Origin of the sequence: Cellulosimicrobium funkei (genome assembly GCF_001019615.1) — a bacterium.
In the GTDB taxonomy this organism is placed as follows: Bacteria; Actinomycetota; Actinomycetes; order Actinomycetales; family Cellulomonadaceae; genus Cellulosimicrobium; species Cellulosimicrobium cellulans_E.
Window position 1 is genome coordinate 1 of the sequence record NZ_JNBQ01000015.1, and the last position, 57,671, is coordinate 57,671.

The 57,671-nt window shown below is 75.2% G+C and carries 48 protein-coding genes, 2 tRNA genes and 1 pseudogene (1 of these 51 running past the window's edge); 27 read left to right on the forward strand and 24 right to left on the reverse strand.

What is annotated here, in order from left to right:
* Positions 1 to 77: 77 nt before the first annotated feature.
* From FB00_RS12105 to FB00_RS12115, 3 genes are all read left to right on the forward strand, one after another.
* Positions 78 to 1,064: a DNA topoisomerase IB gene (locus tag FB00_RS12105; protein WP_047233188.1), complete on the forward strand. Its 987-nt coding sequence runs from the start codon at positions 78 to 80 to the stop codon at positions 1,062 to 1,064.
* The gene (locus FB00_RS12110; RefSeq protein ID WP_047233189.1) at positions 1,061 to 2,599 is read left to right on the forward strand and encodes an SDR family oxidoreductase; all 1,539 of its coding nucleotides are present in this window, start codon (positions 1,061 to 1,063) and stop codon (positions 2,597 to 2,599) included. The genes FB00_RS12105 and FB00_RS12110 overlap by 4 nt, the downstream gene beginning before the upstream one ends.
* A gap of 99 nt (positions 2,600 to 2,698) precedes the next feature.
* The gene (locus FB00_RS12115) at positions 2,699 to 5,299 is read left to right on the forward strand and encodes a glycoside hydrolase family 9 protein (protein WP_052877629.1); all 2,601 of its coding nucleotides are present in this window, start codon (positions 2,699 to 2,701) and stop codon (positions 5,297 to 5,299) included.
* A 66-nt stretch (positions 5,300 to 5,365) separates the two neighbouring features.
* On the opposite strand, the gene FB00_RS12120 is transcribed toward FB00_RS12115, so the two are convergent.
* From FB00_RS12120 to FB00_RS12150, 7 genes are all read right to left on the reverse strand, one after another.
* Positions 5,366 to 5,863: an acyl-CoA thioesterase gene (locus FB00_RS12120; RefSeq protein WP_047233190.1), complete on the reverse strand. Its 498-nt coding sequence runs from the start codon at positions 5,861 to 5,863 to the stop codon at positions 5,366 to 5,368.
* Between the two features lie 55 nt (positions 5,864 to 5,918).
* Positions 5,919 to 7,706, reverse strand: a complete 1,788-nt coding sequence (locus FB00_RS12125) for a dynamin family protein (RefSeq protein WP_047233191.1) — start codon at positions 7,704 to 7,706, stop codon at positions 5,919 to 5,921.
* On the reverse strand, positions 7,703 to 9,745 hold the full coding sequence (locus FB00_RS12130; RefSeq protein WP_052877630.1) for a dynamin family protein: 2,043 nt from the start codon (positions 9,743 to 9,745) through the stop codon (positions 7,703 to 7,705). Before FB00_RS12130 ends, FB00_RS12125 begins: the two co-directional genes overlap by 4 nt.
* Before the next feature lie 246 nt (positions 9,746 to 9,991).
* Positions 9,992 to 11,674: an energy-dependent translational throttle protein EttA gene (gene ettA / locus FB00_RS12135; RefSeq protein ID WP_047233192.1), complete on the reverse strand. Its 1,683-nt coding sequence runs from the start codon at positions 11,672 to 11,674 to the stop codon at positions 9,992 to 9,994.
* 135 nt (positions 11,675 to 11,809) lie between these two features.
* Complete coding sequence (locus tag FB00_RS21145) at positions 11,810 to 12,478, reverse strand: single-stranded DNA-binding protein (protein WP_052877631.1); 669 nt, start codon at positions 12,476 to 12,478, stop codon at positions 11,810 to 11,812.
* 44 nt (positions 12,479 to 12,522) lie between these two features.
* Positions 12,523 to 14,109, reverse strand: coding sequence for an ABC transporter (locus FB00_RS12145; protein ID WP_047233193.1), 1,587 nt, complete (start codon positions 14,107 to 14,109; stop codon positions 12,523 to 12,525).
* A complete protein-coding gene (locus FB00_RS12150; RefSeq protein WP_047233194.1) occupies positions 14,106 to 15,788 on the reverse strand; it encodes a GTPase in 1,683 nt (560 codons plus the stop codon). The genes FB00_RS12145 and FB00_RS12150 overlap by 4 nt, the downstream gene beginning before the upstream one ends.
* A gap of 133 nt (positions 15,789 to 15,921) precedes the next feature.
* Between FB00_RS12150 and FB00_RS12155 the strand changes: the two genes are divergently transcribed.
* Positions 15,922 to 15,997 (forward strand) — tRNA-Arg (locus tag FB00_RS12155).
* Positions 15,998 to 16,001: 4 nt separating this feature from the next.
* Here the strand turns inward: FB00_RS12155 and FB00_RS12160 are convergent.
* Complete coding sequence (locus FB00_RS12160) at positions 16,002 to 16,403, reverse strand: PPOX class F420-dependent oxidoreductase (protein WP_047233242.1); 402 nt, start codon at positions 16,401 to 16,403, stop codon at positions 16,002 to 16,004.
* A gap of 11 nt (positions 16,404 to 16,414) precedes the next feature.
* On the reverse strand, positions 16,415 to 17,155 hold the full coding sequence (locus tag FB00_RS12165; RefSeq protein WP_047233195.1) for an SDR family NAD(P)-dependent oxidoreductase: 741 nt from the start codon (positions 17,153 to 17,155) through the stop codon (positions 16,415 to 16,417).
* 304 nt (positions 17,156 to 17,459) lie between these two features.
* Here FB00_RS12165 and FB00_RS12170 point away from each other — a divergent pair, with 304 nt between their 5' ends.
* From FB00_RS12170 to FB00_RS12215, 10 genes are all read left to right on the forward strand, one after another.
* Positions 17,460 to 18,677 (forward strand): toxic anion resistance protein, encoded by a 1,218-nt coding sequence (locus FB00_RS12170; protein ID WP_047233196.1) that lies wholly within the window; start codon positions 17,460 to 17,462, stop codon positions 18,675 to 18,677.
* Between the two features lie 77 nt (positions 18,678 to 18,754).
* The gene (locus FB00_RS12175) at positions 18,755 to 19,327 is read left to right on the forward strand and encodes a hypothetical protein (protein WP_047233197.1); all 573 of its coding nucleotides are present in this window, start codon (positions 18,755 to 18,757) and stop codon (positions 19,325 to 19,327) included.
* Positions 19,324 to 21,021 (forward strand): AAA family ATPase, encoded by a 1,698-nt coding sequence (locus FB00_RS12180; protein WP_047233198.1) that lies wholly within the window; start codon positions 19,324 to 19,326, stop codon positions 21,019 to 21,021. The genes FB00_RS12175 and FB00_RS12180 overlap by 4 nt, the downstream gene beginning before the upstream one ends.
* Entirely contained in the window at positions 21,018 to 22,364 is a 1,347-nt protein-coding gene (locus FB00_RS12185; protein WP_052877632.1) for a hypothetical protein, read from the forward strand. The genes FB00_RS12180 and FB00_RS12185 overlap by 4 nt, the downstream gene beginning before the upstream one ends.
* Positions 22,361 to 23,389 (forward strand): glutamate ABC transporter substrate-binding protein, encoded by a 1,029-nt coding sequence (locus tag FB00_RS12190; RefSeq protein ID WP_047233199.1) that lies wholly within the window; start codon positions 22,361 to 22,363, stop codon positions 23,387 to 23,389. The genes FB00_RS12185 and FB00_RS12190 overlap by 4 nt, the downstream gene beginning before the upstream one ends.
* On the forward strand, positions 23,386 to 24,492 hold the full coding sequence (locus tag FB00_RS12195) for a hypothetical protein (RefSeq protein WP_047233244.1): 1,107 nt from the start codon (positions 23,386 to 23,388) through the stop codon (positions 24,490 to 24,492). Before FB00_RS12190 ends, FB00_RS12195 begins: the two co-directional genes overlap by 4 nt.
* Positions 24,489 to 26,846: a serine/threonine-protein kinase gene (locus FB00_RS12200; protein ID WP_047233200.1), complete on the forward strand. Its 2,358-nt coding sequence runs from the start codon at positions 24,489 to 24,491 to the stop codon at positions 26,844 to 26,846. Before FB00_RS12195 ends, FB00_RS12200 begins: the two co-directional genes overlap by 4 nt.
* Positions 26,843 to 28,138, forward strand: coding sequence for a protein phosphatase 2C domain-containing protein (locus FB00_RS12205; protein WP_082141261.1), 1,296 nt, complete (start codon positions 26,843 to 26,845; stop codon positions 28,136 to 28,138). Before FB00_RS12200 ends, FB00_RS12205 begins: the two co-directional genes overlap by 4 nt.
* 94 nt (positions 28,139 to 28,232) lie before the next feature.
* Positions 28,233 to 29,516, forward strand: coding sequence for a VWA domain-containing protein (locus FB00_RS12210; RefSeq protein WP_047233201.1), 1,284 nt, complete (start codon positions 28,233 to 28,235; stop codon positions 29,514 to 29,516).
* Positions 29,513 to 30,436: an FHA domain-containing protein gene (locus FB00_RS12215; protein ID WP_047233202.1), complete on the forward strand. Its 924-nt coding sequence runs from the start codon at positions 29,513 to 29,515 to the stop codon at positions 30,434 to 30,436. Before FB00_RS12210 ends, FB00_RS12215 begins: the two co-directional genes overlap by 4 nt.
* Before the next feature lie 7 nt (positions 30,437 to 30,443).
* Here FB00_RS12215 and FB00_RS12220 read toward each other — a convergent pair whose 3' ends face one another.
* The gene (locus FB00_RS12220; protein WP_369799805.1) at positions 30,444 to 30,929 is read right to left on the reverse strand and encodes an Hsp20/alpha crystallin family protein; all 486 of its coding nucleotides are present in this window, start codon (positions 30,927 to 30,929) and stop codon (positions 30,444 to 30,446) included.
* Positions 30,930 to 31,288: 359 nt separating this feature from the next.
* Between FB00_RS12220 and FB00_RS12225 the strand changes: the two genes are divergently transcribed.
* The 5 genes from FB00_RS12225 (at position 31,289) to FB00_RS12245 (ending at position 36,074) form a co-directional block, all read left to right on the forward strand.
* Positions 31,289 to 31,969: a biotin transporter BioY gene (locus FB00_RS12225; protein WP_047233203.1), complete on the forward strand. Its 681-nt coding sequence runs from the start codon at positions 31,289 to 31,291 to the stop codon at positions 31,967 to 31,969.
* Between the two features lie 19 nt (positions 31,970 to 31,988).
* Positions 31,989 to 33,467: a class I adenylate-forming enzyme family protein gene (locus tag FB00_RS12230; protein ID WP_047233204.1), complete on the forward strand. Its 1,479-nt coding sequence runs from the start codon at positions 31,989 to 31,991 to the stop codon at positions 33,465 to 33,467.
* Positions 33,464 to 34,660 (forward strand): thiolase family protein, encoded by a 1,197-nt coding sequence (locus tag FB00_RS12235; RefSeq protein WP_047233205.1) that lies wholly within the window; start codon positions 33,464 to 33,466, stop codon positions 34,658 to 34,660. The genes FB00_RS12230 and FB00_RS12235 overlap by 4 nt, the downstream gene beginning before the upstream one ends.
* Positions 34,661 to 34,806: 146 nt before the next feature.
* On the forward strand, positions 34,807 to 35,478 hold the full coding sequence (locus FB00_RS12240; RefSeq protein WP_047233247.1) for an energy-coupling factor ABC transporter ATP-binding protein: 672 nt from the start codon (positions 34,807 to 34,809) through the stop codon (positions 35,476 to 35,478).
* Positions 35,475 to 36,074 carry an energy-coupling factor transporter transmembrane component T family protein gene (locus FB00_RS12245; protein ID WP_047233206.1) on the forward strand — a complete coding sequence of 200 codons (600 nt, stop codon included), beginning with the start codon at positions 35,475 to 35,477 and terminating at the stop codon, positions 36,072 to 36,074. The genes FB00_RS12240 and FB00_RS12245 overlap by 4 nt, the downstream gene beginning before the upstream one ends.
* Before the next feature lie 115 nt (positions 36,075 to 36,189).
* Here FB00_RS12245 and FB00_RS12250 read toward each other — a convergent pair whose 3' ends face one another.
* The 3 genes from FB00_RS12250 to FB00_RS12260 are packed head-to-tail and all read right to left on the reverse strand — an operon-like array spanning position 36,190 to position 38,974.
* A complete protein-coding gene (locus tag FB00_RS12250; RefSeq protein ID WP_052877633.1) occupies positions 36,190 to 37,512 on the reverse strand; it encodes an MFS transporter in 1,323 nt (440 codons plus the stop codon).
* Entirely contained in the window at positions 37,509 to 38,186 is a 678-nt protein-coding gene (locus tag FB00_RS12255) for an ArsR/SmtB family transcription factor (protein WP_082141262.1), read from the reverse strand. The genes FB00_RS12250 and FB00_RS12255 overlap by 4 nt, the downstream gene beginning before the upstream one ends.
* Positions 38,187 to 38,230: 44 nt before the next feature.
* Entirely contained in the window at positions 38,231 to 38,974 is a 744-nt protein-coding gene (locus FB00_RS12260) for a phosphatase PAP2 family protein (protein WP_047233207.1), read from the reverse strand.
* Between the two features lie 222 nt (positions 38,975 to 39,196).
* On the opposite strand from FB00_RS12260, the gene FB00_RS22050 reads away from it, so the two are divergent.
* From FB00_RS22050 to FB00_RS12270, 3 genes are all read left to right on the forward strand, one after another.
* A complete protein-coding gene (locus tag FB00_RS22050) occupies positions 39,197 to 39,337 on the forward strand; it encodes a hypothetical protein (protein WP_156186391.1) in 141 nt (46 codons plus the stop codon).
* A gap of 187 nt (positions 39,338 to 39,524) precedes the next feature.
* Positions 39,525 to 40,166, forward strand: a complete 642-nt coding sequence (orn, locus tag FB00_RS12265; RefSeq protein ID WP_369799806.1) for an oligoribonuclease — start codon at positions 39,525 to 39,527, stop codon at positions 40,164 to 40,166.
* Positions 40,167 to 40,242: 76 nt separating this feature from the next.
* A tRNA-His gene (locus FB00_RS12270) sits at positions 40,243 to 40,318 on the forward strand.
* Positions 40,319 to 40,387: 69 nt separating this feature from the next.
* On the opposite strand, the gene FB00_RS12275 is transcribed toward FB00_RS12270, so the two are convergent.
* Positions 40,388 to 41,029, reverse strand: a complete 642-nt coding sequence (locus FB00_RS12275; RefSeq protein ID WP_047233209.1) for a LysE family translocator — start codon at positions 41,027 to 41,029, stop codon at positions 40,388 to 40,390.
* A gap of 226 nt (positions 41,030 to 41,255) precedes the next feature.
* Here FB00_RS12275 and FB00_RS12280 point away from each other — a divergent pair.
* The 4 genes and pseudogenes from FB00_RS12280 to FB00_RS12295 all read left to right on the forward strand — a co-directional run bounded on the left by FB00_RS12280 (position 41,256) and on the right by FB00_RS12295 (position 44,471).
* Positions 41,256 to 42,090 (forward strand): annotated as a pseudogene (locus tag FB00_RS12280) (ABC transporter ATP-binding protein).
* On the forward strand, positions 42,087 to 42,728 hold the full coding sequence (locus FB00_RS12285; RefSeq protein WP_047233210.1) for an ABC transporter permease: 642 nt from the start codon (positions 42,087 to 42,089) through the stop codon (positions 42,726 to 42,728). Before FB00_RS12280 ends, FB00_RS12285 begins: the two are co-directional and overlap by 4 nt.
* The gene (locus FB00_RS12290; protein ID WP_047233211.1) at positions 42,725 to 43,459 is read left to right on the forward strand and encodes an ABC transporter permease; all 735 of its coding nucleotides are present in this window, start codon (positions 42,725 to 42,727) and stop codon (positions 43,457 to 43,459) included. Before FB00_RS12285 ends, FB00_RS12290 begins: the two co-directional genes overlap by 4 nt.
* Positions 43,460 to 43,550: 91 nt before the next feature.
* The gene (locus FB00_RS12295) at positions 43,551 to 44,471 is read left to right on the forward strand and encodes an ABC transporter substrate-binding protein (protein ID WP_047233212.1); all 921 of its coding nucleotides are present in this window, start codon (positions 43,551 to 43,553) and stop codon (positions 44,469 to 44,471) included.
* Between the two features lie 86 nt (positions 44,472 to 44,557).
* Here the strand turns inward: FB00_RS12295 and FB00_RS12300 are convergent, their stop codons facing one another.
* From FB00_RS12300 to FB00_RS12340, 9 genes are all read right to left on the reverse strand, one after another.
* A complete protein-coding gene (locus tag FB00_RS12300; protein ID WP_047233213.1) occupies positions 44,558 to 45,874 on the reverse strand; it encodes an LLM class flavin-dependent oxidoreductase in 1,317 nt (438 codons plus the stop codon).
* On the reverse strand, positions 45,871 to 47,223 hold the full coding sequence (locus tag FB00_RS12305; RefSeq protein WP_047233214.1) for an O-acetylhomoserine aminocarboxypropyltransferase/cysteine synthase family protein: 1,353 nt from the start codon (positions 47,221 to 47,223) through the stop codon (positions 45,871 to 45,873). Before FB00_RS12305 ends, FB00_RS12300 begins: the two co-directional genes overlap by 4 nt.
* A gap of 144 nt (positions 47,224 to 47,367) precedes the next feature.
* Positions 47,368 to 48,291, reverse strand: a complete 924-nt coding sequence (locus FB00_RS12310; protein WP_047233215.1) for an ATP-grasp domain-containing protein — start codon at positions 48,289 to 48,291, stop codon at positions 47,368 to 47,370.
* Positions 48,292 to 48,390: 99 nt separating this feature from the next.
* Entirely contained in the window at positions 48,391 to 49,971 is a 1,581-nt protein-coding gene (locus FB00_RS12315; protein ID WP_047233216.1) for a dihydrolipoyl dehydrogenase family protein, read from the reverse strand.
* Between the two features lie 89 nt (positions 49,972 to 50,060).
* A complete protein-coding gene (locus FB00_RS12320) occupies positions 50,061 to 50,627 on the reverse strand; it encodes an AAA family ATPase (protein WP_047233217.1) in 567 nt (188 codons plus the stop codon).
* A gap of 170 nt (positions 50,628 to 50,797) precedes the next feature.
* Positions 50,798 to 52,444, reverse strand: coding sequence for a cation acetate symporter (locus FB00_RS12325; protein ID WP_047233218.1), 1,647 nt, complete (start codon positions 52,442 to 52,444; stop codon positions 50,798 to 50,800).
* Positions 52,441 to 52,791: a DUF485 domain-containing protein gene (locus FB00_RS12330; protein WP_047233219.1), complete on the reverse strand. Its 351-nt coding sequence runs from the start codon at positions 52,789 to 52,791 to the stop codon at positions 52,441 to 52,443. Before FB00_RS12330 ends, FB00_RS12325 begins: the two co-directional genes overlap by 4 nt.
* Positions 52,792 to 52,976: 185 nt before the next feature.
* On the reverse strand, positions 52,977 to 53,813 hold the full coding sequence (gene trmB / locus FB00_RS12335; RefSeq protein ID WP_231581828.1) for a tRNA (guanosine(46)-N7)-methyltransferase TrmB: 837 nt from the start codon (positions 53,811 to 53,813) through the stop codon (positions 52,977 to 52,979).
* Between the two features lie 61 nt (positions 53,814 to 53,874).
* Positions 53,875 to 55,185, reverse strand: a complete 1,311-nt coding sequence (locus FB00_RS12340; protein ID WP_047233220.1) for a TrpB-like pyridoxal phosphate-dependent enzyme — start codon at positions 55,183 to 55,185, stop codon at positions 53,875 to 53,877.
* A 311-nt stretch (positions 55,186 to 55,496) separates the two neighbouring features.
* Between FB00_RS12340 and FB00_RS12345 the strand changes: the two genes are divergently transcribed.
* Positions 55,497 to 56,258: an SDR family NAD(P)-dependent oxidoreductase gene (locus tag FB00_RS12345; RefSeq protein WP_047233221.1), complete on the forward strand. Its 762-nt coding sequence runs from the start codon at positions 55,497 to 55,499 to the stop codon at positions 56,256 to 56,258.
* A 142-nt stretch (positions 56,259 to 56,400) separates the two neighbouring features.
* Here FB00_RS12345 and FB00_RS21150 read toward each other — a convergent pair whose 3' ends face one another.
* Positions 56,401 to 57,671, reverse strand: partial view of a metallophosphoesterase gene (locus FB00_RS21150; protein ID WP_156186392.1) — the 3' end only. The gene runs 2,536 nt beyond the window's last position; only the last 1,271 of its 3,807 coding nucleotides appear in the window; its start codon lies off the right edge, out of view; the stop codon is at positions 56,401 to 56,403.

Sequence of the window (57,671 nt, forward strand, 5' to 3'; positions counted from 1 at the left end):
GTCGGCGCGCGCGAGCCGCGGCGCGGGCGGCCGTCCCCCGGCGCGCGAGCGGGCCACGCGTCCCGCACCATGACCGGGTGCGACTGCGTCGGGTGTCCGTGACCTCCCCCGGGTACTCGCGGCGCCCGAAGGGCGACTCGTGGGTGTTCCTCGACGTCGAGGGACTTCCGCTCGCCGACGAGGAGGAGCTCGCGCGGTGCACGCGCCTCGCGGTCCCGCCCGCCTGGTCCGACGTCTGGATCTGCCGGTACCCGAACGGGCACATCCAGGCGTTCGGGCGCGACGTCGCCGGTCGCGGCCAGTACCTGTACCACGAGCAGTGGCAGGTGCGGCGCTCCCGGCGCAAGCACGACCACGTGCTCGACGTCGGCCGGAGACTGCCCGCGGCCCGGCGTCGCGTCGCGCGCGAGCTCGCACAGCCCGGCATGGGTCGCGACACGGTGCTCGCCCTCGCGTTCCGGCTGCTCGACCTGGCGTACTTCCGTGCCGGCGGCGAGATCTACGCGAAGCAGAACAACAGCTACGGTCTGGCGACGATCCGCAAGGAGCACGCGCGGGTGCGGCGCGACGGGAGCGTCCACTTCCACTACCCCGCGAAGTCGGGCCAGGTGCGCGACGTCGTCGTGGACGACCCGGTGGTCGCCGAGCTCGTCACCACGCTCAAGCGGCGCCGCGGCGGCGTCGAGCTGCTCGCGTGGCGCGAGGACGGCCCCGACGGGCGCGCCGTGTGGCACGACGTCACGAGCGCCGACGTCCAGGCGGGCATCAAGGAACGGCTCGGCGACGACGCGACGCCCAAGGACTTCCGCACCTGGCACGCGACGGTGCTCGCGGCACGCGCGCTCGCCGACGCGGGGGCCGCGCCCGCCTCCGAACGGGCGCGGCGCAAGGTCGTCACGGGGATCGTCAAGGACGTCGCGGAGGAGCTCGGGAACACGCCCGCCGTCGCGCGGTCCTCGTACATCGACCCGCGACTGTTCGACCTGTGGGAGCGCGGTGAGACCATCGGCTCGACCCGCTCCCAGACGCGCGCCGAGCGCGAGCTCCTGGAGCTCCTCTCGTGAGGGCCGCGGTCACCGGCGTCACGGGCTACGTGGGCGGGCGGCTCGTGCCCGAGCTCCTGCGCGCAGGGTTCGAGGTGCGCGCGCTGGCACGGCACCCCGAGCGGCTCGCGGGGCGCGAGTGGGTCCACGACGTCGAGACGGTGGCCGCCGACGCGGCCGACCTCGAGCAGACCCGCGCGGCGCTCCAGGGCGCCGACGTCGCGTACTACCTCGTGCACTCGCTCGGCACCGGGAGCACGTTCGAGGCGCGCGACCGCCGCACCGCGCTCACGTTCGCGCGCGCGGCGCGCGAGGCGGGCGTCGGGCGGATCGTCTACCTCGGCGGGATGTTCCCGGACGTCCCGGAGGGCGAGCTCTCGCGCCACCTGGCCTCGCGCAAGGAGGTCGGCGAGATCCTGCTCGCGTCGGGCGTCCCGACGACGGTCCTCCAGGCGGCGGTGATCCTCGGCTCCGGGTCCGCGTCGTTCGAGATGATGCGCTACCTCACCGAGCGGCTCCCGGCCATGACGACGCCGAAGTGGGTCGACAACCGCATCCAGCCCATCGCGGTGCGGGACGTGCTGCGCTACCTCGTGGGGTCCGCGACGATGCCGCCCGACGTCTCGCGCGCGTTCGACGTCGGCGGGCCCGACGTCCTCACCTACCGCGACATGATGCAGCGCTACGCCAAGGTGGCCGGGCTCCCCCGGCGCGCGATCGTCAGCGTCCCGGTGCTCACGCCGAAGCTCTCGAGCCTGTGGGTCGGGCTCGTCACGCCCGTGCCGTCGGGCATCGCGCGGCCGCTCGTCGAGTCGCTCCAGCACGAGGTCGTCTGCCGGGAGCACGACATCCGGCGGTACGTGCCCGACCCGCCCGAGGGCCTCCTCGGCTTCGACCGCGCCGTCGAGCTGGCCCTGGAACGCATCCACGACGGCGAGGTGGTGACGCGCTGGTCGTCCGCCTCGGTCCCGGGAGCGCCGTCGGACCCCCTGCCGAGCGACCCCGACTGGGCCGGAGGCTCGCTGTACGTCGACGAGCGGCGGACGGTCGTCGACGCGCCGCGCGACGTGCTCTGGCGCGTCGTCGAGGAGATCGGCGGGCAGGGCGGCTGGTACTCGTGGTCGCTCGCGTGGCGCGTGCGCGGGCTCCTGGACCGCGCCGTCGGCGGGCCCGGGCTGCGCCGGGGCCGGCGCGACGAGCGGCACCTGCGCGTGGACGACGAGCTCGACTGGTGGCGTGTCGAGGCGATCGAGCCGGGCCGTCGCCTGCTGCTCCGGGCCGAGATGCGCCTGCCGGGGCTCGCGTGGCTCGAGCTGCGCGTCGACGAGGCCGCCGCCGAGCTCGCTGATGCCACCGACCCCGACGCGCCCGGCCCCTCGCCCGAGGACGCGAGCGGTCCCGGCCGGACCTACTTCGCCCAGCGCGCGCTGTTCTACCCCCACGGCCTCGCGGGCCAGCTCTACTGGTGGGCGGTCAAACCGTTCCACGGCGTCGTGTTCGGCGGGATGCAGCGCAACGTCGCCGCCGCCGCGGAGCGCGCCGCCGACGACGGCTAAACGTTTCGGGTCGCGCGCGTCCTTGACCCCGGCTCCGCCGCGTCCGGACAGTGGCGTCGACCTGCGTCGACGCGGACGCAGCCGGACCGAGAGGCAGCCATGCACCCACGACCCACCGCGGTCCTCGCCACGGGCGCCCTGCTCGTCGCGAGCCTCGCGGCCACGACCCCGGCCTCGGCCGCGCCGGATCCGACGCCGGTCCCGGCAGCGGCCGCCGCTGCCGTCGCCGAGCCGAACTACGCCGAAGCGCTCCAGAAGTCCCTGTTCTTCTACGACGCCCAGCGCTCGGGCGACCTCCCCGACGACTTCCGGGTGAGCTGGCGCGGCGACTCCGCGCTCGACGACGGCGCCGACGTCGGGCTCGACCTCACGGGCGGCTGGTACGACGCGGGCGACCACGTGAAGTTCGGGCTGCCCATGGCCTTCACGACGACGATGCTCGCGTGGGGCGCGATCGCGAGCCCCGACGGGTACGCGGCGTCGGGCCAGCGGGACGAGCTGCTCGACTCGCTGCGCTGGGTCAACGACTACTTCATCAAGGCCCACCCCGAGCCGGACGTGCTGTACGCGCAGGTGGGCGACGGCGACGCGGACCACAAGTGGTGGGGCCCCGCCGAGGCGATGCAGATGGCCCGGCCCGCGTACAAGGTCGACCGGTCGTGCCCCGGGAGCGACGTCGCGGGCGAGACCGCGGCGGCCATGGCCGCGTCGTCGATCGTCTTCGCGGACTCGGACCCGGCGTACGCGGCCGAGCTCGTCGAGCACGCGGAGCAGCTCTACGCCTTCGCCGACACCTACCGGGGCAAGTACTCCGACTGCGTGCCCGTGGGCGCGTTCTACAACTCGTGGTCCGGCTACCAGGACGAGCTCGTCTGGGGCGCGGCCTGGCTGTACGAGGCGACGGGCGACGCGACGTACCTCGCGAAGGCCGAGCAGGAGTACGCCGGTCTCTCGCGCGAGAACCAGACGAGCACGCCGTCGTACCGCTGGACGATCGCGTGGGACGACAAGACGTACGGCGCGTACGCGCTGCTGGCCCAGACGACCGGCGAGCAGCAGTACGTCGACGACGCAAACCGGTGGCTCGACTACTGGACCACCGGGTACCAGGGGTCGCGCGTGCGGTACTCCCCGGGCGGGCAGGCGTTCCTCGACTCGTGGGGCTCGCTGCGCTATGCCGCGAACACGGCGTTCGTCGCGCTGACCTACGGCGAGTGGCTGCGGGGGCGCGGCGACGCGACCCGCGCGCAGACCTACCAGGACTTCGGCGAGCGCCAGATCGGCTACGCGCTCGGCGACAACCCGCGCGGCGCCTCGTACGTCGTCGGGTACGGCGAGGACTCGCCGCAGAACCCGCACCACCGCACCGCGCACGGCTCGTGGCTCGACTCGCTCGCCGAGCCCGCGGCGACGCGGCACGTCCTGTACGGCGCGCTCGTCGGAGGTCCGGGTGCACCGGACGACACCTACACGGACCGCCGCTCGGACTACGTCGCGAACGAGGTCGCGACGGACTACAACGCCGGCTTCACGTCGGCGCTCGCGTTCCTCGTCGGCGAGCACGGAGGTGTCCCGCTCGCCGACTTCCCGCAGCCCGAGACCCCGGACCAGGACGAGTTCTTCGTCGAGTCGCGCCTCAACCAGCCCGGCACCGCGTTCACGGAGATCAAGGCCGTGCTGCGCAACCGGTCGGCCTTCCCGGCGCGCGCGCTCGACGACGTCCGCCTGCGGTACTGGTTCACGCTCGACGACGGCGCCGACCCGGCGACCCTGCGCGCCACGACGAACTACTCCGAGTGCCCCGGCGCGACGGCTAGCGTCGGCCACGCGGGCGGCGACCGGTACTTCGTCGAGATCGACTGCTCGGGCTCGGTCGTCTACCCGGGCGGCCAGTCCCAGCACCGCCGCGAGGTGCAGTTCCGGGTGTCGGCGAACGTCTGGGACGCCTCGGACGACTGGTCGTTCGCTCAGGTCGCGACCGGCGACACGCTCACAAAGAACGCGCGCATCACCCTCTACGAGGGTGCCGAGCTGCTGTGGGGCACCGAGCCCGCCGCCGGGCCCGTCGAGCCGGACACCACGCCGCCGACGACGCCGGGCACGCCGACGGTCTCGGGCGTCACGGCGACCGGGGCGTCCGTCGCATGGGCACCCTCCTCGGACGCGGGCAGCGGCGTCGCCGGGTACGACGTGCTGCTCGACGGCGTGCGGGTCGCGACCACGTCGGGCACCCGCCAGGCCCTGACAGACCTCGCGCCCGAGACGACCTATCGCGTCGCCCTCGTCGCGACCGACCGGGCCGGGAACGCGTCCGCGCCCGGGCCGGCCGCGACCTTCACGACCCCGGCGACGTCGACGGGTCCCGCGCCCGGCGCCTGCGCGGTCCGGTGGTCGTCGAGCGACTGGGGCTCCGGCGGGACCGTGACCCTCCGGCTCACGAACACCGGAACCACTCCCCTCGACGGCTGGACGCTCGCGTTCGTGCTCCCGTCCGGGCAGACGGTGACGAACGGCTGGAGCGCGACGTGGACGCAGTCGGGCGCCGACGTCACCGTGCGGTCCGCCGCCTGGAACGGCGCCCTCGCCCCAGGGTCGTCCGTCGAGGTCGGCGCGAACGTCGCGCACGGCGGGGTGAGCACGCCGCCGGCGGGCTTCACGCTGGTCGGCGCGTCGGGCGGGACGGCGTGCACCGTGGGGTGATCCCGCACGGCAGCCACGGACGATCGTCGCCCGCGCCGGGACGCTGCTCCCCGGCGCGGGCGACGGTCATCTCCGGCGGCGGAAGGTCAGCGGCTCCTCGACGAACGGCTCCCACGCCGCGCGCTCGGTCTCGGTGATGCGGCGGGGCGCGCCGGTCGCCGCGTCGACCACGACGATCGTGGTCACCGCCTTCGCGTAAGGGGCACCGCCCGAGGTGGGGCCGGTGCGCTCGAAGCGGGCCGCGCCGTCGTGCACCTCGTAGCAGACCTCCAGGCTCGCGCCGCCCAGGTGCCCGATCCACAGCTCGACCCGCACGGGCGTCCGCGTGAAGCCGAGCGGGCGCAGGTACTCGATCTCCTGCCGTGCGACGAGCGTGTGGCTCGTCGCGGCCGGCCCGGTCTCCAGGACCGCCGTCGGCCAGGCGTCCTCGCCGGCGTCCGGGTGGGTCCAGAACGCGGTGATGCGCGCGTCCTCCAGCAGCCGGAACATCTCCACGTTGTTCACGTGGGCGTACGCGTCGAGGTCCGACCACCGCAGGGAGACGGGGACGTGCAGGCGGGTCATTCGGAGGTCCTCTCGCTCGACATGGCGCGGCTGACGTTACCTCGTGCCCGGCGGGTCAGGAGGCAGCGACGAGGGCCGCGGCGCGACAGCTCGCGAGCGCGGACAGCTCCTCGCCCACCGGGAGCCGCACACGGCGGTCCGCGACCTGCCCGACGGCGTCGCGCAAGCGGCGTCGGGCCCGGGCCGCGCGGCGACGCCCGCCGACGGACGCGGCGGCGCGCGAGAGCAGGGCGACGAGGACACCGACGACGACGCCTCCGAGCGCGAGCAGGGTCGGCCACGGCAGCTCGGGGGCGCCCGGGCCGCCGAGGGTGAGCACCGGCGTCGGCGGCTCGGGCAGGCGCAGGTACGTGAAGCCCCACAGCGCGGCGAGCCACAGCAGCCCGACGACGAGCGCCGCGAGCACGAGCCACTGGAGCGCGCCCACGACGCGCCACCACGCCGGGCGTCGCGACGCCTCGAGCTCCGTCCCGGCCACCGCCTGGTCGAGCGCGTCGGCGAGGTCCGCGGCGCCCTCGGCGGCCCGACGACGCACCGCGAGCGCCCAGTCGTCGGGAAGGCCCGCGGTGGCCTCGGCCGCGTAGTCGCGCACGGCCGTCTGCGCACCGGCGCGCAGCGCCGCGCCGACCGCGGGCAGGGACGTCCGGGCGAGCTCGGGTCGCACCTCGGCCTCGCCTGCCCCGAGCTCCTTCGCGGTGCGTGCCCGGTCCGAGCCCGGGGCGGGGCCGGTCCGCAGCCCGATGCGCCGCAGCGGGTCGGGGCGGAACCGCCCGACCCAGCGCGTGACGGGCCAGCCGGTCGCGGCGCGCGCGTCGCGGACCGCCGATCCCCGCACGGCCGCGACGACCGTCGGCACGCCCGCGGCGGCCTCGAGCGCGTCCACGAGCCCGTCGCGCGCCCGGCGCGCGGCCCGCTCCGGGACGGGATCGCCGCACGCGGCGGCGACGCGCCGGGCCACGGCGCGCACGTCGGCCGCGAGCCGGTCGTTCGCCGCTCGACGACGCGCGGCTGCGTCCGCCAGCAGGCCGCGCAGCTCGTCCAGTCCCTGGCCGGTGCGTGCCGAAACCCCGAGGACGCGCGCGTCGCCGAGCCCGTCCGCGGCGGCGAGCCGACGCAGGTCCGCGAGGCACGCGTCCGCGTCGGCGGGGGCGAGCCGGTCCGCCTGGTTGAGCACCAGCACGACGACCGAGCCGTGCCCCGCGAGCGGGCGCAGATAGCGCTCGTGCAACGCGGCGTCCGCGTACTTCTGCGGGTCCACGACCCACACGAGCAGGTCCGCGCGCTCGACGAGGCGCTCCGCGCGCACGCGGTGCTCGACGACGACCGAGTCGTGGTCGGGCAGGTCGAGCAGCACGAGGCCGCTCGTGACCTCTGCGGCGCGCCGGCCCTTGAGGAGCCCGCGGAGGCCGCCGCCCGCCCGCGCGTCATCGGGGTCCCCCGACGTGAGCGGCGTGCCCATCTCGTGCCGGCGCCGCACCTCCAGCCAGTCGAGGAGGGCCCCGGCCCCAGCCGCGCCGGGCGTGGTACCGGACGGCGCGCCGCCCGCCGGGTGCGCCACCGCACCGGTGCCCCACACGGCCGCGAGCGGGTGCGACGTCGTCGGACGCTGGACCCCGACCGCCGCCAGGTCGGCCCCGGCCAGCGCGTTGAAGACCGACGACTTGCCCGAGCCGGTCGCGCCGGCGAGCGCGACGACGGTGTGGTCGGCCGAGAGGCCCGCCCGCTCGCGGGCCCGGGCGACGACGGTGCGCGCGTCGGCGAGCAGGGCGGCGTCCACGCGCCCTTCGCCCGCGCGGACGGCGGTCTCGAGGGCGGTCGTGCGCGCGGCGAGGTCGATCGTCATGCGCGCTCACCGCCCAGGAGCCGTCGCCAGAACCCGGGGCGCGGCGCAGGCTCCGGCCCGTCCTCGCCCGGTGCGGCGACCGGCTCGTCCTCCGCCGCACGCCATCCCGCACCGCGCAGGAGCCGCGCGGCGTGCCGTCCGACCGCGGCGCGTCCCGCGTCGAGGCCCGTGCCCCGCGCGGAGCGCTCGACGCGCGCCGCCGCCTCGACCGCCCGCGCGGCCTCGCGCACGGAGCGCGCCGTCTCGTCGGCGTCGGCGGTACCGAGCGCGTCGAGCTGGGCCGTGTAGCGCCGGGCCTCGTCGTCGAGCACGGCCCGCACCCGCTCGGCGAGGCGCTCGCGCGCGGTCCGCGTGAGGCGACGCACGGCGTCGTCGCCGAACACGGCCTCGAGCAGCTTCTGCGCGAGGATCGCCGTCCCGCCGGCGATGCCGACCTCCGCGCCCGTGAGGCCACCCGTCGATGCGAACACCACGACCATGAGGCTCAGTCCGAGCCCGTTGATCCCGAACGACAGCGCACGCGCCGCCCCGCGCTTGCCCGCTCCCTGCTCGCGCACGAGGTCGAGGACGTCCGACTGCCAGCCCCGGATCTCCTCGGCGACCCGGGCCCGCACGCCGGCCGACGAGCGCGACAGGTCGAGCCCGTCCAGCAGGGCCGTGCCGGCCGGGTCGGCGCGCCACCCGCCGTAGGCGCGCTCCGCGGCCGCGTCGGTCGCGTCGAGCACGACGGCCTCCAGCCCGTGCGCGATCGCCTGCTCGACCTGCGGCGCCTGCGCGGGACGGCCGCGGAAGAACGCCGCGACGGCGTCGCGCACGCGCCCCACGCCCTGCTCCACGGACCGGAACAGCTCGCTCGTCCCGACGAAGTCCTGCCAGCGCGCGAGCACCTCGCCGCGCAGCAGCGCTCCGTCGCTCGTCGCGGCGTCGACGGTCGCGGCGGCCTCGTCGTACGCGCGCCCGACGACGGCCCGCAGCCGCGCGTCGGACGTCGCCTGGGCGTCGGCCGCGCCCGCCACGAGCACGGCCCGGCGCACGAGGTCGTCCACGACCCCGTCACGCGTCGCGGTCGCGACCCGGTCGCGCGCGTCGCCGTCCGCGCCGAGCGCGGACAGCCACGACGCGACCTCCGCGACCGAGGGCTCCGGGAGGAAGCCGTCCACCAGCTCGGACTCCCCCACCGCGAACAGCGGCGCGGCGTCCAGGCCGTTCTCGTCCATCATGCGGCGCAGGTCGTCGGCCACGGCCTCGGCGCCGGGGTCGACCCGGTCGAGCACGATCGCGACCTGTGCACGACGCTCCGCCGCGCGGTGCAGCAGGTCCCACGGGACCGCGTCGGCGTAGCGCGCGGCCGTCGTGACGAAGAGCCACAGATCCGCGGCCGCGAGGAGCTGGGCGGCGAGCTCGCGGTTCGCCGTCTCCACCGAGTCGACGTCGGGCGCGTCCACGAGCGCGAGACCCTGCGGCAGCGCGTCGCTCGCGACGAGCCGCAGCGTGCGCGTCGGGTCGGGCTGCACCGCGGGAGCGGTCCCGCCCACGGGCACGTCGGCGCCCGGGCGCGGTCCGTGCTCGCTCACGCGCGCGAGCCCCGGCAGGACGCGGTCGGTCGAGAACCACCGCTCGTCGAGCGGGTGGTGGACCAGGACGGGTGCGCGCGTCGTGGGGCGCAGCACGCCCGGTGCCGACACGTGCTCGCCGAGCAGCGAGTTCACGAGCGTCGACTTCCCCGCGCCGGTCGACCCGCCCACCACGACGAGCAGCGGCGCGGCGTGCGAGCGCAGGCGCGGCAGCAGGTAGTCGTCGAGCTGGTGCACCGCGAGGTCGAGGTCCTCGCGCGCGGCCGCCGCGCCCGGGAGATCCAGCGGCAGCCGCGCGGCGGCGAGCCGGCCGCGCAGGATCTCCAGCGACTCGACGAGCCCGGCCGTCGCCACGGCGCCTGCGGCGACCGAACCACCCGGCGTGGTGCCGTCCCGCGCCACGGCGTCCCCGGCGGACGCGTCCGTGCGGACCGCGTCGTCTCCGGGGTCACCGCTGGCCGTCATCCCGCCAGTCTGCCGGAACGCCGCTGGTCAGGCCCGGTGTGACACGGGCACGCCGCCAGTCCGTCGACCGAGATCGACCCGCCCGGCACGAGATCGGCCCTCCGAAGGTCGATCTCGAACGCCCAGGTCGATCTCGCGCTCGCGACTCGCTCCCCCAGCCGGCAACGGAGCCACCCGGCCCTGGACGCACGGACGCCGGGCGGGAACGTGTCCCGCCCGGCGTCGTGGTCGACCGAGGTCGCGACGTCAGTCGCGCGTGAGCTTGCGGTACGTGACGCGGTGCGGGCGCGCCGCGTCGGCGCCGAGGCGCTCGACCTTGTTCTCCTCGTAGGACGCGAAGTTGCCCTCGAACCAGTACCAGTTCGCCGGGTCCTCCTCCGTGCCCTCGTACGCGAGGATGTGGGTCGCGACCCGGTCGAGGAACCACCGGTCGTGGGACACGACGACGGCGCAGCCGGGGAACTCGAGCAGCGCGTTCTCCAGCGAGCCCAGGGTCTCGACGTCGAGGTCGTTCGTGGGCTCGTCGAGCAGCAGGAGGTTGCCGCCCTGCTTGAGCGTGAGCGCGAGGTTGAGGCGGTTGCGCTCACCACCGGACAGCACGCCCGCAGGCTTCTGCTGGTCCGGGCCCTTGAACCCGAACGACGCGACGTACGCGCGCGACGGGATCTCGACGTTGCCGACCTTGATGAAGTCGAGGCCGTCGGACACGACCTCCCACAGCGTCTTCTTGGGGTCGATGCCGCCACGCGACTGGTCGACGTAGGAGATCGAGACCGTCTCGCCGACCTTGAGGTCCCCGCCGTCGAGCGGCTCGAGCCCGACGATCGTCTTGAACAAGGTCGTCTTGCCGACGCCGTTGGGGCCGATGACGCCGACGATGCCGTTGCGCGGCAGCGTGAAGCTCAGGCCGTCGATGAGCTGGCGACCGTCGAAGCCCTTCTGGAGGTTCGACGCCTCGAGGACGACGTTGCCCAGGCGCGGGCCCGGCGGGATCTGGATCTCCTCGAAGTCCAGCTTCCTCGTGCGCTCCGCCTCGGCGGCCATCTCCTCGTACCGGGCGAGACGGGCCTTCGACTTGGTCTGGCGACCCTTGGCGTTGGACCGGACCCACTCGAGCTCCTCCTTGAGGCGCTTGGCGAGCTTCGCGTCCTTCTTGCCCTGGACCTGGAGGCGCTCGCCCTTCTTCTCGAGGTAGGTCGAGTAGTTGCCCTCGTACGGGTACAGGCGCCCGCGGTCGACCTCGCAGATCCACTCCGCGACGTGGTCGAGGAAGTACCGGTCGTGGGTGACCGCGAGGATCGCGCCGGGGTACGTCGCGAGGTGCTGCTCGAGCCACAGCACGGACTCGGCGTCCAGGTGGTTCGTCGGCTCGTCGAGCAGCAGCAGGTCCGGCTTCTCGAGCAGGAGCTTGCACAGCGCGACGCGGCGACGCTCACCACCGGACAGCACGGACACGTCGGCGTCCGGCGGCGGGCAGCGCAGCGCGTCCATCGCCTGCTCGAGCTGGGAGTCGAGGTCCCACGCGTCCGCGGCGTCGATGGCCTCCTGGAGCGTGCCCATCTCCGCGAGGAGCGCGTCGAAGTCGGCGTCGGGCTCCGCCATGAGCGCGGAGATCTCGTCGAAGCGCTGCTTCTTGGCGAGGATGTCCGCGACGGCCTCCTGGACGTTGCCGAGGACGGTCTTCTCCTCGTTGAGCGGCGGCTCCTGCAGCAGGATGCCGACGCTGTAGCCCGGGGAGAGCCGCGCCTCGCCGTTCGACGGCGTGTCCAGGCCGGCCATGATCTTGAGGATCGTGGACTTCCCGGCGCCGTTGGGGCCCACGACGCCGATCTTGGCGCCGGGCAGGAAGTTCAGGGAGACGTCGTCGAGGATGACCTTGTCTCCGTGCGCCTTGCGCGCCTTGTACATGGAGTAGATGAACTCAGCCACAGCCTGTCGTTCCACCGTTTCGGTCGGGAGAGGTACGGGATTCGTCGACCACTCAGCCTACGCGGTCGGGCCGCCGGGGCGCGCCCGACGGCGCCACGACCCCCGCGGGCCGCGGCACCGCCCGCACGGTGGCGCTCAGGCGGACGCCAGCGCGCCGGTCTCGACGGCGGCGCCGGCGTCGTCGCTCGGCTCGGGGTCGGCTGCGGGATCGTCCTCGGACTCCTCGTCGGGCTCACCCGCGAGCGCCGCGCCGGCGTCCGCGAGGGTCCACGGGTCGTCGAGCGCGCGCCCGTCGAGCGGCCCGCCCTCGAACGCGGTGCCGTCGTGCGCCGTGGCGCCCGGTCCGAAGGACGAGCGGTCGACCCCACCCTCGCCACCGGTGGTCCCGGACGCGGCGACGCCGGTCGCCTCGGCCCGGCGCGCGCCGTCGTCCTCGCGCCGGTGGACCGTGCGCGCGAACCGGGCCTCGCCGAGGGTCAGGTCGGGGCCGAGCGCCGTCGCCTCCACGACCAGGCTGGTGCGCGGGCCGTCGGGGCCGTCCCACTCGTCGAGCGAGAGCCGCCCCGTGACGACCACGGGGTCGCCCTTGTGCAGGGACAGCGCGACGTTGCGCGCGACGTGCTTCCACGCCTTGACCGTGAACCACAGCGTGCGGCCGTCGACCCACTCGCCGCGCTCGCGGTCGAGGTAGCGGCGCGTCTGGGCGATGCGGAAGCTCGTGAAGTCGTTGCCGGACTGCGAGCGGAACAGCGTGGGCGTGGTCGCGACGAATCCGGACAGCGTGACCGTGACGTCACCGGGCATGGTTCCTCCTGAGGTCGGCGGCCGGGCGGGTCCCGGCCACCGCCTCAGGGTGCTGTCGGAGCGGCGGCGCCGTCCGTCGTCGTGCCCTCACCTGTGGACGGGCCCGTGATCTCCGGGCCTGTGGGTAGCCGTAGCGCCCCGGTGAGCGGTGCCGCCGGCGCCTTGTCCCGGGCGGACTGCGCCAGCTCGCGGACCTGACGATGGGTGTCGAGGAGCGCCTGGGTCGGCTTGCCCATGGCGTCCTGCACGACCCGCTCGATCGCTCCCCGGCCGGAGGCGAGGACCTGCTGCTCGCGGCGTCGCGCGAGCGTGCGGCGCACCTGGAGCGCGACGAGGAACGCGACCACCGCGCCGAGCACGGCCACCGCCGCGACGATCGCGCACACCGTGACGAGCGTCCGTCCGAGGTCGAGCACGCGCAACGAGCCCAGCACGGCGAGCACGCCGGCGACGACCCCGACCGCGAGCGCGGCCCACGCGGCGCGCCGCGTGGGGCGCGACGACGACGGGCCGCGCGTGTCGAGCGGGATCTTCGCGAGCGCGGACCGCGTCGCCTCCGCGACCTTGCCCGACGGCGCGACCGCGTCGTCGAGCGCCTTCTGCCACCCCGGTCGCAGCGAACGCCCCGCGCGCGCGAGCCAGCGCGAGCGCGAGAGCGCGACGGCGTCGGGCTGCGGGGGCGAGAACTCGGGGCGGCCGTAGCCGTTGCGCACCGCCGCGCCGACCTGGCCGGCGACGGCGGCGAGGCCCGTCGCGTCGGCGAGCGCGTCGACCTCCTCCTCGACGGCCGTGCTCATGGTCCACGGGACGTCTCCCGGGAGCTGCTCCAGCAGGAGCGCGCCGGCCCGGTCGAGCTCGCCCGCGACGCGGCTCGCGGCGACGCTGCGCCGTGCGACGGCCTGCTCGAGCAGCGAGCGCAGCTCGTCGAGCCCTTCGCCCGTGCGCGCGGAGACGGTCGTGACGTAGACGCCGTCGAGCCCGTCCTCCTCGAGCAGCCGCCCCATGTCCTCGACGAGCGCCGCGCGGCGCGCCTCGGGGACGGTGTCGATCTGGTTGAGGGCGACGACCATCGACCCCTCGAGCCCCGTGGACTTCTGGAGGTATCCGGAGTGCAGCGCGTCGTCGGCGTACTTCTGCGGGTCGACGACCCACACGAGCAGGTCGACGAGCGGGAGCACCCGGTCGACGACGTCGCGGTGCGCCGGCTCGATCGAGTCGTGGTCCGGCAGGTCGAGCAGCACGAGGCCGCCGAGCGCCGCCTCGTCCTCGGCGTCGAGCTCGCCGTCGCGCGTGATCCGGCGCTCCGGGTCCACGGCGAGCCAGTCGAGCAGGGCCGTCGCCGCGCCGCTCCACGAGCACGCCGTGACGCGCGCCGTCGTCGGGCGCTTCACGCCGACGTCCGCGAAGTCGAGCCGCGACACGCGGTTGAACAGGCTCGACTTGCCCGACCCGGTGCCGCCCGCGAGCGCGACGACCGTGTGGTCGACGCCGAGCGCGAGGCGCTCGCGCACGCCCCCGATCGCGTCGCGCACCTGGGCCGCGACCACGGGGTCGAGGCGGTCCCCCGCGAGGTCCACCGCGCGCGCGAGGTCGTCGACCCGGGCACGCAGCTGGGCGTCGTGGGACGTCACATGAGCCTCCTCAGCTCGGCGAGTCGTAGGCGCAGCCCGACGGCGGCGTCCGCGGCGAGCGCGGGGTCGGCGAGCGCGGTGAGGACGGGTTCGGCCTCCCGCTCGACCATGGTCGCGGCCCGGTCGGCGAGGTCGTCGCGCAGGGCCGCGAGCGCATCGTCGCCCGTCTCGGCGAGGACGGTCCGCACGAGGCGGGCCGCGTCGTCGCTGCCCGCGGCGCCCGCGAGCAGCAGCGCGGCCAGGCCGGTCTCGCCGAACGCCTTGACCGCCGCGCGGGCGGCCTCGCTCGCCGTCGGAGCGGCGAGCTCGGTCACGACCTGCTCCGCCCGCCGGGACCACTGGAGCACCTGGGTCGTCGCCGAGGCCTCGCGCCGCGCCGCGGCGTCCTCCTCGGTCGGCAGGACGTCGGCGGCGCCCGGCAGCGGCCGGTCCCCGTCGAGCGCGGCACGCAGCGCCTCGTGGGCGAGGACGCCGTTCGCGGCGAGCGTGCGGTGCGCGGCGTCGCGCGTCTCGTCGAGGAGCGGCGCGAGCACGAGGTCGCGCGCGCGTCCGCGCCGCTTGGACGACCGGACCACGCCGCCGCGCACCTTGACGCGGTCCACGCGCTCCGCGCCCGTCACCTGGGCCCATCGTGCCTCGAGCGACCCGTGCGCGACGGCGCCGTCCAGCGCCGCCTGCCGCGCGGCGTCGCGCACGGCCGGGAGCGCCTTCTCCGCCGCGGAGCGCAGGTCGGCCGCGGCCTCCACCTGCTGCTCCACCGCGTCCGAGACGCCCGTGACCCACGCGGGCAGCGCGCCGAGCGCCCCCTTGAGCGTGCGCACGATCACCGCGCGCGACCGGTCCGGGCCCGCGAGCATCGTCAGCCAGCGCGCCACCGGCGCCACGACCGAACGGTCGAGCAGCCCCTCGTGCGGCCCGACGTCGGGCACGACGAACAGCGGGGTCCCGTCCATGCCGTGGTCGCGCAGGCGCTGGAGCAGGTCGCCGCGGATCGTCGTCAGCGTCTCGCGCGGGACGCGGTTGAGCACCATCGCGACGCTCGCCCCGCGCTCCTTCGCGCGCGACAGCGCCTGCCACGGCAGCGCGTCGCCGTAGCGCGACGCGGTCGTGACGAACAGCCACAGGTCCGCCGCCTCGAGCAGCAGGCTCGCGGTGTCCCGGTTCTCCGAGAGGAGCGAGTCCAGGTCCGGGGCGTCGAGCAGGCCCGTGCCGCGCGGGACGCCGTCGTGGTCGACGACGCGCGCGACGCGCGTCACCGGGCCCTCCACGATCACGTCCGCGTCGAGCGGGTTGAACGCGAGGACCGGCTCGCGCGTCGTGGGTCGCAGGACGCCCGCCTGCGACACCTCCTCGCCGAGCAGCGAGTTGTACAGCGTCGACTTGCCCGCGCCCGTCGAGCCCGCGATCACGACGATCGCCGGCGACGAGAGCTCGCGCAGCCGCGGCAGCAGGTGCTCGTCGAGCTGGGTGAGGAGCCGGCGCCGCGAGGCGTCCGAGTCGTCCGCGCCGTCGATCGCGAGCGGGAGGCGCACGTCCGCCACGTCGCGGCGTAGGTCGCGCGCGACGTCGTAGACGGTGACACCGAGCTCCTCGGTCGCCTGCGCGGGCCTCCACGAGCCCGGCGACCGGCCGGGCGCGGCGGGGCTCGCGTCGCTCGTGGCGGCGTCTGGGGTTCTCACTGGTTCATAGTGACGGCTGCCGGGGGCCCCGCCAAACGCACGCGCCGCACGACGCGCGACCACGCCACCTGCACGTCCGCCACCACGGCTTCCACCTCCCGAGCACGCCCGACGCCCACTACGATGGGCGCGCGCCTCGATAGCTCAATGGATAGAGCAACGGCCTTCTAATCCGTAGGTTGCAGGTTCGAGTCCTGCTCGGGGCACCACTCCTCAGCCGAACGACGGCGCCGTCGCGTGGTCGATCTCGACCAGGTAGGCGTGCCGCTCCTCCCCGCGCGGGTAGGGGCCGCCGGTGTAGAGGGCGGAGAGGCGGTCGACGACCGCCCAGCCCGCGTCGCCGTCGAGCACCTCGACGACGCGCCCGCGCAGGGTCGCCATGACGTACGGGTTCCCGGTCTCCGTCACGGACACCGCGACGCGCGGGTCGCGGGCGAGGTTGCGCGCCTTGCGCGACCCGGGGCCGGTGAGGAACGCGAGCCGGTCCCCCTCCCAGCCGACCCAGAGCGGCACGACGTGCGGGCCACCGTCGGGCAGGACCGTCGCGAGGTGCGCGACATGCGGTCCGGCCACGAGCGCGCGGGCCGCCTCGGGGACGTGGGCGGGTCCGGGCACGGGGCCGGCGCTCACACGATCGCCCCGCACGAGAGGTCGACGACGACGCCCGTCGTCGCGCCCGCGGCGTCGGACGCGAGGTAGACGGCGGTGCCGGCGACCTCGGACAGGCGGGGCAGCCGGCCGAGCAGCGTGTCCTTCACGAGCATGGGCAGGTCGTCGTCCGACGCGCCGACGGTCTCGGGCGTGAAGTTGGGCCGGAGCCCGACGACGCGCACGCCGTGGCGGCCGACCTCGCCGGCGAGGCTGCGCACGAGCGTCTCGATCGACGCGCACGCGAGGCTGAACCCGCCCATCTCGTGCCGCGACTCCCGCGCGGCCGTCGACGAGAGCATGACGATCGCCCCGGACCTCTGGGCGACCATGTGCCGCGCCGCGGCGGTCGCGGTGAGGAAGTGGGTGGTCGTCGCGGACACGATCGGCGCCACGAAGTCCTGGAGGGACATGTCGACGAGCGGGACGTTCTGGAGCACGTCGTACGCGACGGCGTTGAACGACACGTCGAGGCTTCCCGCCTGCTCGACCACGTCGGCCGCGTGCGCGTCGACCGACTCCTTGTCCGTCGCGTCGACGACGGCGGCGTGCGCCTGGCCGCCGGCCGCGCGGATCTCGTCCGCGAGCGCGTCGAGCGTGGCGGCCGTGCGCCCCGCGAGGAAGACGCGCGCACCCGCGGCGGCGAACGCGCGGCTCACCGCCGACCCCATCGACCCGGCGGCGCCGTAGACCACCGCGTTCTTCCCGGCGAGCTGCATCTCTCTTCCCTTCGTCGGCGGCGCACGCGCCTCCTCGGACGGGGCGCGCGGCGAGCTCTCGCACACGGACGACGCCGCGGGCGGGCGGAACTCATCGGCCGCCCGGACGTTGGGTCTGGCATGGGGAGTTCTCACCCTCCCGATCCCCGGAAAGGGTAAAGATCAGGCCACCCGTCGTAGATATACTCGGCCGACCGGCGCAAGCCGGTTCCGCCCGGTTCGCCCGGGTCGAGGGGGAGCTCGCGAGGGCCGCCCCCACCCGCCACCGACGGCGTCCGACGGCACGCACGAGCGAAGGACCGACATGACCGAGGCAGCACCGCTCCAGCCCCCCGCCCCGACGGAGACGCTCACGCTCAGCGCCCCGGAGCCCGTCAAGCCGGTCGCCGCCACGCAGGCGCCGTCGCTCGCGCCGCGCGTCGACGAGGCCGCGATCCCGGGCCTCGAGTCGAAGGTCTCCTCCTACCTCGACCAGCTCCTGGCGACGGACACGCGCTCGCCCGAGTTCGCGGCGAAGGCCGACGACATCCGCAAGATGGGCGACAAGGACATCCGCGCGGCCTCCGACGTCTCGAACCGCATGCTCGAGATGCCGGTCCGGGAGCTGCGCGAGGGCGGCGTCTCCGAGAGCTCCAAGGTGAGCAAGTCGCTGCTCGAGCTGCGCCGCACGGTCGAGGACCTCGACCCGAGCGAGGCGAGCGTGGGCAAGAAGTTCCTGGGTCTCATCCCGTTCGGCGGCAAGCTCCAGGACTACTTCCGCCGCTACGAGAGCTCGCAGAAGCAGCTCAACGCGATCGTCCAGTCGCTCTACAACGGCCAGGACGAGCTCCGCAAGGACAACGCCGCCCTGAACCTCGAGAAGCAGAACCTCTGGGACTCGATGGCGCGCCTCAACCAGTACATCTTCATCGCCGAGCGGCTCGACACCGAGCTCTCCACGAAGATCGCCGAGCTCGAGGCGAGCGACCCCGAGCGGGCCCAGGCGCTGCGCGAGGACGTGCTGTTCTACGTCCGCCAGAAGCACCAGGACCTGCTCACGCAGCTCGCGGTGTCCATCCAGGGCTACCTCGCGATGGACATCATCATGAAGAACAACATCGAGCTCATCAAGGGCGTCGACCGTGCGACGACGACGACGGTCTCGGCCCTGCGCACGGCCGTCATCGTGGCGCAGGCGCTCGCGAACCAGAAGCTCGTGCTGGACCAGATCACGGCGCTCAACACGACGACGTCGAACATGATCGCCTCGACCTCGAAGATGCTGGCCGACCAGTCGGCGAGCATCCAGCAGCAGGCCGCGAGCGCGACGGTCGGGCTCCCGCAGCTCCAGCAGGCGTTCGCCAACATCTACGCGACGCTCGACTCGATCTCGACCTTCAAGACGCAGGCGCTCGACTCGATGGCGCAGACCATCGGGGTGCTCGAGACCGAGACGACCAAGGCGAACGAGTACCTCGACCGCGCGCGCCGCTCGGACCAGTCGCAGGTCGGCAACGGCTCGCTCGACATCGGGCGCCTGTGACCCCTGGCGACGTACGCCCTCCGTCCTCCCGCGGCCTGACCGCCGCTCCCCGCACCACAGATCGGACCCCGAGCTAGATGGGCTGGTTCTCCGACGTGATCGGCCGCCTCGGCGGCCGGTCCCCCGCGCCCGAGCCCGCGCTCGAGCTGCCCGCCCCGCCGACGTCGGCCGAGATCCTCGCCTCGGTCGAGCGCGTGGAGCAGCAGATCGAGGGGCGTGTGCCGCCTGCCGTCACGGCGCGCGTGCACCGCATCACCGGCACGGTCGAGGAGATGGTGCCGCGCCTCGACCGCCTCGGCGGCGGGTCGCAGCAGGCGCACACGGTCGTCGCGACGGCCACGAGCTACCTGCCCGAGGCCGTCGGCGCGTACCTGCGCCTGCCGCGCGACTTCGCCGACCGGCGGGTCGTCGCGCAGGGCAAGACGTCGCTCATGCTGCTGTGCGACCAGCTCGACCTGCTCGGCGTCACGCTCGACAAGATCTCCGACGCGGTCTCGCGTGCCGACGCCGCTGCGCTCGTCGCGCACGGCGCGTTCCTCGCGGAGAAGTTCCGCGACTCGTCGATCGCGCTCGACCCCGGGGCCGGCCAGGGCACGCCCCAGCCGCCGAGCGGCCCGACGTCGGAGCCCGGACGACTGGAGGCACCATGACCGGCCCGGTGACCCCGAGCCTCGCGGCGGCGCTCGACGCGCTCGACGCCGCGGCCCGCGCCGCGGGCGTGGACGAGGAGGCGGCGCGCGACGAGGGCGCTCGCCTCGCGGCGGCCGTCGCCGAGTCCTCCCCCGGCGCGCCCGCGGCGTGGCTCGCCGCGCTCGGGCACGACCCCGCCGCGACGGGCGCCTTCTTCACGGCCGCGTCGAGCGCGCGGCGCTGGCGCACGTCACCGACGGACGTGCTCGCCGCGCTCGGTGCCGCCCGCTCGAAGCACGCCGCCACGTACGGGCAGGCGCTCGCCGACGTCGCACGCGCTGCCGGGCACCTCGGCTCCCCCGGCCCGCACGTGGCCGGGGCCGCCGCGGCCACCGCCGCGGTGCAGCGTTCGGGCGGCGCCCCGGCGGTCGCCCCGGTGGCCGGCCGGGCCTCGTCGGGCCCGACGGCGCATCCCGCCGCGGGCGGTCCGGTCGCCGCGCGCGCGGCGACGGGAGGGGCGGACCCGTTCGACCTCGGCGACCTGCTCGCCGCGCAGGGCTCGCTCGACGCCCTGCGCCGGCCTGCGCCCGAGGTCCCGTCCGTCGCGTCGATCCTCGACGCGCTCGGCGTGCGCCCGGCCGCGGCACCGCCCGGGCCGACGCCCGCGTCGTCGAGCCCGACGACGTCGGGCGCGCAGGACGACGCGCCCGCGCCAGGCGCCGACGCCGCGGCCACGCGCTCCCAGGAGGCGACGGCGACCGAGGCCGCGGTCGCGGAGGAGCCGCCCCGATCGATCGAGGACCTGCTCGCCGAGCTCGACGCGCTCACCGGGCTCACCCGCGTGAAGGACGAGATCCACCGTCAGACGGAGCTGCTGCGCGTCGAGAAGCTGCGCACCGAGGCGGGGCTGACCCGCCCGACGCTGACGCGCCACCTCGTGTTCCTCGGCAACCCGGGCACGGGCAAGACGACGGTCGCGCGCCTCGTCGCGGGGATCTACCGCGCGCTCGGGCTGCTCGAGAAGGGCCACCTCGTCGAGGTCGACCGCTCCGAGCTCGTCGCGGGCTACCTGGGCCAGACCGCGGTGAAGACGTCCGAGGTCGTCGCCACCGCGCTCGGCGGCGTGCTGTTCGTCGACGAGGCGTACGGCCTCGCGGAGGACCAGTACGGTGCCGAGGCGATCAACACGCTCGTCAAGGACATGGAGGACCACCGCGACGAGCTCGTCGTCATCGTCGCGGGCTACCCCGGCCCGATGGCGGACTTCCTCGCGACGAACCCCGGCCTCGAGTCGCGGTTCTCCACGACCATCACGTTCGAGGACTACGCCGACGCCGAGCTGCGCGACATCTTCGCGGGCATGGCGGCGAGATCCGACTTCGAGCCGACGCCCGACGCGCTCGACGTGTTCGCGCGCCTCGCCGCGGCGCAGCCGCGCACCGAGGGCTTCGGCAACGCGCGCTGGGCACGCAACGTGCTCGACGCCGCGATCGCGCGCCACGCGTGGCGCCTCAAGGACACCGAGGCGCCGACGATCGACGAGCTCCGCCTCCTGCTGCCGGTCGACGTCGTCGACGGCGAGGGTGCCCCGGCGCTCCTCGCCACGCTCGACCCGCCGGAGAGCGACGACGACCAGGACGACGCACCGACCTCGGGCGCCCCCGCCGACGACGCGTCCGCCACCGCCCCCTCCACCGCCGAGGAGAACGCATGACGACCACCCCGGTCCGCCCTGCGGGCCAGCAGATCGTCCCCGCGGGCGGCCCTGCCCCGGGCAGCGCGCCCGGCCCGGCCGGCGCCCCCACCGGGGCACCGGGGGCCGGCGTGTCCCGCGCCCGTGGCGCCCTGCGCCGCACGCCCGGCAAGCTGCGGCTCGTCATGGCGCTGTGCGTGCTCGCCGCCGTCGCGCTCGGCGTGCTCGGCTTCCAGGCGGGCAGCGTCCAGTCCCGGGCGCTCGAGGCTGCGAGCAAGGACACCGCGCAGCTCGTCGGGGTCCAGGAGGTGCGCAACGCCCTCGTCGCGGCGGACGCGACGGCGACCGGCGCGTTCCTCGTGGGCGGCCTCGAGCCCGCCGACCAGCGCGCCCGGTACGACGACCTCGTGGACCAGGCCGCGAGCGGCCTGGCCACGCTCTCCGGGAGCAACGAGGGCGACGCGGAGCTGCTCGGCCAGGTCGCGGCCGACCTCACCGTCTACACCGGCCTCGTCGAGCAGGCGCGCGCCAACAACCGGCAGGGCTTCCCGGTCGGCTCGGCGTACCTCGACCAGGCGTCGACCATCCTGCGCGAGCAGATGCTGCCCGCGCTCGACGAGGTCGTGCTCGACGACGCCGACCGTGTCGCCGCCGACTTCTCGGGCGTCCGCAACGCGCTGTGGGTGCTCGCGGGCGGGCTCGTCGCGCTCGCGGTGCTCGTCGTGAGCCAGGTCTGGCTCGCGCGCCGCACGCACCGCGTGCTCAACGTCGGCCTCGCGGTCGCCACCGCCGTCGTGCTCGTCGTCGGCATCGTGTCGACGGTCCTCCTGGCCCAGGCGAGCTCGCGCGCGCAGGACGTCCGCACCGGCCCGTACGCCGCGACGCTCGCCGCGTCCCAGGCGTACTCGCTCGCCAACGACGCGAAGTCGATGGAGGCGTTCACGCTCATCAAGCGAGGGTCGGGGCAGGCGTACGAGGAGGCGTTCGTCACCGCCACGGACGACGCCACGTCGCGGCTCGACACCGCGGCGTCCGAGGGGATCCTCGACGGGTCGACCGCCCAGGCGCTCGACGCGTGGGTGACCCGGCACGCGGACATCCGGGCGCTCGACGACGCGGGCCAGTGGGACGACGCCGTCGCCCTCGCCACGGCGACCGACCCCGAGAGCCCCAACGCCGCGTTCGACGCGTTCTCCGCGTCCGCCCGGGACGACATCGAGACCAACGCGGCCGCGACGAGCGAGCGCCTCGACGGCGCGGCGACGACCGCGACCGTGGCGGGCTGGCTCCTGCTGGTCGCTGGCCTGATCGCCGCGCTGCTCGCGTGGCGCGGTGTGACCGCACGACTGGAGGAGTACCGGTGACCACGACGCTCGCCACCACCGACCGGTCCGTCCGGAACCGGCGCGCCGGTGCCCGTCGGCGCCGCACCGGCGTCGTCGCCACCGCGCTCGCCGCGGCGCTCGCGCTCGCCGCGTGCTCGGGACCGTCCGGCGCGGACGACCTCCGCCTCACCGAGGCACCGCAGGACGAGGCCGCCCAGGAGGCTCCGGCGGCGCCCGCCGCCCCCGCGGAGTGCGCGGACCCGCTCGCCTCCTACGCGCCCGAGGGCGCGCTGCCCGGTCCGGACGCCCTGCCCGGCGGGAGCACCATGGCGGCGATCCGCGACCGCGGCTCGCTCGTCGTCGGGGTCTCCGCCGACACGCTGCTCATGGGCGCGCGCAACTCGCTCTCCGGCCAGATCGAGGGCTTCGACATCGACGTGCTGCACGAGATCTCTCGCGCGATCTTCGGCGACCCCGACCGGCTCCAGTTCCGCGTGATCACCTCCGGCCAGCGCCTGGAGGTGCTCGAGAACGGCGAGGTCGACCTCGTCGCCCGTGCGTTCACCATCAACTGCGAGCGGTGGGAGTCCATCGCGTTCTCGGCCGAGTACTACCACGCGGGCCAGAAGGTGCTCGTCACGCGCGACTCGACCGCGAGCGGGATCGCGGACCTCGAGGGTCAGCGCGTGTGCGCGCCCGAGGGCACGACGACGCTCACGCGCCTCGAGCAGTTCTCCGGCATCGAGCCCGTCCCCGCCACGACCCACACGCAGTGCCTCGTGCTGTTCCAGCAGGGCAAGGTCGACGCGATCACGGGCGACGACACGATCCTCGCGGGCTTCGCCGCGCAGGACCCGTACGCGAAGGTCGTCGGCGAGGCGATCAGCGACGAGCCGTACGGGATCGGCGTCCCCGCGCAGAACGTGGACATGGTCCGGTTCGTCAACGGCGTGCTCGAGCAGATGAAGGCCGACGGGCGCTGGGCCGCGATCTACGGCGAGTGGCTCGGCGGGCTCGGCCCGGCCCCGACCCCGCCGACCGCGGTGTACGGCCGCACGCCGTGACCCGCACGACCGCACCCGAGGCGCCGGGACGGCTCGGCGAGGCGATCCCCGCCGCCGACCTCCTGGCGTACCTCGCCGCGCTCGAGACCTGGCTCGACGAGCGGCGCACGGAGCTCGACCGGCTCGACGCCGCCGCGCAGGCCGCCGCGACGCCCGACGTCTACACGGCCGACCTCGTGCTCGCGCTCTCGCTCTGGCAGGCGATCCGCACGCGCGCGGACGAGATCCGGCCCGTCTGGGACTCGGGCCGGGCGGACGCCGTCGCGCGCGAGAAGATCTCCCAGCTCGTCTGGGGGCGCCTCGACTCCGGGTCGGGCGCCGCGCTCGTCTCGCTGGTGGAGGCGGTGAAGCTGTGCGACGCGCTCGTCGTCCAGCTCCGCACCCGCCTGTCGTTCGACCCGCACACGGCCGACCAGGTCGCCCGCCTGCGCGGCGTGCGCGCCGAGCTCGTGCGCTGCGAGGACCTGGCCGGCTCCGACGCGGACGCGCGGGGCCGCGTCGAGACCTTGCGCGGGCGCCTCGACCACCTCGTCGCCCAGGCCGCGCGCGGGGCCGACGTCGCGGGCCCGCTCGCGGAGCTCGAGACCGAGGTCGCGCGGGCCGAGCGCGACCTCATCGTCGCGTCGGCGCAGCGCCGCGAGCTGCGCCGCGACCGCGCGCGGACCGAGGAGCAGCGCGAGGCGCTGGAGGCCCGCGAGCCCGCGCTGCGCGAGCTCGTCGCGCGGTGCCGGCGCGAGATCGCGCACCCGCCGCGGCTCGCGGTCCCCGATGTCTCGCGACTCGGGCCCGTCCCCGACTCCCGGTTCGAGCTCGACGCCTACGCGGCGCGGCTCGCGACCGTGGCCCGCGCCGTCGAGACCGTCGAGGACGCCTACACGCGGCCCCTGCGCGAGCGCGCCGAGCTGCGCTACAGCCTCGAGCGGCTCGCGGCGAAGGCCCGGGCCAACGGGCGGTCCGCGTCGCCCACCGTGCGCTCCGGCCACGTCGAGGCGCGCGACGCCGTCGAGGCCGTGCCGTGCGACGTGACGCTCGCCCGCTTCCTCGTCGAGCAGTACCAGTTCCTCACCCGCGACCTGCCCACCCCGGAAGGAGCGTCGTCGTGACCACCACCGCGACCGTCCCGTGCTCGGAGCCCGGCTGCCCGGGCACCATCGAGGACGGCTACTGCAACGTCTGCGGCGCGCCCGCGGGCGGCTCCGGCGGCACGCCGACGGGGACCTCGACCGGCACCACCGGCGCGCCGGTGCCCGGCTCGGCCGCCGCAGCGTCGCCGTCCGCGATGCTCGGCACGGGCTTCATCCAGGGCCGCCCCGGGACCGGGTCGGCGGCGGGCGCTGACCCCGATGCCGAGCGCTCGACCCGCACAGGCCGCACGAGCTCGAGCCGCCTCGCCACGGCCGCGCTCGGCTCGGCGCGGACCGCCGCGACCGGCTCGAAGGCGACGCGACGCGTCGGGACGTCCTCGACGCGCCTGCGCGGTCGCGGACTCGGCGCAGGTCTGACGACCGTCCCGTCCGTGCCCGCGCGCGACCCGCTGCAGTCCGTCATGGCGGTGCCCGAGGTCGCGGAGCGCAAGCGGTTCTGCCCCGCGTGCGGCGAGAAGGTCGGCCGCGGTCGCGACGGCCAGCCCGGCCGCACGTCCGGCTTCTGCCCGCACTGCGGCAACAAGTTCGACTTCACGCCGCAGCTCAAGCCGGGCGACCTGGTCGGCGGGCAGTACGAGGTCGTCGGCTGCCTCGCGCACGGCGGCCTCGGCTGGATCTACCTGGCCCGCGACCAGAACGTGTCGGGCCGGTGGGTCGTGCTCAAGGGCCTGCTCAACTCGGGCGACCCGGACGCCTACGCGGCCGCGATCTCCGAGCGGCAGTTCCTCGCGGAGGTCGAGCACCCCCTCATCGTCGAGATCTACAACTTCGCGATGCACGACGGCGCGGGCTACACCGTCATGGAGTACGTCGGCGGCGAGTCGCTCAAGGAGATCCTCCAGGAGCGCCGCGAGACGAACAACGGGGTCATCGACCCGATGCCGGTGGACCAGGCCCTCGCCTACGTCCTCGCGATCCTCCCCGCGTTCGCCTACCTGCACGACCACAACCTGCTGTTCTGCGACTTCAAGCCGGAGAACGTCATCCAGCAGGGCGACGGGGTCAAGCTCATCGACCTCGGCGGCGTGCGGCGCAGCGACGACCTCACCTCGGCGATCTTCGGGACCGTGGGGTACCAGGCCCCCGAGGTGGCGGAGGTCGGCCCGTCGGTCGCCTCCGACATCTACACGATCGGCCGCACGCTCGCGACGCTCGTCCTCGACTTCCGGGGCAACACGACGACGTACGTCGCGTCGCTGCCCCCGGTCGCGGACACGCCCGTGTTCCAGCAGTACGACTCGTTCTACCGGCTGCTCGCCAAGGCGTGCGCGCTCGACCCGGCGGACCGCTTCGCGACCGCCGACGAGATGCGCACCCAGCTCCTCGGGGTGCTGCGCGAGGTCGTGGCCGCCGACGCGGGCCCGGGCAACCCGGCGCTGCACTCGGCGGCGTCCGTGCTGTTCGAGGCGCCGGTCGCCGACGTGGCGGCCCGGCCGCTCGCGTGGGACGAGCTCCCCACGCTGCGTCGCGACGACCACGACCCGATGGCGAGCTGGCTCGCCGGCGTCAACGTCGTCGACCCGGACGCGCGGCTCGCCGCGCTCGCCGACGCGCCCGAGGACACGGTCGAGGTGCACCTCGCGCGCGCCCGCGCGGCGATCGAGGCAGGCCGGTTCGACGTGCTGCGCGGCACGATCGGCACGATCCTCGCGGACGACCCGTGGGAGTGGCGCGCCGCCTGGCTCGGGGGCCTCGGCGAGCTCGCGCAGGGCGACCCGGTCGCCGCCCGCGCGTCGTTCAACGCGGTCTACGGCCAGGTGCCCGGCGAGCTCGCGCCGAAGCTCGCGCTCGCCGCGGCCTGCGAGCTGAGCGCCGAGCCGGACATCGCGGAGTCGCTCTACGTGATCTGCGCGCGCACCGACGCCAACTACACCGCGCCCGCCGCGTTCGGGCTCATGCGCATCCGCGAGGCGCGCGGCGACCTCGACGGCGCCCTGCACGCGCTGGACCTCGTGGGGCCGACGCGCGGGTCGTACGTGGAGTCCCGCACGCTGCGCGCGCACCTGCTCGCCGAGTCGGGGCGCGGCCTGCCCGCGCTGGCGGACGCGATGGCGAGCGTCTCCGCGGTGTCGATCGCGCCGCGCGAGCGCGCCGAGCTGTCCGTCGGCGTGCTGCGCTCGGCCCTCGAGACCGTCACGCGGTCCGGGCCCGAGCCCACGACGCGGATCGCGGGCGTCCCCGCCGACGAGCCCGCGCTGCGCGACGCCCTCGAGGGCGCGTACCGCGAGCTCGCGTCGCTCACGGACTCGCGCGACGAGCGCATCACGCTCGTCGACCGCGCGAACGAGGTGCGACGGTGGACGGTCCGATGAGCGACGCCCCGGTGCCCGTGCCAGACCAGGCCGTGCCCGACCAGGCCGTGCCCGACCAGGCCGTGTCCGACCAGGCCGTCCCGGCACCGTCCGCGCTGCTCGCGTGCCCCGCGTGCGGCGAGCCGTCGCCCGAGGGTGCGCGGTTCTGCGAGGCGTGCGGCACGCCGCTCGCCCCGCTCCCCCACGCCGGGGGCCCGGCGGACGACGCGTCGGCCGGTCTCGGGGCGGAACGGCTCGCGCCGCCGGACGGCTCAGCCGCGCCCACGGACGGCTCCTCGGTGAGCGACGGGACCGCGCCGGGCAGCGCGACGGACCCCGGCGCCCGACCCTGCGTGCGGTGCGGGGGCCGCGTCGCCGAGGACGGGTACTGCACCGAGTGCGGCGAGCCCGCCGCCTCCGAGCGCGACCACTGGGCCGAGCGGCCCGCGACCTGGGTCGCCGGCGTGTGCGACCGCGGCGTGCGGCACTCCCGCAACGAGGACGCGATGGCCCTCGCCGCCAGCCCGTCCGCCGTGGCGGACCGGGCGTTCGCCGCGCTCGTCGTGTGCGACGGCGTCTCCTCCGCCCCCGACTCCGACGTCGCGAGCCTCGCGGCCGCGCGGGCGGCGCGCGACGTGCTCGCGGCCGGCGCCCCGGAGGGGAGCTCCCCCGTCGTCGGCGAGCCGACGGCGCGGGTCGCCGCCTGGTCGGCGCTCGTCGGGGACGCCTCGCGCGCCGCGCAGGACGCGATCCTGACGACCGTGGGCGCGATGGCCGACCGCGAGAACCCGCCGTCGTGCACGTTCGTCGCCGCCGTCGTGGACGGCCCGCTCGTCGTCACGGGCTGGGTGGGCGACTCGCGCGCCTACTGGATCCCGGACACGGGCGAGGCGCACCAGCTCAGCGTCGACGACTCGTGGGCGCAGGAGATGATGGCGCAGGGCATCCCCCGCGCCCAGGCGGAGAGCTCCCCCCAGGCCCACGCGATCACGCGCTGGCTCGGCCCCGACGCCCCGGATCCCGTCGCCCGGACGGCCGCGACCTTCCCCGACCGCGACGGCTGGGTGCTGGTGTGCTCCGACGGCCTGTGGAACTACTGCTCCCCCGCCGTCGACCTCGCGGCGCTGCTCCACGCCACCCAGGAGCGGGTCGGCCACGACCCGCAGACGGTGGCGAGCGCCCTCGTGGACTGGGCGAACGCCCAGGGCGGCCGCGACAACATCACGGCGACGCTCGCGCGGTTCGACCGGTCCTCGGACCCGGACTCCCCGGAGCTCGACCCGGACCTCGAGACGACGATCCCCACCGCCTGACGCGGGCCTCGCACCGCGGTACGACCCCACCCACGCGCGACCCGCCCACGACCCGATAGCCTGCACGAACACCCGCACCACCGAAGGAGCCCCCATGGCCGAGTTCGCCGCCGAGGTCTACCAGAACGAGTTCCTGTCCGAGGGCGCGACGGACGTCCACGCGATCGTCACCGTGACGTGCACGGGGGCCGGGAGCGCGGGGAGCGTCGGCGGCGCGGGCGGGGTCGCCGAGATCATCATGGTCGACACCTCCGGGTCGATGTCGGGCCGGAACATGGAGGCCGCGAAGCACGCGGCCCAGGTCGCCGTGGACCAGATCCTCGACGGCACGTGGTTCGCGATCGTCGGCGGCAGCCACGTCGCCAACCGCGTCTTCCCCTACCCCAACGCCCGCATGGCGATGGTCCAGATGGAGCCCGGCGCGCGCGCCGAGGCGAAGCGCGCGATCTCGATGCTCACGCCCGGGGGCGGCACCGCGATGAGCACGTGGCTGCGCCTCGCCGACCAGCTCTTCGCGACGGTGCCGCAGGCGACCCAGCGGCACGCGATCCTCCTCACGGACGGCAAGAACGAGTCGGAGCCGCGCGCGAACCTCTCCGCCGCGGTCCGCGACGTCACCGGGCACTTCCAGTGCGACGCGCGCGGCGTCGGCTCGCGCTGGCAGGTCGACGAGCTGCGCGAGATCTCGACCGCGCTGCTCGGCTCGGTCGGCCTCATCGCGGACCCGAACGAGATCGCCGCCGACTTCGAGAAGCTCATGCAGGCATCCATGGCCCGGGGCGTGGCCTCGGCCGACCTCCGCGTCTGGGCCCCGCAGGGCTCCCAGGTGCTCTTCGTGCGGCAGGTCGCGCCGACCGTCGAGGACCTGACCCATCGCCGCGCCGAGGTCAACCCGCTCACGGGGTCGTACCCGACCGGGTCGTGGGGTGACGAGTCGCGCGACTACCACGTCGCCGTGCGCGTCGCGTCGAAGCCGGTCGGCTCCGAGCAGCTCGCGGCGCGCGTCCAGCTGGCGGTCAACGGCGAGGTCGTCTCCTCCGGCCTGGTCAAGGCCAAGTGGTCCGACGACGAGTCGCTCACCACGCGCATCAACCCCGAGGTCGCGCACTACACGGGCCAGACCGAGCTCGCCGCGGCCATCCAGGAGGGTCTCGCGGCCAAGGCGTCGGGCGACGAGGCGACGGCGACCGTGAAGCTCGGGCGCGCCGTGCAGCTCGCGCAGCAGACGGGCAACGACGAGGCGACGTCGCGCCTGCGCAAGGTCGTCGACATCGACAACGAGGAGCAGGGGACGGTGCGCCTCAAGCGCAACACCTCGACCCTGGACGAGATGGCGCTCGACACCGCCTCGACGAAGACGACCCGGGTCCGCCGGTGAGCGCCGTCGTCTGCCCCAACGGGCACCCGTCCGAGTCGACCGACTACTGCGACGTGTGCGGCGAGCCGATCGGCGCCGCGTCGCCCCCCGCCGCGTCTGCGCCGAGCGGCGCGACGCCCGCGCCGGGCGGCACCCCCGCCCCCGCGACGACCCAGCCCGTCCAGTGCCCGAACTGCGGGTCGCCGGCGGCCGGCGGCGCGCTGTTCTGCGAGAACTGCGGCTACGACTTCACGACGGGCGCCCTGCCCGACCCGGTCGACCCGCCGTCCGCGCTCTCGCTCGACCCGCCGTCGCGCCCGACGCCGCCCGCGGCCCCCGTCCCGGGCACGCCCTCGGCGCTCACGCCGCCCCCGTTGCCGGCCTCCGCCGCGACCCCGGCGTCGTCGTCCACCCCGCCGCCGCTGCCCAGCGCGGCCGCGCCCACCGCACCCGAGGCGGGCGCCGCGGGCGAGCCGGCCGCTCCGGGCGAGCCCGCGCCGTCGGGCACCCACCTGCCGACACCTCCGGTGCCGGGACCGGACCAGTGGGTCGTGGAGATCTGGATCGACCCCGACTGGTACACGGCGCAGCAGCCCGAGGACCCGATGCCCTCGGCGGGCCTGCCCGGCCTCGTCGTGCTGCGCGAGCGCAGCGTGCTCGTCGGGCGCCCGTCGGTGTCGCGGGGCATCCACCCGCAGGTCGACTGCGGCGCGGACACCGGCGTCTCGCGCCGGCACTGCCAGCTCAGCACGGACGGCCAGCGGTGGTGGGTCGAGGACCTGCAGTCGTCGAACGGGACCTACGTGAGCCCCGCGGGCGAACCGCTGCCGACGGACCCGGTCCCCGCCGGGCAGCGACGCGAGCTGTCCGACGGGGACCGGATCTACCTCGGCGCCTGGACGCGGCTCGTCGTCCGCAAGGCACTCCCGGGCGAGGTCTGAGCGGGGCTCAGCCCTCGCTCGCCCGAGGCTCGGCCTCGGCCGTGATCTGCGTCGCCGCACCGCTGCCCGCACGGTGCGCGACCTCGATCCGGCGGGGCCGGGCCTCCTCCGCGACGGGGATGGTCAGCGACAGCACCCCGTCCTCGTAGGACGCCGAGATCTTGTCGAGCGCGAGCCCGCGCCCCACCGTGAGCTGGCGGGCGTAGGTCCCCGAAGGCCGTTCGCGCGCGAGCCACTGGACGTCGGGGTCGGTCCGCTGGCTGCGCTCGGCGCGGATCGTCAGCGTCCGGTCCTCGACGGACACGTCGATCGTCCCCGGGTCGACGCCCGGAAGGTCCATCGTCAGGACGTAGTGTTCCCCCGCCCGGAACAGGTCGAGCGGCATACCACCCGACGCCGACGCGGCGGTCGTGCGTGCCCCGGACGCGAGCTGGCCGACCAGCCGGTCCATCGCGTCGAAGGTGGTCGTGAACGGGTCGGTCATCGCAGCCACACCTCTCACCTCCCTCGTCGGTCGGTCCCGGACCGTCCGGGACCGGTCGGTGCTCCCGCGAGGTAGGCACCTCGCAGGCGGCTACACGACTGTTCTAGCACTCTCCCCCGGGGAGTGCCAAGAGGTCGTCGCGCATCCCGGCCGAGGCCATCCGGAAGCACGTTTGTCGGCTTCCTCGGGTTCCGCCGCCCGTCGGCGCGATCCTGTTGGGGGAACCCTCCAACCGCTTGTGCGATTCGTGCACGCGACGCCACCGCGGTCGTCCGCGCCGCCGTCGTCGCGCACCGCCGCGAGTCGGGAGAGTGGACGTGGCCACGACGGGTCGAGCACCGACCCGCCACGACGACGCAGGGAGCGCCATGACCGACGCATCGACCGGGACGACCGCGGGGACGCCCCGGACCGCCACGACGACCCCCGCCCCGGCGGCCGGGACCCGCGGACCGCTCGCCCTCGACGCAGGCGACGCGGCGCGCGTCGCGACGTTCGCGGCGCTGATCGCGGCGCTCGGGATGCCGGGCTCGATCGCGTTGTTCGGGAACGCGGTCCCGATCACCCTCCAGACGCTCGGTGTCATGCTCGCGGGCGCGATCCTCGGTGCGTGGCGCGGCGCGCTCGCCGTCGCGACGTTCCTCGCGCTCGCGGCGGCGGGGCTCCCGGTCCTCGCGGGCGGGCGCGGCGGCCTCGGGGCGTTCGTCGGCCCGTCCGCCGGCTACCTGGTCGGGTTCCTCGTCGGGGCGGCGGTCGTGGGCTGGCTCGTCGACCGGCTGCGCCGGGTGACGTTCGTCGGCGTGCTCGTCGCGTGCCTCGTCGGCGGGGTTGCGGTGGTCTACGCGTTCGGCGTGCCGGTCCAGTCGCTCGTCACGGGGGTGCCGCTCGCGACCACCGCGCAGCTCTCCCTCGCGTTCGTGCCCGGCGACGTCCTCAAGGCGCTGGCCGCCGCGGCGATCACCGTCGGCGTCGTGCGGGCGTACCCGGCCGCGCGACGGTCGGGCCGCTCCGCAGGCCGTCCCGCGGCCGCCGGCCGCGCGTCCTCCTGACACCTGCGAGAGTGTCCGCGTGCCCGTCGCCCACCAGGTCCTGACGCACGCCGCCGACCCGGCGGCGCGCGACCGTCCCGCCCTGCGCACCCCCGAGCGGTCGCGCACCTACGCCGCGCTCGCCGCGGACGTGCGCGCGGGCGCGACGCACCTCGCCGCGACGGGCACGCGTCCCGGCGACCTCGTCGCCGTGTCCCTGCCCGACCCGCTGGACCTGCTGACGGCGGTCCTCGCCGCCGACCACGCGGGCGCGACGCCGCTCGTGTGCGACACGGCGTGGCCGCGCGCGCACCGCGCCGAGGTCCTGCGCACGCTGGCCCCCCGCACGTTCGTCGAGGTGCCGCTGCCGCGCGGGACCGGCGCCGTCCCCGACCTCGTGCCGGGACTCGCCCCGCAGCGGGGCGCGAGCCCCGGCACGGGCCACGCGCCCGCCCCGGACGACCTCGCGTGGGCGGGCTTCTCGTCGGGCAGCACCGGCCGGCCGCGCGCGGTCGTGCGCACCCGCGCGTCGTGGGCGGGGTCTTTCGACGACGTCACGCGGCTCCTCCGCCTCCGCCCCACCGACACCGTGCTCGTCCCGGGGCCCCTCGCGTCGTCCCTCTACTGCTTCGCCGCCGTGCACACGCTCGCCGTCGGGGCGTGCGCGTACCTCACGCGGACCCCGGCGGCCACGACCTCCGCGCTCGCGAGCAGCGACGTCGTGCACCTCGTGCCGCAGGTCCTCGACGACGTGCTCGACGCCGTCGCGGCGGGAGCGCCGTCGCGGCTGCGGCACGCGGTCGTCGGCGGCGCGTCCCTCGCCCCGGGGGCGCGGTCGCGCGCGGCGGCTCTCGGCATCGACGTGCTCGCGTACTACGGCGCGGTCGAGCTGTCGTTCGTCGCCTACGACCCCGACGGGTCGGGGCTGCGCGCGTTCCCGGGGGTCGACCTGGCCGTGCGGCCGCTGCCCGCGGCGAGCGTCGGTGAGGTCTGGGTCCGCTCGCCCTGGGTCTCGCGCGGGTACCTCGCGCGTGCCACGGGCCCGCTGCGCCGCGACGGCGCGTGGAGCACCGTCGGCGACCTCGCCGACCCCCTGCCCGAGCCCGCGCCGGGCGCCGCGCCCGCGTCGGCGCCCGGCGGGGAAGCCCGTGCCGGGCTCGTGCTGCGCGGCCGCGGGGACGGGGCGATCCTCACCGGCGGGTCGACCGTCGTGCCCGAGGACGTCGAGGTCGTGCTGCGCGCCGTGCCGGGCGTCCGGGACGTCGTCGTGCTCGGGACCGCGCACCGTCGCCTCGGCGCGGTCGTGAGCGCCGTCGTGGAGTGCGACGACCGGCCGGGGCTGCGCGCCCACCTGGAGCGCGTCGCGCGCGCGGCCCTCGCCCCGGCGCAGCGGCCGCGGCGCTGGTACGGCACGCGCGCCCTCCCCCGGACGCCGTCGGGCAAGCCCGCGCGCGGGGCCGTGAGCGAGGCTTTGCGCGGGACCGACCCGGCACGGTCGGGCCTGGAGCCGCTGCGATGAGACCGGGCCGAGGTGCGGCGGACGACACGCCCGTCGTGGTCGCGGCGCGCCGCACGTGGGTCGGGACGGCCGGGCACGGGCACCGGTCGCTGTCCGAGGTCGACCTCGCGGCCGCGGCTCTCGGCGCGACGCTCCACGACGCGCGCGCGGTGGGGGTCGCGGACGACGTCGTGGACGTCGTCCTGGGATGCTGCACCGGGCCGGGCGGGAACGTCGCCCGCGTCGCGGCGCTCGCCGCGGGCCTGGGCGTCGCCGTCCCGGGCCTCACCGTCGACCGCCAGTGCGCCTCCGGCCTCGCGGCGGTGCTCCTCGCCGCGCAGCAGGTCCGCGCGAGCGACGCCGGCCTGGTCCTCGCGGGCGGGACCGAGAGCGCGTCGCGCGCCCCGGCGCGCTCGCACCGCACGGCGTGGGGCGACGTGCCGTACGCGCGCGCCGCGTTCGCGCCGACGCCCTGGGCCGACCCCGGCATGGGCGCGGCCGCCGACGAGCTCGCGCGCCGCCGCGGTGTGACCCGCGAGCGCCAGGAGGCGTACGCGCTGCGCAGCCACGCGCGCACCCTGGCGGCGCACGCGGGCGGGCGGTTCGTGGCCGAGACCGTCCGGGTCGGCACGCCGGGGAGGTCGCTCGCGCGCGACGAGCGGGCCCGGCGCCTCGACGCCGCGGTGCTCGCCCGGCTGTCGCCCGCGTTCACGCCCGGCGGCACCGTCACCGCCGCCACCGCGAGCCCGGTGAGCGACGGCGCGGCGACCGTCGCGGTCGTGCCCGAGCGCGTCCGGCGCGGCCTCGGTGCCCCCGGCCTGCGCGTGCTCGCGTCGGCGACGGTCGGCTGCGACCCCGCCCTGCCGGGGTGGGGTCCGGTCCCCGCGGTGCGCGCCGCGCTGGAGCGTGCGGGCGCGCGGCTCGACGACGTCGCGGCGGTCGAGGTCGTCGAGGCGTTCGCCGCGCAGGTCCTCGCGGTGACCGACGCGCTCGGCCTCGACCCGCTCGCCGACCCCGCCGACGACGCCCGCGTGTGCGCGGACGGCGGCGCGCTCGCACTCGGGCACCCGTGGGGCGCGAGCGGCGCCGTGTCGGTCGTGCGGCTGTTCTCCCGGCTCGTGCGCGCGGGCGCGCCGGCCGGGACGCTCGGCCTCGCGACGGCGGCGGTCGGGGGCGGGCTGGGCGTCGCGGCCGTGCTGGAGGTCGTCCGGTGATCCCGAGAGCCCGGGCCCGGCAGCGGCGACGAGACGCCGTCGGGGGCGCCCCGACCGCTCCGGTGGAGACGCCCGGCGCGATCCCCGGGACCGGCACGTCGGACACTCCCGGCCCGGAGGCACCCGGGCCCGGCTGCACGGTCCGGATCGAGGACGTGCACGTCCGCCTCGGCGAGCGGGACGTGCTCCGCGGGATCGACCTCGAGCTGCGCGAGCGGCGCGTGGGGATCGTCGGGGCCAACGGCTCCGGCAAGAGCACGCTCGCGCGCCTGCTCAACGGGCTGGTGGTACCGACGTCGGGCCGCGTCCTGGTCGACGGGCTCGACACCTGGCGCGACGGCGCGGCGGTCCGCAAGCGCGTGGGGTTCGTCTTCACCGACCCGGACGCCCAGATCGTGATGCCGACCGTCGCGGAAGACGTCGCCTACTCGCTGCGTCGCCGTGCTCCGGCCGAGCGCGACGCGCTCGTGCGCACGGCCCTCGCCGCGCGCGGCCTGGCGGACCACGCGGACCATCCCGCCCACCTCCTCTCGGGCGGGCAGAAGCAGCTCCTCGCGCTCACGTCCGTGCTCGCCGCGGGGCCGCGGCTCGTCGTCGCGGACGAGCCCACGACGCTCCTCGACCTGCGCAACACGCGGCGGTTCGCCGCCGAGCTCGCGGCGCTCCCCCAGCAGGTCGTGCTCGTCTCGCACGATCTCGCGCTCATGGACGTGATGGACCGCGTGCTCGTCGTCGACGACGGTCGGGTCGTCGCGGACGACGAGCCGGGCCCCGCCGTCGCGCACTACCTGCGCCTCGTCGACGGGGCGCCGCCGTGACCCCGGGGACGTACCGGCCGGGGAGGTCGGCGCTGCACCGGGCCCCGGCCGGGGCCAAGCTCGTGGGCCTCGCGCTGGCCTCGGCCGTCGTGCTCCTCGTGTCGTCGCCGGCGGGGGTCGGCGCGGTGGTCCTCGTCGTCGGTGCGCTCTACGCGGTCGCGTGCGTGGGCCCAGGCGCGGCGTGGGACCAGGTCCGGCCCCTGCGCCTGGTGGCGCCCGTGCTCCTCGCCGTCCAGTGGTTCGCCCTGGGACCGGTGCCGGCGGTCGTGCTCACGACCCGGCTCGTCGCGCTCGTCGCGCTCGCGGGGCTCGTGCTGCTCACGACCCGGACGTCCGCCGTCCTCGCCGCGATCGAGCGGGGGCTGCGGCCGCTGCGCCGCCTCGGCGTCGACGTCGACCGCGCGGCCCTCGTCCTGTCGCTCGCCGTGCGCTGCGTCCCCGTCGTCGCCGCCCTGGCCCAGCGCGTGCGCGACGCCTGCCGGGCGCGTGGCCGTGAGCACGACGTCCGCGCCTACGCGGTCCCGCTCGTCGTCGGCGCCCTGCGCCAGGCCGACGCGCTCGGCGACGCGCTGCGCGCCCGCGGCCTCGACGACTGACTGCCGTTCCCGCCGTCGTGCCGAGGGAGAGCCGTGGTCTCGCGAGGTGGAGCCGTGGCCAGGACCAGACCTCTACCTCGGCGTACCAGGCCTCTCCCTCGCCGAGAGGCCGCTCTCATCGGGTCGCAGGTTCGCCGGTGGCGCGGTGGCCCCGGAGGGAGACGACCGCGGCGACGAGGATGCCGACCACGGTCACGACGAGCAGGGCGCGGTAGTCGACGGCGCCCACGAGGGCGGCGCCGACCACGGTCAGCACGAGCTGCGGGACGTTGACGAGCAGCAGGCTCGCCGCGGCGACGCGTCCCTGGAGCCCCGGAGGCGTGCGAAGCTGCCGCTCGGTGACGAAGCCGACGATGGACCACGTCGCGCCGAGCCCGACCGCGCCCAGCCCGAGGACGATCGCGACGGCGCTGGTCCCCGTCGCGGGGACGATGCCGAGCGCGAGCACGAGCAGTCCCAGCGCGACGAGCCGCTGCGCGCCCCACCGCGCGACGAGTCGGGCCGCCGTCAGCCCCGCGACGATCGCGGTGAGGGCCTGGACGGAGGAGATCGGGCCCAGCAGCGCCGCGGGCAGGCCGAGCCCGTCCTCGACGATCGCGAGGCTGACCGCGTTCAGGAGCCCGACCCCCGCGAACGCGACGAGCATGGCGAGCGTGAGCACGCCGAGCGGCGCCGTGCGCACGAGGTGGCGGAAGCCCGCCGTCAGCTCGGCCAGGTACGGCTCGCGCTCGGCGGCGGGGGTCGGCGGCGTCTCGACGAGCCGGATGCGGCCGATCACCGTGCCCGCGACCGCGAACGCGACCGAGGCCGCGACCACGAGGGGCCACGCGCCCGCGAGCGCGTACGCGCCCGCGCCGACGACCGGCATGAGGAGGCGGAAGACCTGGTCGATGGTCGTGAGCCGACCGTTCGCGGGGGCGATCGCCTCGTCCGGGAGCATGTCGCGCACGAGGCCGGCCTGGGCCGCCGCGGTCGCGAACCCGACCCCCGAGTAGACGACCGTCACCACGAACACGAGCCAGACCTGCTCGGGCCCGCGGACCGCGAGGAGGGCGAGCAGGCTCACCGCGCCGACGAGGTACGTGACGACGAGCATCCGCCGTCGCGACACCCGGTCCGCGAGCTGCCCGAGGAGCGGGGACGCGAGCGCCGGCAGGCCGAGCGCCGCGAACACGAGCCCGGCGGCGCCGTTGGAGCCCGTGAGGTCCTTGACCCACACGGCGAGGATGATCGCGAGGACCGAGTCGGCGAAGTTCGTGAACCCCCACGCGACCGACAGGAGGCGGAAGGGGCGGGAGCGCAGCGCGGCGCGGGGGTCCGGGACGTCGCCGGGAGCAGCGGCGGGGACGGTCGTGGCGACGGTCTCCTCGGCCGCCGCGGGGACGTCCTCCGGCGCGGTCCGTGCCGTGACGGCCGTCGGCTCGGGAGGCGTGCTCATCGCGGGGCCTCCGGGAGGTCGGCGTTGACGATCGAGAAGAGGCGCGCGCGACGCGCTCCCGCGGGACGGAGCGACGGGTCGTCCCAGCGTCCCCGGAAGCGGTCCGTGAGCGCCTCGACCTCGCGGGCGAGCGCGTCGAGCTCCTCGCGCGTGGCGTAGAAGGACGCGCCGGTCATCGTCGAGGCGAGGAGCCACTGCGGGTCGTCGGCGGCGGAGCCGGCGAGCCACGCCCGGACGCGCGCCGTCTCCTGGTCCAGCATGAGGGTCGCCACCGCGCCCGCGGCGTGCAGGGACTCCGGCACGTCGGGGTCGAACTTCGTCTGGCGTCCGCGCCCGACGGAGCGCCACGGCCGCTCCTTGCCGCGCCGCTCCGCGGGCTCGACGTACCCGTACTTCGCGAGCATCCGCAGGTGGAAGGAACAGCTCGCGACGGACTCCCCCGTCACCTCGGCGCACCGGGTCGCGGTGACCTCGCCCTCGTCGTCGAGCAGCGCGAGGATCCGCAGGCGCAGCGGGTGGGCGAGCGCCCGGATCGTCGCCGGGTCGGTCGCGACGACCTGCCCGGGCTCGGGCCGCGGGCCGCGCGGGAGGCGGTCCGACGACGCCGGGCCGGTGTCGGTCGGGACGGCCGCGGCGTCCGGCGAGCCGGCGGGCGGGTCGGCTGGTGTGCTCATGCCCGCCACGCTAGTTCACGAAAGAGTTCTTGCGCAAGAGTTCTTTAGTAAGCGTCTGCCGCTCCGGGATCCTCCCGGCGCGCGACCACGAGGTCGTGGACGCGGCTCACCGCGACCACGACGCCGAGCACCGCCACGGCGAGCGACAGCCCCGCCAGCACGTCGGTGAGGAAGTGGTAGCCGAGGTAGAGCCGGCTCAGCGCCACGGCACCGATCACCACGACCGACGCCGCGGCCCAGACCGCCAGGACACGGCCGTCGTGGTGGCGGTGCCACACCAGGTAGCCACCGACGAGGACGAGCGTCGCTGCCCCGATCGTGTGACCGGACGGGAAGGAGAACGAGCGCTCCACCCCGGCGACGACCATCGAGACGTCGGGCGGCCGCGGCCGCGCGATCGCGGCCTTGAGCACCGTCGAGACCAGCGTCGCGAGCACCATGGCCCCCGCGAGCAGCCCGGGTTCCCACCACGTCCCCGTGCGGCGCGCCCACACCAGGCACCCCACCGCGACGAGGACGGGCAGCACGAACGGGCCAGACACGGTCGTGACCACCGTCAGGACGCCCGTCGCGACCGGGGTGCGGTGCGCGACCATCCACGCGAGCAGCGGCTCGTCGAGACGCCACAGGTCGTCCTGGTCGCGGACCGCGTCCAGGAGGAGCGCGAACCCCGCGACCCCGGCGAGCACCAGGAGCACGCCCGGCCACACGCTCGCCAGAACCTCGCGCGCGGACACGCCGCGCCGTTCGCCCGCCGTGCCGCGTGCCTGCCCGTCTGCCGCGCTCATCCCCGGAGGCTACGCACGGCGGGCCGACGGCGCAGCGCGACCGTCCGCCGTCGGGCACCAGGGCACCCACCCGACGCTCGTGGCGAAAAAGGGATGCACCGCCCACGACGACCGTGGTCGTATGTACCCACACCGCGGTGACGTCCGTCCGGTCCGTACCGGGCGGTGGAGGGTCCGGCCAGACCCACGAACCCAGCGTCACGAGAGCAGACCATGCATCCCTTGATCACGTACGACGTGGCGGCCCTCAGCCGTCGCGAGCAGCTGCAGGAGCAGACCCTGCGCCGGTCGCAGCTGCGCCGCACCACGACCCGCGTCCCGGCGAACACCCGGCAGGCCCGCCTGCCGCGCCGCACCGCATGACGCGCACCGACCGCTCGCCGCGCCGGGGACCTTCCCCGACAGGCGGCGGCGCACCTCGCCGAAGGCCCCGACCGTCCGGACCCCCGTGGACCGGACAGCCGGGGCCTTCGTCGTGCGCGCCGCGGCTAGGCTGTGGCGCGTGAGTCCTGTGAACGCGAACGAACGCATCGTCTGGATCGACTGCGAGATGACCGGGCTGGACCTGGGCGCCGACGCCCTCGTCGAGGTCGCCGCCGTCGTCACCGACTCCGAGCTCAACGTGCTCGGCGACGGGGTCGACGTGCTGGTCCGCCCTCCCGCCGAGGCGCTCGAGCAGATGGGCGACTTCGTCCGCCAGATGCACACGACCTCCGGGCTGCTCGACGAGCTCGACGAGGGCCTGACGCTCGCCGAGGCCGAGCAGCGCGTCCTCGACTACGTCCGCACGTGGGTCCCCGAGCCGGGCAAGGCACCGCTGGCCGGCAACTCCGTCGGCACCGACAAGGGCTTCCTCGACCGCGACATGCCCGCGCTCATGAGCCACCTGCACTACCGGATCATCGACGTGTCGTCCGTCAAGGAGCTCTCGCGCCGCTGGTACCCGCGCGCGTACTTCTCGTCGCCGGAGAAGCACGGCGGTCACCGCGCCCTCGCGGACATCCTCGAGAGCATCGACGAGCTGCGCTACTACCGCGCCGCCGTGTTCGTCCCCCAGCCCGGTCCCGACTCCGCGACGGCGCGCAAGGTCGCCGAGCAGGTGGTGGCGACGAGCGTCACGCGCGGTCGGACCCGACCCGCCGACGACGCCGAGACCTCCGTGGCCACCGTCACAGGGTCCGCCGACTCCTGACCTCGAAAAGCGGTCCGGGAGCCCCTCCCGGACCAGGTACACTTTTCGACGGCCGGTGCTTCACGCGCCGGTCATGGTGGGTATAGCTCAGCTGGTAGAGCACCTGGTTGTGGTCCAGGGGGTCGCGGGTTCAAGTCCCGTTACTCACCCCAGACGGCGAGGGCCGGTCTCCGAGACGGAGGCCGGCCCTCGCCGCGTCTCCCCGGTGCTCGGCGCCCGTGTCAGGCGGTGCGGTGCGAGGCGACGGCGAGCACGCCGCCCAGGCCGATCATCATGCCGCCGCCCGTCGCGCGGACCGCGCTCAGGCGCCGGGGCGACGAGGCGAACCACGACCGCGCCGCTCCCGCCGCGAGCGCCCACGCGCTGTCGCAGACGAACGCGATCACCGTGAAGACCAGCCCGAGCACCATCATCTGGGCGGGCACGCGACCGGCGTGGAAGTCCGTGAACTGCGGCAGGACCGCGACGAAGAACACGATGGTCTTCGGGTTCGTCACGCCGACGACGTAGCCCTGCCGCACGACGCGCCACCACGGCTCGCGCACAGGCGCGACCGCGACCGCGACGGCCCTCTCCCGCCGGTGCCGGATCGCCTGGACGCCGAGGTAGACGAGGTAGGCCGCGCCGACGAGCTTCACGCTCGTGAACACCGCGACGGACGTCGCGACGACGGTCCCGACCCCGAGCGCCACGGCGGCGACGAGCGTCAGCGCGCCGAGCTCGTTGCCGAGGACGCTCAGCACCCCGCCCCGGTGCCCGAGCGCCAGCGACCGGCCGACGACGAAGAGCACGCTCGGGCCGGGGACCACGACGAGCACCAGCGAGGCGAGCGAGAAGGCGAGCAGGGATTCGAGGTGCGGCACAGCGCCACGATAGGCCCCGACGTGACGAGCGTCACGGGAGATTCACGCGCGGCCCGCGGCGGACCCACGGGGCGTGCCACGACGCGAAGCCGACGTACCGGTGCGAGTGCGACGTGTCGGTGGTTCGTCGTACGGTCTGTGAGACGCGAGGCATTGCGCTTGACTGGCCGAACCGCGGTCGTGGTTGGGTGGAGGCCGTTTACCGACTGTCGGGAGGCAGCGCCCCATGATCGAGTTCCGATCGGTCACCAAGACGTACCCCGACGGCACGGCGGCGGTCGCGGACTTCGACCTGGTGATTCCGCCCCACCGCACGACGGTGCTCGTCGGGTCGTCCGGGAGCGGCAAGACGACCCTCCTGCGCATGATCAACCGCATGGTGGAGCCCACGTCGGGAACGATCGAGATCGACGGCGCCTCCATCCTCGACCGGGACCCCGTGAAGCTGCGCCGCAGCATCGGCTACGTGCTCCAGAACGGCGGGCTCCTCCCCCACCACAAGGTCGTCGACAACGTGACGACGGTCCTGCGCCTCGAGGGCACGCCGCGCCGGCAGGCGCGCGACCGCGCGCTCGAGCTGCTCGACACCGTGGGGCTCGACCGGGCGCTCGCGGACCGCTACCCCAGCCAGCTCTCGGGGGGGCCAGCAGCAGCGCGTCGGCGTGGCGCGCGCGCTCGCCGCGGACCCGAACATCCTCCTCATGGACGAGCCCTTCGGGGCCGTCGACCCGATCGTGCGCGCCGAGCTCCAGACGGAGACGATCCGGCTCCAGCGCGAGCTGGAGAAGACGGTCGTCTTCGTCACGCACGACATCGACGAGGCCTTCCTGCTCGGCGACCAGGTCGTCATCCTCGAGAAGGGGGCGCAGGTGGCCCAGATCGGGTCGCCCAGCGAGATCATCGAGAACCCTGCGAGCGAGTTCGTCGCGAGCTTCATCGGGGCGGAGCGCGGCGCCCGGGCGCTGCACACGAAGCGCACGGAGCACGGGACCGTGCTCGTGGACGGCACCGGCCGCACGCAGGGCGTCCTGGTCGACGACCACGTCGAGGGCAGCGCATGACCTGGGTCCTGGACAACCTCGACCTCATCGGCCGCCTCACGGTCGAGCACCTGAGCCAGTGCGTGCTGCCCATCGTGCTCGGGTTCCTCGTCTCGATCCCGCTGGGCTGGCTCGCCTTCCGGTTCCGCCTCACGCGGGGCCTCGTGCTCACCCTCGTCGGGCTGCTCTACACGATCCCGTCGCTCGCGCTGTTCGCGCTGCTCCCGCCGCTCCTCGGCATCAGCTTCCTCTCCGAGCTCAACCTGGTCGTCGCGCTGACGATCTACGCCGTGGCGATCATGACCCGGTTCGTCGCGGACGCCCTGGCCTCGGTCGACCCGACGGTGCGGCAGGCGGCCCTCGCGGTCGGGTACGGGCCGTGGCGCCGCTTCTGGCAGGTCGACCTCCCGCTCGCGGGCCCGGTCGTGCTCGCCGGGCTGCGCGTCACGGCGGTGTCGACCATCTCGCTCGCGACGGTCGGCATCCTCATCGGGATCGACAACCTCGGGTACCTCTTCACCAACGGCTACCAGCGGCAGATCGTCGCCGAGATCCTCTCGGGCGTCGTCGCGGTCGTCGTCATCGCCCTGCTCGTCGACCTGCTGCTCGTGCTCGCCGGGCGAGCGGTCATGCCCTGGTCCCGGAAGGTGCGCGCATGAACCTGTTCTCCGACGCGATCGCCTGGATCTTCTCCCCCGACCGGCTCACGGGCGCGCTCCCCCTCCCCGAGGCGATCTGGACCCACCTCGCGTTCACGTTCGTCTCGGTGCTGATCGCCGCGGCGATCGCGATCCCCGCGGGGTGGGCCATCGGCCACACCGGACGCGGGCGGGAGTTCGCGGTCGCCCTCTCGGGCGCGGCCCGTGCGGTCCCGTCCTTCGGGCTCGTCCTCCTCCTCGTCCTCGTCCTCGGCGTGACCCACAAGATCGCGGCGTCCACGACGGCGTTCGTCCTGCTGGCGATCCCACCGATCCTCGCGGGCGCCTACGCGGGCGTGGAGGCCGTCGAGCGGCGCGTCGTCGACGGCGCCCGGTCCGTCGGCATGACCGGGTGGCAGGTGCTCTTCAGGGCCGAGGTGCCGCTCGGGCTCCCGCTGCTCATCGGCGGGCTGCGTTCCGCGACGCTCCAGGTCGTCGCGACCGTGACCCTCGCGGGGTACGTCGGCAACTGGGGCCTCGGCTTCTACATCGTGCAGGGCATCCAGATCCGCGACTTCTCCCAGATCCTCGGCGCCGCCCTCCTCATCGTCGTCCTGGCCGTCGTGCTCGACGCGCTGTTCGCGATCCTCCAGCGGGTCGTCGTGCCGCGCGGCGTGACCGCGGGCCGCTCCTCGGACGACGAACCTGCCCGGCGGCGCCGCCGCCGGGTCCCCGCACCGACCACCGCCTGACGCGCGGCCCCGACGGCCGTACCGCCCACCGCCAGACCGACCTCTCCCACTCCCTCCCGGTCCCCGGGACGGCCCTCAGAAAGGCAGACACATGCGCACCACCCGACGCACCGCCGCCCTCGTCGCCGCCGCGGCGACCGCCGTCCTCGCTCTCACCGCCTGCGGCGGCGGGTCCGACCCGCTCGACGCCGACACCGGGACTTCCGACGGTGGGAGCGCGGCGTCCGACACCATCGTCGTCGGCTCCCAGGCGTACTACTCGAACGAGATCATCGCCGAGATCTACGCCCAGGCGCTCGAGGCCGAGGGCTTCACGGTCGAGCGGAACTTCTCGATCGGCCAGCGCGACGCCTACATGCCGGCGCTCGAGAGCGGCGAGGTGCAGCTCTTCCCGGAGTACACGGGCAACCTGCTCCAGTTCTTCGACCCGGAGACCACGGCGACGTCCCCCGACGACGTGTACGCCGCGCTGCAGGAGGCCCTGCCCGACGGGCTCACCGTCCTCGACCAGTCGAGCGCGACCGACCAGGACTCGTACAACGTGACCGAGGCGTTCGCCACGGAGCACGACCTCACGAGCATCGCCGACCTCGCGGGCCTCGACGTGCCGCTCACGCTCGGCGGGCCCGCGGAGCTCGAGCAGCGCCCCTACGGCCCGCAGGGCCTCAAGGACGTGTACGGCGTCGACGTGTCGTTCGTCGCGACGGGCGACACGACCGTGCAGGACCTCGTCGCCGGCACGGTGAACGTCGCGAACGTGTTCAGCGCCGACCCGCGCATCCAGACCGAGAAGCTCGTGACGCTCGAGGACCCGGAGAGCCTGTTCCTCGCCTCGAACGTCGTGCCGCTCGTCAACGCGGACATCGCCGACGAGATCGCGGACGTCATCAACCCCGTCAGCGCGGCGCTCACGCCCGAGGGCCTCGTCGCCCTGAACGTGCAGTCCACGGAGGACCAGCGCTCGCCCGAGGACATCGCGGCGGACTGGCTGTCGGAGAACGGCCTGGCCTGACGAGGATCGGACTCTCCGGAGCGCGGCCCGGGGTCGACGGTCTCGTCGGCTCCCGGGCCGCTCTCGTGGGCGGTGACGACCGCGGGTCAGAACGCTGCGAGGTTCTCCCGGAGCGACGCGCCGCGATCGGTGCGGAGGATGCCGCGGCGGCGCAGGACCGGGACGAGCTCGTCGAGCGTGCGGTGCACGGTGACCGGGTGCAGGTCGCCCCACAGCAGGAACCCGTCGTTGTCCGCGTCGTCACCGAGCTCCTCGAACACGTCGGCGAGCTCGTCGGCCGTGCCGACGAACCCGCTGCGGTCCGACAGCCGCCCGAGCCGCGCCTGCGCGCCGAGCAGCGTGCGCAGCGGCGTCGTGGCGACGTCGTGCGTCCCGACCAGACGCGCGATGCTCCCGTGCGAGACGTGGTCGCCGAAGACCCCGAGGTCGAGCGGCCGGTCGAGGTCGAGCGTCGTCAGGTCGGTCTCGAGATCGCTCGACTGACGCTCCGCGACCCGGCGGAGGGTGCCGTCGTCCGGGTGGGCCGACGCGGCGACGAGCCGGTCGGCCTCCTCCCGGCTCGACACCAGCACCGGCTGGACCGCGAAGAGGATCTTCACGTCGGAGGGCGAGCGCCCGGCCGCCACCGCGGCCGCGTGGACCCGTCCCCGGTACGCGCGCACGCTCTCGACGTCCAGCGGCGGGAGCGCGAGCTGCACGTCGGACCGCGTACCCGCGAAGGCGAGTCCTCGGCCCGAGCCGCCCGGCGACACGACGACCGGCTCGCCGTCGGTGAAGGGCACGAAGTTGAGGGGACCGTCGAACGCGTAGTGCTCGCCACGGTGGCGGACCGCGTCCATCCGGCTCCCGTCGGCGTACCGGCCGCTGGCCGGGTCCGCGACGAGCGCGCCCTCGTCCCAGCTCCGCCAGAGCGATCGCACGCCGTCGAGCCACTCCTCCGCTCGGTCGTACGCGGCGTCGTGGCCGAGGGGCGCTCCGTCCCCGAAGTGCCGGGCGGAGCCCGTGTCGGTCACGACGTTGAGCCCGAGCCGGTGGCCGCTGAGGTGCTGGAGCGTCGCGAGCTGGCGCGCCGCCGTGTACGGGCCGACCGCGGCGGGGTTGACGGTCGGCACGACGCCGAGGTGCCGCGTCGCCTGGAAGAGGTAGGGCGCGAGCAGCAGCGGGTCCAGCTTGGGCCCGCCGAACGCGTGCCGCACGCGCAGGTCGATCGTCGCGGCCGAGCCGAGCGACGGCGCGTCCTCGATGACCAGGAGGTCGAGCCCGGCCTGGTCGAGCTCGCGGGCGGACTGCTGGTAGAGGTCGGGAGACGTCCAGCGGTAGCCCCAGTCGAGGTACGGATGGCCCCAGCCGTGGGGTCCGAAGCCGCGCGCGAGGAACCACCCCAGGTGCTGCGGGCGGCTCACGACACCCTCCCCGGAGCGGCCGGGAAGGTCGCCAGGGCCTGCTCGAGGTCGGCGACCAGGTCCAGCGGGTCCTCGATCCCGATCGAGACGCGCAGCGTGCCCGGCCAGATGCCCGCGGCCGCCTGCTCCTCCGGCGAGCGCAGCACGTGGCTCGTGCTCGCGGGGTGCAGGACCAACGAGCGCACGTCTCCCAGGTGCGTCATGTGCGTGAAGAGGCGCACGCTCTCGACCACGTGCCGCGCGGCATGCTCCCCGTCGCGCAGCGTGAAGGAGAAGACCGACCCCTGGCCGTCGGGCAGGTAGCGCCGCGCGAGGTCGTGCGACGGGCTCGACGGGAGTCCCGAGTAGTCGACCGAGAGCACCTCGGGACGTCCGGCGAGCCACTCGGCCACCTCGAGCGCGACGGCGCTCTGCCGTGCCACGCGCAACGAGAGCGTCTCGACCCCCTGCGCGACGAGGAACGCCGTGAACGGCGACGGTGTCGGCCCGAGCCGCGGCGCCACGACCTCGCGCGCGTAGGCGATGCGGGCGCTCCCCCCGAAGCGCTCGACGTAGCCGGGACCGCCGAGTCGAGTCCGCTCCACGAGGTGCGGGAACAGCGCGCCCGACCGTCCGGCGTCGAACGTCCCGGCATCGACCACGACCCCGCCGAGCACCGCGCCCTGCCCGGCGAGGAACTTGCTCGCCGAGTGCACGACGACGTCCGCCCCGTGCTCGATCGGGCGCAGCAGGTACGGCGTGGCGAGCGTGTTGTCGACGACCAGCGGCAGCCCGTGAGCGTGCGCGACGCGCGCGACGGCGGCGAGGTCGACCAGGTCGTTGCGGGGGTTGGGAACCGACTCGCAGAACAGCACGCGCGTGTCGGGCGTGATCCGCCGGGCCCACTCGTCGGGGTCGTTGGCGTCCTCGACGAAGTCGGTCTCGATCCCCAGTCGGGGCAGGTTCTCCATGAACAGCCCGCGCGTCCCCTCGTAGACGCTCGTCGCGGACAGGACGCGCTGCCCCGCGGCGACGAGGGCGAGCACCGCCACCGTGACCGCAGCCTGCCCGCTCGCCACGAGCAGCGCCTCCGCGCCTCCCTCGAGGTCCGCCACCTTGCGTTCGGCGGCGTCCGTCGTCGGGTTGCCGTGGCGGGTGTACGCGTACCCCTCGCCCGTGCCGAAGTGCGCCCCCGCCTGCTCGAAGTCGTCGAACCGGAACCCCGCCGTGAGGAAGACGGGCGTCGCGCGCGGGCGCACGCCGCCGGGACCGCACGCGGCGTCGCCCGCGTGGACCTGGCGCGTGGTGAAACCCCGCGCGGAGCCGGTGCCGACCACGGGGGTCGGCACCTCGGTGCGGATCGGCAGCATGGTCGGCCTCTCGGTGTCGCGGGACGGGGCGACACCGTACGGTCGGTCGCGCCTGACGCCACCCCCGAGCCGCGACCTTCTCACCGCACGAGACGATGTGAACGGCTCGGCCGACGTCTCCGCGCCGGTGCGGCGTGAGCGGCGTCAGGCGGCGACGCGCGCGGCGATCGCGTCGGCGAACCGGTCGAGCGATCCCGGCGCGAGGGCGAGGAACAGGGACGGCTCGGTGAGCTCGAGCTCGATGACGACGACGCCGCCGTCGTTGCCCGTCACGACGTCGACGCGCGCGTACAGGAAGCTCGCCACGTCCCCGCCGCCGACCGCGTCGGCCGCCGCCGCGAGCGCGCGGCGCGAGACGTCGAGCTGCTCCTCGGTCGCGGTGAACGGGCTCATCTCCTCCTGCTGGTAGAGGCCGCGGGTCGGGCGGTGCGGGCCGGTGAGGAGCGCGTTCTTGCGCACGGCGTGGGAGAACTCGCCGTCGACGAAGACGAGGCCCGTCTCGCCCGCGGTGTCGACGCTCGTCACGTACGGCTGCACCATGACCTCCCGGCCCGAGACCAGCAGGTTCTTCGCGTGCTGGATCGCGAGCCCGCGCGAGTGCGCCTCGCCGGCCTGGTACCGGCCGGTGTCCTTGGCCCCCGCGCTGACGACCGGCTTGATGACGAAGTCGCCCTGGGCGGGCAGCCGCGTGTGGATCGCGCGCGAGGACAGGTTGCGCGCCGGGTCGAGCCACAGCGTCGGGATGACGGGGATCCCCGCGCCCTCCAGCTCGCGCAGGTAGCCCTTGTCGGTGTTCCAGCGCAGCACGGCCTCCGCGTTGAGGATGCGCGGGACGCGCGTCGCCCACGCGACGAACTCGTCGCGCCGGGCCGAGTAGTCCCACGTCGAGCGCACGACGACGGCGTCGAACGCGCCCCAGTCGACGTCCGGGTCGTCCCAGACGGCGGGCTGCGCGGCGACGCCGCGGGCGTCGAGCGCGCGCACGAGCGGCGCGTCGTCGGGGTCCAGGTGCGGCAGGACGGAGCACGTCGCGAGGGCGACGCGCGGGGCGGAGGTCTCGGTCGTCACGCCCCGAGCCTAGGGGACGGGACCGTCGCGCGGGCGCCCCGGCCCCCTGTGACCCGCTCGGCCTGGGCGACGCGCCCTCGCCGCCCGTGACGTCGCGCGCTACAGCCCGTACTCCTCGAGGAAGCGCAGCCAGACCTCGCTCACCGTCGGGTACGACGGCACCGCGTGCCACAGGCGCCGCAGCGGGACCTCGCCCACGACGGCGATCGTCGCGGCGTGCAGCATCTCCGCCGCATCGGGGCCGACGAAGGTGGCGCCCACCACGACCTCGCGCGCGGCGTCGACGACGAGCTGGGCGCTGCCGGCGTAGTCCTCGGCGCGCACCGCGGCGCCGGAGACGTTCGCGAGGTCGTACCGCACGACCCGCACGTCGATCCCGGCCTCGCGGGCGGACGCCTCGGTGTGCCCGACGGCCGCGACCTCGGGGCGCGTGAAGACGACCTGCGGGGACGCGACGCCGTCGGCCGTCGCCGCGAACCGCGACCACGGCTCGGGCGCGGACCCGACGGCGGGCGCCTGCTCCCCGGCGGTCGGCGCGCCGTCGGCGTCCGCGTCGCCGAAGCGGGCCGCGACGACGTCGCCCACGACCCGGCCCTGGTACTTGCCCTGGTGGGTCGTCGCGACCCGCCCGGTGACGTCGCCCGCGGCGTACAGCCAGCCGCCGGACCCCCCGACGCCGTCCGGCCCCACCCCTCGGACGAGCATCGTGTCGTCGACGTCGAGCGCGCGCCCCGGGACGAGCCCGACGGCGTCGACGCCGAGGTCCTGGGTCCGCGGGACACGACCGGTCGCGACGAGCACCCGCTCCGCGGTCACGGGCGACAGGTCCGGTGCCTTGCCGGCGCCGCCCGCGCCCCGCCGCGACCCGACGGCCGACAGCGTGAGGCGCGCCCCGCCGTCGGGCAGCGCCTCGACCGACTCGGTGCCCACGCCGAGGCGCACGTCCACGCCGAGCTCGCGGAGGGAGGCAGCCACCATCTCGCCCGCCCACGGCTCGGTCCGGCCGAGCAGGCCACCGCGCGACAGCACGGTGACGCGGGACCCGAGGTCGGTGAACGCGACGGCCATCTCGGTCGCGACCACTCCCCCGCCCACGATCACGAGCGACTCCGGCACGTCCTCCACCGCCGTCGCCTCGCGGCTCGTCCAGGGGTTCGCGTCGACGAGGCCGGGCACGTCCGGGAGCACGGGGACGCTCCCCGTCGCCACGATCACCGCGTGCCGGGCCGCGAGCCGTCGCGTCCGCGGGAGCCCGTCCGGGTCGGCGTCGGGCTCCTCGGCGACGACCTCGACGAGGCGCGGCCCGACGATCCGGCCCAGGCCGCGCACGAGCGTGATCCCGGCGCCCTCGACCCACGAGACCTGACCACCGTCGTCCCAGTCCGCCACCATCGCGTCGCGGCGCGCGAGGACGGCGGGGACGTCGAGCGCGTCGTCGACGCCCACCCCGGGGACGCCCCGCGCCTCGGCGCGCGCCGCGCCGGGACGCAGGAGCGTCTTCGAGGGGATGCACGCCCAGTACGAGCACTCGCCGCCGACCAGCTCGGCCTCGACGAGCGCGACGCTCAGGCCCGTGCGCCCGGCGCGGTCGGCGGCGTTCTCCCCGACGGGTCCGCCGCCGATCACGATCACGTCGTAGGTGTCGTCGGGCGCGGTCGGCTGCTGCGGGTCGCTCGTCATGGGCCCATCCTCACGCGGTGACGCGGTCGGCGCTCAGCGGGACGTCGGCGGGCTCGTCGGCGGGCTCGTCGGCGGGCTCGTCGGCGGGCTCAGGCGACGCGCGCCTCGTCGAGCCGGTCGAGGACCTGCCGGACGGTCTCGGCGACGGTCCACCCGGTCGTGTCGAGGTGCAGGCCGCCGGGGGTCTCCCGCGCCGCGGCCGCGAACTCGCCCGGCGTCCACTCCCCGTACGCCTGCTTGTGCCGGGCCGCGTCGCGCGCGGCGAGCGTCGCGGCGTCGGGCGCGAGCACGACGGCGTAGCACGGGCGGGTGCGCACGCGCGCCGTGAACCGCTCCAGGTCGGGCCCCAGGAGGATGTCCTGGACGACGGCGACCACGCCGGCCGCGGCGTACGTGTCCGCGGCCTGGGCCGCGAGCCGCTGTCGCAGGTCGAGCTGGGCGCGGGCCGCGGGCGACAGGGGCGGCGCCATCGACGCCTGACCGCTCACGACGAACCGCCGGAACAGGTCGCCGCGCACGTGCGCCGCCAGCGGGAACGTCCGCGCGAGCGCCTCGGCGACGGTCGACTTGCCCGAGGCCATCGCCCCCGTGACCACGAGGACGGGCGCCGGGGTCGCCGCGGGAGCGACCGCGTCGGGCGGGGTCGGAGAGGTCATGGCGCGACCGTACGTCGCCGGCCGTGCCCACGGCGACGGGATTGCGGCGCGAGGAGTCGTCGGCGCGGCGAGGGCGGCAGCGCGCGCGTCGACCGGACCACCGGACGCGCGGACACCCCCGGTCCGACCGGACCGGGGGGTGTCCTCGTGGGGAGCGGAGGAGCGTCCCGCTAGTGCGTGACCGCCTTCTCGGCCCCCGCGCCCGTGAGCGAGCGGACCTCCATCTCGGCGAACTTCTCCGGGTGCGGCTTCTCCTTGCTGAGCAGCGTCCCGAGGATCCCCAGCAGGAACGCGAGCGGGATGGAGACGATGCCGGGGTTGCTCAGCGGGAAGATCGCGAAGTCGATGTCGGTGTTCTTGATCATCGACAGGCTCGCGCCGGTGACCGGGTCGACCTTGCCGGACACGACCGGCGAGAACGCGATGAGCACGACGCACGAGACGAGCCCGCCGTACATGCTCCACAGCGCCCCGGACGTGTTGAACCGCTTCCAGAACAGCGAGTAGAGGATCGTCGGGAGGTTCGCGCTCGCGGCGACCGCGAACGCGAGCGCCACGAGGAACGCCACGTTCTGGCCCTGGGCGAAGATGCCGCCGAGGATCGCGAGGATCCCGATGACGACGACGGTGATGCGCGCGACCTTGACCTCGCCGTCGGGCTTCACCTCGCCCCGCTTGATGACGTTCGCGTAGATGTCGTGCGCGAAGCTCGCCGCCGCGGTGATCGTCAGTCCCGCCACGACGGCGAGGATCGTCGCGAACGCGACGGCGGAGATGAAGCCGAGCAGGATCTCCCCGCCGAGCGCGAACGCGAGCAGCGGCGCCGCCGAGTTCACTCCGCCTGGTGCGGCGCTGATCGTCTCCGGTCCCACGAGCGCCCCGGCGCCGTACCCCAGCACGAGCGTGAACAGGTAGAAGATGCCGATGAGCCAGATCGCCCAGACGACCGAGCGACGGGCCTCCTTGGCCGAGGGCACGGTGTAGAAGCGCATGAGCACGTGCGGCAGCCCGGCCGTGCCGAGCACGAGGGCCAGGGCGAGCGAGAGGAAGTCGAGCTTGGTCGTGCCCGTCGCGCCGTACTGCTTGCCCGGCTCGATGAGCGCCTCGCCGCCGGCGCCCGCCTTGTCGATCGCACCCTGGAGCAGGTCGGAGAGGTTGAAGCCGAACTTGGCGAGCACCCAGACCGTCATGACGGCGGCGCCCGCGATGAGCAGCACGGCCTTGATGATCTGCACCCACGTGGTGCCCTTCATGCCGCCGACCAGCACGTAGAGGATCATGAGCGCGCCCACGACCGCGACGACGACGCTCTGCCCCGCCGTCGAGGAGACGCCGAGCAGGAGGGCCACGAGCCCGCCGGCCCCCGCCATCTGGGCGAGCAGGTAGAAGAACACGACGGCCAGGGTCGCGAGGGCGGCCGCCATGCGCACGGGGCGCTGCTTGAGCCGGAACGACAGCACGTCGGCCATCGTGAACTTCCCGGTGTTGCGCAGCAGCTCGGCGACGAGCAGCAGCGCGACGAGCCACGCGACGAGGAACCCGATCGAGTAGAGGAAGCCGTCGTACCCGTTGATCGCGATGGCGCCGCAGATCCCGAGGAAGCTCGCCGCGGAGAGGTAGTCGCCCGCGATGGCGGTGCCGTTCTGCGGGCCGGTGAACGAGCGCCCGCCCGCGTAGTAGTCCGCGGCGGACTTGTTCTGCCGCGACGCGCGCAGCACGATGACGAGCGTCACGGCGACGAAGACGCCGAAGATCGCGACGTTGACGACCGGGTTCCCGACGTCGGTGGCCTCCGCGGCCAGGAGGTGAGCGCTCACAGCTCGTCCTCCTCGATCTCCCGGCGCAGCTCGTCGGCCGCGGCGTCGAAGCGCTTGTTGGCCCAGCGCGCGTAGATCATGGTGATCGCGAACGTGGACACGAACTGGCCGAGGCCGAAGAGCAGCCCGACCGTGATGTTCCCCCACACCCGGATGCTCATGAAGTCGTGCGCGTAGTTCGCCAGCAGGACGTAGACGAAGTACCACACGAGGAACAGCGCGGTCATCGGGAACACGAAGTTCCGGAAGCGTCTGCGCAGGTCCTGGAACTCGGGCGAGCGTTGCACGCGCTGGTAGTCGGTCTCTTCGGCGGGCCCCGTTCCGGGGCCGGCCGTCACGTCGGTCATGACGCCTCCGTTGGCTCATTCCGTGGACTGACACAGAGCCCGCACCCGCAGACGGCCACCTGTCGACGCGACCGCACGCGACGCTGCGTGCCCGGGGCGACGTTCCGCCCCCGGCACAATGTGCCGTAGATCACTTCTGTCCGCAAGAACCGGGCGCGGTCGGTCGGCCGCCGGCCCTCGACGCGTCAGACGCGCACGTACTCCAGGTCGGTGATGGCGCGGCCGGCGTTCTCGCCCTTGCGCTCGAACCCGGTGAGCACGCGGCCCTCGAAGCGCGGCGCCACGCCGCGCGGGCCGTGGACGTTGCGCAGCCCGGGCGCGGCGTCGAGCACGTCGATCATCTGCTCCGCGTACTCGGCCCAGTCGGTGGCGAGCCGGAGCCTGCCACCGGGCCGGCCGTCGTCGTCCTCCCCGGGGGCCCGCAGCACGCGCTCGGCGAGCGCCGCGAACGACGGCGTCACGAGGCGGCGCTTGTGGTGGCGTGACTTGTGCCAGGGGTCGGGGAAGAACACCCACAGCTCGTCGACGCTCCCTGCGGGCAGCGTCGTGGCCAGCAGCTCGGCCGCGTTCGCCTGGACCAGGCGCACGTTCGTCAGGTCGCGCTGGGACGCGCGCAGCACGGTCTGCGCGAGGCCCGGGGTGTAGACCTCGACGGCGAGGAAGTCGGTGCCCGGATCGCGCTCGGCCGCGGCGACCACGGCCTCGCCCTGGCCCGAGCCGATCTCCACGACGAGGCGTCCGCCGCGGCCGAAGGCGCCCACGACGTCGAGCACGTACGCCGGGTCCACCGACGTCCGCGCCACGTCACGCGGCACGTCGACGACGTAGCGGTCGCCGTACGCGTCCCACGCCCGCTGCTGACGCGGTGCCAGGCGCCCGCTGCGCCGCACGAACGACACGGGCTGGGTCCGGTAGCGCGGACGGGCGACGTCGTCCGAGAGGTCGGCCGCGTCGTCGCCGGGCGTCGCGCGCGGCGCGCCGGTCAGGTGGGCGTCGAGGGTCTCGGGGATCGGTTCGGGCACCGCACCAGGGTACGGGCGCCTCGCGCGAGGGCGTACCGCGCGAGGCGCCCTGCGGCGTCCGTCAGACGTACGACGCGTATGCCGGCAGGTCGAGGACGCCGTTGCCCGACAGCCCGAGGACGATCACCTCGGGCTCGGTCGCCGCGCGCGCGTGCGCGACCGCGGCCGCGACGGCGTGCGTCGACTCGGGCGCCGGGATGATGCCCTCGCTGCGCGCGAAGAGCGTCCCGGCGGTGAACGCCTCGTCCTGGTCGACGGCGATCGCGTCCATGAGCCCGAGGTTCACCGCGTGCGACACCATCGGCGACATGCCGTGGTAGCGCAGCCCGCCCGCGTGGATCGCCGGGGGGACGAAGTCCTTGCCGAGCGTGTGCATCTTGAGCAGCGGTGTGAGGCCCGCGACGTCACCGAAGTCGTAGCGGTACTCGCCCTGGGTCAGCGACGGGCACGCGGCGGGCTCGCACGCGACGAGCCGCGTCGTCGTGCCCTCGCGCAGGTTGCGACCCAGGAACGGGAACGTCAGGCCCGCGAGGTTGGACCCGCCGCCCGCGCACCCGAACACCACGTCGGGCGCGCCCTCGCCCGCCTCGTCGAGCTGGACGAGCGCCTCCTGGCCGATGACGCTCTGGTGCAGCATGACGTGGTTGAGCACGCTCCCCAGCGCGTAGTGCGCCGCGGGGTCCTTGGCCGCGGTCTCCACGGCCTCGCTGATCGCCATGCCGAGCGACCCGGTCGTCTCCGGGTCGGCGGCGAGCATCGCGCGCCCGGCCTCGGTGAGGTCCGACGGCGACGGGTGGCAGATCCCGCCGTAGACCTCCATCTGCGCACGGCGGTACGGCTTGGAGTCGTAGGACGCACGCACCTGCCACACCTCGACGTCGAGCCCGAGGAGCGCGCCCGCGAACGACAGCGAGGCGCCCCACTGGCCCGCGCCCGTCTCGGTCGTGAGCTTCGTCGTGCCCTCGAGCGCGTTGTAGTACGCCTGCGCGACCGCGGTGTTCGGCTTGTGCGAGCCGACCGGGCTCACGCCCTCGTACTTGTAGTAGATCCGGGCCGGGGTGCCCAGGGCCCGCTCGAGGCGTCGCGCGCGCACGAGCGGAGACGGCCGCCACAGCGCGTAGATCTCCCGGATCGTCTGCGGGATCTCGACGTAGCGCTCGGTCGTCACCTCCTGCTGGACGAGCGCGAGCGGGAACAGCGGCGCGAGGTCGTCGGGCGTGAGGGGCTCGCGCGTGCCGGGGTGCAGGTGCGGCGGCACGGGCTCGGGCAGGTCCGCGGCGAGGTTGTACCAGTGCGTCGGGACGGTCGAGGGCACCTCGGCGCCGGTCGGCTCGAGAGACCGGACGGGGACGGGAGACTGCTGTGTCGTCATTCTGGGGGCTCCAGCTCAGGTACGGCCGCTGGGCCGACGACGTGTGCTCCGGGGTCCGCCGAGGCCGCCCACGTCGTCGGGGCACGGCCGGTCGAGGTCACCGGCCGTCAGGCGGCCGGCCACCAGAGGGTCACGGACGGGTGCGTCACGAGGCCGACCCTACCCCGGCGTGCGCGGTCGGGACACCGCCGGCAGGGACCACCGGCACCGGCCGAGGGACGATCGGCTCTCGCGCGCGCGAGGGCCCGGGAGATGGGATGGGACCAGGACGCCGGACGACGGCAGTGCCGGCGCGGACGGAAGGAGCCGTCATGGTCAGCAACCACGTTCCCGGCCGGTTCGAGGGCCGCACCGCGATCGTCACCGGCGCGGGCGCCGGCATCGGGCGCGCGACGGTCGAGCGGCTGCTCGCGGAGGGCGCGCGCGTCGTCGCGACGGACGTCCGGGAGGACCGCCTGGAGAAGCTCGTCGCGGACGTCGGCACGGACGCCCTCGTGACGGTCGCGGGAGACGTGAGCGCGCAGACCACGGTCGACGCGGTGGTCGCCGCCGCGGACGGCCGGGTGGACGCGCTCGCCAACGTCGCCGGGATCATGGACGGCTTCCTGCCGAGCGCCGAGGTCGACGACTCGACCTGGGACCTCGTCCTGGCCGTCAACGTCACGGCCGTCATGCGGCTCACACGCGCGGTCCTGCCGCTCATGCTCGACGCCGGGAAGGGGTCGATCGTCAACGTCGGGTCCGAGGCGGGGTCGCGCGCGTCGGCCTCCGGCACCGCCTACGCGACGTCGAAGCACGCGATCGTCGGCTTCACGAAGAGCACGGCGTTCTTCTACACCCCGCGGGGCGTGCGGGCGAACGTCGTCGCGCCCGGCGCCGTCGCGACGAGCATCGAGGCGCCCTTCCGCTCGCAGCTCGCCGGCGAGCGGCTCGGCCCGGTCATGGCGACGACCGTCCCGCCCGCCGCGAGCGCCGACGAGCTCGCCGCGGCGATCACGTGGCTGCTCTCGGACGACTCGGCCAACGTCTCCGGCGCCGTGCTGCACAGCGACGGCGGCTGGGCCGCCGTCTGACCTCGGCGCGCCGACCTCGACGCGCCCGCCGCGCGGCACGGCGGAGCGGCCCCCGGACCGTCGGGTCCGGGGGCCGCCCTCATCTCCCGCAGCGCGTGCCGTGGCGAGCGCCGCGGAACGGCGTCACCGCGTCAGGAGCGGCTCAGCCGCACGCGAGCGCGTCGAACGCGACGTCGCTCGCGAACGCGCGGCCCGCGCCGCTCGCGGCCACGTGCGCGCTGCCCGCGGCGACCTGCGTCGAGCGGACCGCGAACGCCTGGTACGCCGACGCGCCGGGCTGCACGGCCGTGACCGTGCGCTCGCCGTACGGCGTGCTCAGCGTGACGTCGACCGGCACGGTGTCGGCGTTGGTCGCGCGGACCGCGACGTACGCCGCGCCCGTCATGCACTGGCTGCGCGCCGTCGTCGAGACGACGAGGCCGTCCTGGGCGGGGGCCGTCGTGAACGTGGTGACCGGCGACACGGCCGTGCCACCGCCCGCGCTCGTCGCCGTGACGACCCACGCGTGCAGGGCCCCGGCGTCGAGACCGTCCCAGGTCACGCGCGCGACCTCGCCCGACGGGACGGCGACGCTCCCGATCTCCTCGGCCGGGGCGTAGAGCGCCACGGCGTCCGTCACGAGGGTGGTCGTGCGGGTCGTGAGGTCGACCGGCACCGTGAAGTCGTCCTCGAGCCCGTTGTAGCGCTTGCGGTCGTCGTACTCCGTGGCGCCGAAGTTCTCGAGCCACGGCGAGTACGTGTCGACGACGAGCTCGGAACGGTCGACGTCGAACTGGAGCAGGCGCAGGTAGCTCGACCCGAGCCGCAGGCCCTGGTCGGGCGCGTAGCCGCCGATCTCGGTGAGGCCGGCCTCCTCCGCGGTGACCTCGTAGAACTGGTAGTCCGCGAGCAGCTCGACGACCCCGTTGCCCGGCGTGCCGACGTCGCGCTTCACGTTGATCCCCACGCCGTGCTCGTGGCCGGAGAGCACGAGGAAGACGTTCGGGTTCGGCTCGACGACCTTCGAGTACAGCAGCCGCCCGTCCGGCGTGGAGAAGGGGGCCCCACGGCCGTCGGGGTTGGTGCTCGGCGCGAGGTAGTCGTGCGCGAGGAGGATCGCGTTGCGGTCGGCGAACTGCTCCAGCACGCCGTCGGCCCAGGCGGCCTCCTCGTCGGTCACGCCGTAGGAGAGGTACACCGCGACGAAGTCCAGGCCGCCGGCCGTGAACAGGTCGTAGTGGTTCTGGTTGTCGCCCTCGCGCCACGGGCCGCCGTAGGACGCGTCCTGCCACCCGGCCGACAGCGCCTCGTACCGGTCGGGGCCGTAGTACGCGTTGTAGAGCGCGCCGGGACCGTTGTCGGCGCCCGTGAGGTTGTCGTGGTTGCCCGCCAGGACGCCGTTGGGGATGCCCGCGTCGTCGAGCAGGCGCTGGG

Excerpts from the sequence above, each read along its gene's own strand:
- FB00_RS12115 (WP_052877629.1), top strand. The coding sequence starts at position 2,699 with ATGCACCCACGACCCACCGCGGTCCTCGCCACGGGCGCCCTGCTCGTC.
- FB00_RS12120 (WP_047233190.1), bottom strand. The coding sequence starts at position 5,863 with ATGACCCGCCTGCACGTCCCCGTCTCCCTGCGGTGGTCGGACCTCGAC.
- FB00_RS12125 (WP_047233191.1), bottom strand. The coding sequence starts at position 7,706 with ATGACGATCGACCTCGCCGCGCGCACGACCGCCCTCGAGACCGCCGTC.
- FB00_RS12130 (WP_052877630.1), bottom strand. The coding sequence starts at position 9,745 with ATGACGGCCAGCGGTGACCCCGGAGACGACGCGGTCCGCACGGACGCG.
- FB00_RS21145 (WP_052877631.1), bottom strand. The coding sequence starts at position 12,478 with ATGCCCGGTGACGTCACGGTCACGCTGTCCGGATTCGTCGCGACCACG.
- FB00_RS12165 (WP_047233195.1), bottom strand. The coding sequence starts at position 17,155 with ATGCAGCTCGCCGGGAAGAACGCGGTGGTCTACGGCGCCGCCGGGTCG.
- FB00_RS12170 (WP_047233196.1), top strand. The coding sequence starts at position 17,460 with ATGACCGAGGCAGCACCGCTCCAGCCCCCCGCCCCGACGGAGACGCTC.
- FB00_RS12175 (WP_047233197.1), top strand. The coding sequence starts at position 18,755 with ATGGGCTGGTTCTCCGACGTGATCGGCCGCCTCGGCGGCCGGTCCCCC.
- FB00_RS12180 (WP_047233198.1), top strand. The coding sequence starts at position 19,324 with ATGACCGGCCCGGTGACCCCGAGCCTCGCGGCGGCGCTCGACGCGCTC.
- FB00_RS12185 (WP_052877632.1), top strand. The coding sequence starts at position 21,018 with ATGACGACCACCCCGGTCCGCCCTGCGGGCCAGCAGATCGTCCCCGCG.
- FB00_RS12205 (WP_082141261.1), top strand. The coding sequence starts at position 26,843 with ATGAGCGACGCCCCGGTGCCCGTGCCAGACCAGGCCGTGCCCGACCAG.
- FB00_RS12210 (WP_047233201.1), top strand. The coding sequence starts at position 28,233 with ATGGCCGAGTTCGCCGCCGAGGTCTACCAGAACGAGTTCCTGTCCGAG.
- FB00_RS12225 (WP_047233203.1), top strand. The coding sequence starts at position 31,289 with ATGACCGACGCATCGACCGGGACGACCGCGGGGACGCCCCGGACCGCC.
- FB00_RS12235 (WP_047233205.1), top strand. The coding sequence starts at position 33,464 with ATGAGACCGGGCCGAGGTGCGGCGGACGACACGCCCGTCGTGGTCGCG.
- FB00_RS12250 (WP_052877633.1), bottom strand. The coding sequence starts at position 37,512 with ATGAGCACGCCTCCCGAGCCGACGGCCGTCACGGCACGGACCGCGCCG.
- FB00_RS12255 (WP_082141262.1), bottom strand. The coding sequence starts at position 38,186 with ATGAGCACACCAGCCGACCCGCCCGCCGGCTCGCCGGACGCCGCGGCC.
- FB00_RS12260 (WP_047233207.1), bottom strand. The coding sequence starts at position 38,974 with ATGAGCGCGGCAGACGGGCAGGCACGCGGCACGGCGGGCGAACGGCGC.
- orn (WP_369799806.1), top strand. The coding sequence starts at position 39,525 with ATGACCGGGCTGGACCTGGGCGCCGACGCCCTCGTCGAGGTCGCCGCC.
- FB00_RS12285 (WP_047233210.1), top strand. The coding sequence starts at position 42,087 with ATGACCTGGGTCCTGGACAACCTCGACCTCATCGGCCGCCTCACGGTC.
- FB00_RS12290 (WP_047233211.1), top strand. The coding sequence starts at position 42,725 with ATGAACCTGTTCTCCGACGCGATCGCCTGGATCTTCTCCCCCGACCGG.
- FB00_RS12295 (WP_047233212.1), top strand. The coding sequence starts at position 43,551 with ATGCGCACCACCCGACGCACCGCCGCCCTCGTCGCCGCCGCGGCGACC.
- FB00_RS12305 (WP_047233214.1), bottom strand. The coding sequence starts at position 47,223 with ATGCTGCCGATCCGCACCGAGGTGCCGACCCCCGTGGTCGGCACCGGC.
- FB00_RS12315 (WP_047233216.1), bottom strand. The coding sequence starts at position 49,971 with ATGACGAGCGACCCGCAGCAGCCGACCGCGCCCGACGACACCTACGAC.
- FB00_RS12320 (WP_047233217.1), bottom strand. The coding sequence starts at position 50,627 with ATGACCTCTCCGACCCCGCCCGACGCGGTCGCTCCCGCGGCGACCCCG.
- FB00_RS12330 (WP_047233219.1), bottom strand. The coding sequence starts at position 52,791 with ATGACCGACGTGACGGCCGGCCCCGGAACGGGGCCCGCCGAAGAGACC.
- FB00_RS12340 (WP_047233220.1), bottom strand. The coding sequence starts at position 55,185 with ATGACGACACAGCAGTCTCCCGTCCCCGTCCGGTCTCTCGAGCCGACC.
- FB00_RS12345 (WP_047233221.1), top strand. The coding sequence starts at position 55,497 with ATGGTCAGCAACCACGTTCCCGGCCGGTTCGAGGGCCGCACCGCGATC.